The sequence below is a fragment of the bacterium genome (assembly GCA_023145965.1).
Classification (GTDB): domain Bacteria; phylum UBP14; class UBA6098; order UBA6098; family UBA6098; genus UBA6098.
In genome coordinates this window covers 1-57,671 of sequence record JAGLDC010000007.1, presented here as the reverse complement: position 1 = coordinate 57,671, position 57,671 = coordinate 1, and the positions used below count along the sequence as shown (strand labels likewise).

At 43.3% G+C, this 57,671-nt stretch carries 48 protein-coding genes and 1 pseudogene (1 of these 49 running past the window's edge); 15 read left to right on the top strand and 34 right to left on the bottom strand.

Annotation, left to right across the window (positions count from 1 at the left end; genetic code table 11):
* The 3 genes and pseudogenes from KAH81_00875 to KAH81_00865 all read left to right on the top strand — a co-directional run.
* Positions 1-778 (top strand): annotated as a pseudogene (locus tag KAH81_00875) (pyruvate, phosphate dikinase); it begins 1,973 nt to the left of the window's first position.
* A 29-nt stretch (positions 779-807) separates the two neighbouring features.
* Complete coding sequence (locus KAH81_00870) at positions 808-1,905, top strand: M42 family metallopeptidase (protein MCK5832202.1); 1,098 nt, start codon at positions 808-810, stop codon at positions 1,903-1,905.
* A gap of 261 nt (positions 1,906-2,166) precedes the next feature.
* The gene (locus KAH81_00865; protein MCK5832201.1) at positions 2,167-2,853 is read left to right on the top strand and encodes a M23 family metallopeptidase; all 687 of its coding nucleotides are present in this window, start codon (positions 2,167-2,169) and stop codon (positions 2,851-2,853) included.
* A gap of 4 nt (positions 2,854-2,857) precedes the next feature.
* Here the strand turns inward: KAH81_00865 and KAH81_00860 are convergent, their stop codons facing one another.
* From KAH81_00860 to KAH81_00770, 19 genes are all read right to left on the bottom strand, one after another.
* On the bottom strand, positions 2,858-4,447 hold the full coding sequence (locus tag KAH81_00860) for a tetratricopeptide repeat protein (protein MCK5832200.1): 1,590 nt from the start codon (positions 4,445-4,447) through the stop codon (positions 2,858-2,860).
* Positions 4,425-7,787, bottom strand: coding sequence for a hypothetical protein (locus KAH81_00855; protein ID MCK5832199.1), 3,363 nt, complete (start codon positions 7,785-7,787; stop codon positions 4,425-4,427). The genes KAH81_00860 and KAH81_00855 overlap by 23 nt, the downstream gene beginning before the upstream one ends.
* Before the next feature lie 81 nt (positions 7,788-7,868).
* Positions 7,869-8,435 (bottom strand): hypothetical protein, encoded by a 567-nt coding sequence (locus KAH81_00850; protein MCK5832198.1) that lies wholly within the window; start codon positions 8,433-8,435, stop codon positions 7,869-7,871.
* On the bottom strand, positions 8,436-8,996 hold the full coding sequence (locus KAH81_00845) for a biopolymer transporter ExbD (protein MCK5832197.1): 561 nt from the start codon (positions 8,994-8,996) through the stop codon (positions 8,436-8,438). It lies immediately after the preceding gene.
* Positions 8,997-9,566, bottom strand: a complete 570-nt coding sequence (locus tag KAH81_00840) for a biopolymer transporter ExbD (protein MCK5832196.1) — start codon at positions 9,564-9,566, stop codon at positions 8,997-8,999. It lies immediately after the preceding gene.
* A 16-nt stretch (positions 9,567-9,582) separates the two neighbouring features.
* Positions 9,583-10,950 carry a MotA/TolQ/ExbB proton channel family protein gene (locus KAH81_00835; GenBank protein MCK5832195.1) on the bottom strand — a complete coding sequence of 456 codons (1,368 nt, stop codon included), beginning with the start codon at positions 10,948-10,950 and terminating at the stop codon, positions 9,583-9,585.
* A gap of 53 nt (positions 10,951-11,003) precedes the next feature.
* Positions 11,004-12,818 (bottom strand): hypothetical protein, encoded by a 1,815-nt coding sequence (locus KAH81_00830; GenBank protein ID MCK5832194.1) that lies wholly within the window; start codon positions 12,816-12,818, stop codon positions 11,004-11,006.
* Positions 12,819-12,820: 2 nt separating this feature from the next.
* Positions 12,821-17,608 (bottom strand): T9SS type A sorting domain-containing protein, encoded by a 4,788-nt coding sequence (locus tag KAH81_00825; GenBank protein MCK5832193.1) that lies wholly within the window; start codon positions 17,606-17,608, stop codon positions 12,821-12,823.
* Positions 17,609-17,634: 26 nt separating this feature from the next.
* On the bottom strand, positions 17,635-21,252 hold the full coding sequence (locus tag KAH81_00820; protein ID MCK5832192.1) for a hypothetical protein: 3,618 nt from the start codon (positions 21,250-21,252) through the stop codon (positions 17,635-17,637).
* A 148-nt stretch (positions 21,253-21,400) separates the two neighbouring features.
* Positions 21,401-22,720, bottom strand: a complete 1,320-nt coding sequence (locus KAH81_00815; protein ID MCK5832191.1) for a M23 family metallopeptidase — start codon at positions 22,718-22,720, stop codon at positions 21,401-21,403.
* On the bottom strand, positions 22,717-24,210 hold the full coding sequence (amrB, locus tag KAH81_00810) for an AmmeMemoRadiSam system protein B (protein MCK5832190.1): 1,494 nt from the start codon (positions 24,208-24,210) through the stop codon (positions 22,717-22,719). Before amrB ends, KAH81_00815 begins: the two co-directional genes overlap by 4 nt.
* A 252-nt stretch (positions 24,211-24,462) precedes the next feature.
* Positions 24,463-25,581 (bottom strand): isocitrate/isopropylmalate dehydrogenase family protein, encoded by a 1,119-nt coding sequence (locus tag KAH81_00805; GenBank protein MCK5832189.1) that lies wholly within the window; start codon positions 25,579-25,581, stop codon positions 24,463-24,465.
* A 64-nt stretch (positions 25,582-25,645) separates the two neighbouring features.
* Positions 25,646-26,992: an acetyl-CoA carboxylase biotin carboxylase subunit gene (accC, locus tag KAH81_00800; protein MCK5832188.1), complete on the bottom strand. Its 1,347-nt coding sequence runs from the start codon at positions 26,990-26,992 to the stop codon at positions 25,646-25,648.
* Entirely contained in the window at positions 26,985-28,178 is a 1,194-nt protein-coding gene (locus KAH81_00795) for a type IV pilus twitching motility protein PilT (protein MCK5832187.1), read from the bottom strand. The genes accC and KAH81_00795 overlap by 8 nt, the downstream gene beginning before the upstream one ends.
* Before the next feature lies 1 nt (position 28,179).
* On the bottom strand, positions 28,180-28,668 hold the full coding sequence (accB, locus tag KAH81_00790; protein MCK5832186.1) for an acetyl-CoA carboxylase biotin carboxyl carrier protein: 489 nt from the start codon (positions 28,666-28,668) through the stop codon (positions 28,180-28,182).
* A complete protein-coding gene (locus tag KAH81_00785; protein MCK5832185.1) occupies positions 28,665-29,171 on the bottom strand; it encodes a 3-isopropylmalate dehydratase in 507 nt (168 codons plus the stop codon). The genes accB and KAH81_00785 overlap by 4 nt, the downstream gene beginning before the upstream one ends.
* Positions 29,168-30,424, bottom strand: a complete 1,257-nt coding sequence (locus tag KAH81_00780; GenBank protein ID MCK5832184.1) for a 3-isopropylmalate dehydratase large subunit — start codon at positions 30,422-30,424, stop codon at positions 29,168-29,170. The genes KAH81_00785 and KAH81_00780 overlap by 4 nt, the downstream gene beginning before the upstream one ends.
* Before the next feature lie 13 nt (positions 30,425-30,437).
* Positions 30,438-31,148, bottom strand: a complete 711-nt coding sequence (locus KAH81_00775; protein MCK5832183.1) for a 1-acyl-sn-glycerol-3-phosphate acyltransferase — start codon at positions 31,146-31,148, stop codon at positions 30,438-30,440.
* Positions 31,145-31,624 (bottom strand): HIT domain-containing protein, encoded by a 480-nt coding sequence (locus KAH81_00770; protein ID MCK5832182.1) that lies wholly within the window; start codon positions 31,622-31,624, stop codon positions 31,145-31,147. The genes KAH81_00775 and KAH81_00770 overlap by 4 nt, the downstream gene beginning before the upstream one ends.
* 230 nt (positions 31,625-31,854) lie before the next feature.
* On the opposite strand from KAH81_00770, the gene rpmA reads away from it, so the two are divergent.
* The 12 genes from rpmA (at position 31,855) to KAH81_00710 (ending at position 41,504) form a co-directional block, all read left to right on the top strand.
* Positions 31,855-32,121, top strand: coding sequence for a 50S ribosomal protein L27 (rpmA, locus tag KAH81_00765; protein ID MCK5832181.1), 267 nt, complete (start codon positions 31,855-31,857; stop codon positions 32,119-32,121).
* Positions 32,122-32,793 carry a hypothetical protein gene (locus KAH81_00760; protein ID MCK5832180.1) on the top strand — a complete coding sequence of 224 codons (672 nt, stop codon included), beginning with the start codon at positions 32,122-32,124 and terminating at the stop codon, positions 32,791-32,793.
* 30 nt (positions 32,794-32,823) lie between these two features.
* Positions 32,824-33,669: a fumarate hydratase gene (locus tag KAH81_00755; GenBank protein ID MCK5832179.1), complete on the top strand. Its 846-nt coding sequence runs from the start codon at positions 32,824-32,826 to the stop codon at positions 33,667-33,669.
* A gap of 21 nt (positions 33,670-33,690) precedes the next feature.
* Entirely contained in the window at positions 33,691-33,867 is a 177-nt protein-coding gene (locus KAH81_00750) for a hypothetical protein (GenBank protein ID MCK5832178.1), read from the top strand.
* 133 nt (positions 33,868-34,000) lie between these two features.
* Positions 34,001-36,373, top strand: a complete 2,373-nt coding sequence (locus KAH81_00745) for a S49 family peptidase (GenBank protein ID MCK5832177.1) — start codon at positions 34,001-34,003, stop codon at positions 36,371-36,373.
* A 93-nt stretch (positions 36,374-36,466) separates the two neighbouring features.
* On the top strand, positions 36,467-36,835 hold the full coding sequence (locus KAH81_00740; GenBank protein MCK5832176.1) for a cupin domain-containing protein: 369 nt from the start codon (positions 36,467-36,469) through the stop codon (positions 36,833-36,835).
* 15 nt (positions 36,836-36,850) lie between these two features.
* On the top strand, positions 36,851-37,972 hold the full coding sequence (locus KAH81_00735) for a Na/Pi symporter (protein ID MCK5832175.1): 1,122 nt from the start codon (positions 36,851-36,853) through the stop codon (positions 37,970-37,972).
* Positions 37,973-38,668 carry a hypothetical protein gene (locus tag KAH81_00730; protein MCK5832174.1) on the top strand — a complete coding sequence of 232 codons (696 nt, stop codon included), beginning with the start codon at positions 37,973-37,975 and terminating at the stop codon, positions 38,666-38,668.
* Between the two features lie 23 nt (positions 38,669-38,691).
* Positions 38,692-39,174: a peroxiredoxin gene (locus KAH81_00725; protein ID MCK5832173.1), complete on the top strand. Its 483-nt coding sequence runs from the start codon at positions 38,692-38,694 to the stop codon at positions 39,172-39,174.
* The gene (locus KAH81_00720; protein MCK5832172.1) at positions 39,174-39,908 is read left to right on the top strand and encodes an ABC transporter ATP-binding protein; all 735 of its coding nucleotides are present in this window, start codon (positions 39,174-39,176) and stop codon (positions 39,906-39,908) included. The genes KAH81_00725 and KAH81_00720 overlap by 1 nt, the downstream gene beginning before the upstream one ends.
* A gap of 2 nt (positions 39,909-39,910) precedes the next feature.
* Complete coding sequence (locus tag KAH81_00715) at positions 39,911-40,831, top strand: SufD family Fe-S cluster assembly protein (protein MCK5832171.1); 921 nt, start codon at positions 39,911-39,913, stop codon at positions 40,829-40,831.
* A 118-nt stretch (positions 40,832-40,949) separates the two neighbouring features.
* Positions 40,950-41,504 (top strand): epoxyqueuosine reductase QueH, encoded by a 555-nt coding sequence (locus tag KAH81_00710; GenBank protein MCK5832170.1) that lies wholly within the window; start codon positions 40,950-40,952, stop codon positions 41,502-41,504.
* Here KAH81_00710 and KAH81_00705 read toward each other — a convergent pair.
* The 15 genes from KAH81_00705 to KAH81_00635 form a co-directional block, all read right to left on the bottom strand.
* A complete protein-coding gene (locus KAH81_00705; GenBank protein ID MCK5832169.1) occupies positions 41,501-42,820 on the bottom strand; it encodes a methyltransferase domain-containing protein in 1,320 nt (439 codons plus the stop codon). The two genes, KAH81_00710 and KAH81_00705, sit on opposite strands and share 4 nt — an antisense overlap.
* Complete coding sequence (locus KAH81_00700; protein MCK5832168.1) at positions 42,807-45,410, bottom strand: TIGR03960 family B12-binding radical SAM protein; 2,604 nt, start codon at positions 45,408-45,410, stop codon at positions 42,807-42,809. Before KAH81_00700 ends, KAH81_00705 begins: the two co-directional genes overlap by 14 nt.
* Positions 45,411-45,477: 67 nt before the next feature.
* Positions 45,478-46,755, bottom strand: a complete 1,278-nt coding sequence (locus KAH81_00695; protein MCK5832167.1) for a nodulation protein NfeD — start codon at positions 46,753-46,755, stop codon at positions 45,478-45,480.
* Between the two features lie 111 nt (positions 46,756-46,866).
* Entirely contained in the window at positions 46,867-47,901 is a 1,035-nt protein-coding gene (locus KAH81_00690; protein ID MCK5832166.1) for a T9SS type A sorting domain-containing protein, read from the bottom strand.
* Between the two features lie 39 nt (positions 47,902-47,940).
* The gene (locus tag KAH81_00685; protein ID MCK5832165.1) at positions 47,941-49,281 is read right to left on the bottom strand and encodes a hypothetical protein; all 1,341 of its coding nucleotides are present in this window, start codon (positions 49,279-49,281) and stop codon (positions 47,941-47,943) included.
* A gap of 119 nt (positions 49,282-49,400) precedes the next feature.
* Entirely contained in the window at positions 49,401-50,105 is a 705-nt protein-coding gene (locus KAH81_00680) for a hypothetical protein (protein MCK5832164.1), read from the bottom strand.
* An 18-nt stretch (positions 50,106-50,123) separates the two neighbouring features.
* A complete protein-coding gene (locus KAH81_00675) occupies positions 50,124-50,867 on the bottom strand; it encodes a hypothetical protein (GenBank protein ID MCK5832163.1) in 744 nt (247 codons plus the stop codon).
* A 68-nt stretch (positions 50,868-50,935) separates the two neighbouring features.
* Positions 50,936-51,904, bottom strand: coding sequence for an HPr(Ser) kinase/phosphatase (gene hprK, locus KAH81_00670; GenBank protein MCK5832162.1), 969 nt, complete (start codon positions 51,902-51,904; stop codon positions 50,936-50,938).
* Entirely contained in the window at positions 51,901-52,269 is a 369-nt protein-coding gene (gene raiA, locus KAH81_00665; GenBank protein MCK5832161.1) for a ribosome-associated translation inhibitor RaiA, read from the bottom strand. Before raiA ends, hprK begins: the two co-directional genes overlap by 4 nt.
* A complete protein-coding gene (gene lipA, locus KAH81_00660; protein MCK5832160.1) occupies positions 52,269-53,150 on the bottom strand; it encodes a lipoyl synthase in 882 nt (293 codons plus the stop codon). The genes raiA and lipA overlap by 1 nt, the downstream gene beginning before the upstream one ends.
* A gap of 5 nt (positions 53,151-53,155) precedes the next feature.
* Positions 53,156-54,571 carry an RNA polymerase factor sigma-54 gene (rpoN, locus tag KAH81_00655; GenBank protein MCK5832159.1) on the bottom strand — a complete coding sequence of 472 codons (1,416 nt, stop codon included), beginning with the start codon at positions 54,569-54,571 and terminating at the stop codon, positions 53,156-53,158.
* Between the two features lies 1 nt (position 54,572).
* Complete coding sequence (lptB, locus tag KAH81_00650) at positions 54,573-55,316, bottom strand: LPS export ABC transporter ATP-binding protein (protein ID MCK5832158.1); 744 nt, start codon at positions 55,314-55,316, stop codon at positions 54,573-54,575.
* Positions 55,316-55,882, bottom strand: coding sequence for an LPS export ABC transporter periplasmic protein LptC (gene lptC, locus KAH81_00645; GenBank protein ID MCK5832157.1), 567 nt, complete (start codon positions 55,880-55,882; stop codon positions 55,316-55,318). Before lptC ends, lptB begins: the two co-directional genes overlap by 1 nt.
* Before the next feature lie 72 nt (positions 55,883-55,954).
* On the bottom strand, positions 55,955-56,860 hold the full coding sequence (locus KAH81_00640; protein MCK5832156.1) for a hypothetical protein: 906 nt from the start codon (positions 56,858-56,860) through the stop codon (positions 55,955-55,957).
* Positions 56,857-57,411: an HAD-IIIA family hydrolase gene (locus KAH81_00635; GenBank protein ID MCK5832155.1), complete on the bottom strand. Its 555-nt coding sequence runs from the start codon at positions 57,409-57,411 to the stop codon at positions 56,857-56,859. The genes KAH81_00640 and KAH81_00635 overlap by 4 nt, the downstream gene beginning before the upstream one ends.
* Between the last annotated feature and the right edge of the window lie 260 nt (positions 57,412-57,671).

Here is a 57,671-nt window from a genome sequence, read left to right as displayed (position 1 = left end):
CCTCGACCCACCCTTACATGAATTCCTTCCCCATGATCCCGAAGGGCAGCAACAAGTTGCGACACAGATAGGCATCTCTGTAGAAGATGTTAAAGCGAAAGTAGAGAGTTTGCATGAGTCAAACCCCATGTTAGGACATCGCGGTTGCCGCCTAGGCATTACATATCCCGAGATTACACAAATGCAAGCCCGAGCGATCATGGAAGCTGCAGTCACGGTATTCAAAGAGGGAATTGAAGTCCATCCTGAAATTATGATTCCTCTGATCGGCAATGTCAAAGAACTAGAGCTTCAAAAGAATTTTGTTGTCGAGATGGCAGACCAAGTTCTTACCGATGCAGGGCTCTCCAAAAAGGATATCCCTTATCAAGTAGGCACTATGATAGAGATTCCCCGTGCTGCCGTGACGGCGGATGAAATAGCCACTATTGCTGAGTTTTTTAGCTTCGGAACAAACGACCTTACACAAATGGGTTGTGGTTTCTCGCGCGACGATGCAGGTAAATTCCTTCCCTACTATGTTAAACTCGGCATCTACGATATTGATCCCTTCCAATCCCTCGATCAAAAGGGAGTCGGCAAACTAGTATCTATCGCTGTTGAATTAGGCCGCAAAACCAATCCAAATCTAAAAGCAGGTATTTGTGGCGAACACGGTGGAGAACCGAATTCTATCGATTTCTGCCACCGAGTTGGCCTGAATTATGTTAGTTGTAGTCCTTATAGGGTTCCGGTCGCACGCCTTGCGGCGGCTCAAGCAGCTTTAAGAAATAAATAGGTTATTCAAAATTCTCGAAAGGATAAATCATGGCAAAAATTAAGTCATCTGACGAACGCGAGAAGTTACTCATCCAATTAACCGATGCATTCGGTCCAAGCGGCTTCGAGGAGGAAGTAAGCAAAATTGTAGAGGAGCATCTCGGCGGTTTCTGCGAGATCATGCGCGATGGGCTCGGAAGCACTATCGGCAAGAAAGTAGGAAGCTCGAAGTCCCCCTCGATCCTCATCGCAGGCCACATGGACGAGGTTGGTTTTATGATATCCGGTATCACAAAAAGTGGTTATCTCAAGATCAACCCACTCGGAGGTTGGTGGCCTCATGTCTTACTTAGCCAAAGGGTTGTTATTCGCACTCGTCAGGGCAAACTAGTTCATGGTATGATCGGCTCAAAGGCCCCTCATTCCTTAAAACAGGAAGAGCGTAGTAAAGTTATGGACCTTGATGACCTTTACATCGATATTGGTGCCTCCGAAGACAACGAAGCCGCAAAGAAATTCGGGGTAAAAGTCGGCGATCCCGTGGTTCCTTACGCTCAATTTGAGAAAATTGGCCCCGACGGCAAATTTCTAATGGCTAAAGCTTGGGACAATAGAATTGGAGTCGCTATTGCAATGGAAGTTGCCAAAGCTCTTAAGGGGCAAAAGCACCCGAATACGCTTTATGCCGGTGGCTCGGTTCAGGAAGAAGTTGGACTTCGCGGCGCTGGAACATGTGCTTATTTCGTTAATCCGGATATCGCAATAGCTATCGATGTTACGCTTGCCGCCGATATTCCCGGAAGTTCCAACTCTGAATGGGGTGAAAAGATTGGAAAAGGACCCTCTATCAGTGTAATGGACGGAAGCCTTCTTCCCAATCCGCGCCTCTTAGACTTCGTTCTTGACATAGCAGATAAAAACAAGATTCCTTATCAGATGGGAAGTTTGAGTAAAGGCGGTACCGATGGTGGCCGTTTTGCTACCACAAGACAGGGTATCCCCAGTTTGACACTCAGTATCGCAACAAGGTATATTCATAGCCACTATGGCATTCTTCATCGCGATGATGTCGATAACTTGATTGCTATTTTAGTGGAAACCGTGAAAGCTCTCGACGAAAAAGCACTCGAACAGATAAGACCTTAAACCTTGACGGATTATAATTAATTAATATATTTCAATTAATAAATGGGAAAATATAGTTTTCAAATAATCCCCCCACATTCGGGGAAGATCAGGCAAATCAGAATTGAGGGCTCACGACTTCGATGGATTCTTTTCGCAGTCGGAGCCCTCATACTTGTAAATGTGCTATTTTTCGGCTTCAATCTGTTTAATTTTAATGAGCTTGTTCAATCTCGCGCGCAATCCAATAATAATAAGTTACTCGCGCAAAATATAAAGATAATGGAACATAGAGCAGATTCTCTGGAAATTCTCTTCGGCAATCTGAGGGAAATTAACTCGAAAGTCCGCGAGGTAGCCGACCTCCCCCCCATCGATGAATCCAATTTTTCTTATGGCATAGGTGGCCCAGAACTCGCTTACCTTGATCCCGATCAACCGATTATCTTAGCTCGCGCTAAAGAAATAGACAGAAAACTCGATTCCCTTATAGTGGCCGCTCAGACCGAAAATAAGGCTATTCTTGAGACACAAGAACACTTCACTAAAAGAAAGTCGCTATTCGACCGCACTCCTTCTATTTGGCCTATGAAGGGTTACGTCAGTTCTGGCTTTGGGAAAAGGCTCGATCCCTTTACTGGCATTTGGAAACAACATGAAGGCATTGATATTTGTGCAAGAAAAGGGACACCGGTGCGCGCTACCGCAGATGGAAAAGTTCGTTTTACAGGCTGGTATCACGGCTATGGCAAGATGGTTAGGGTAAATCATACATATTACGAAACCCGATATGCACACTTAAGTGAAATTAAAGTCAGACCGGGACAGTCCGTTAAACGGGGTGATATCATCGGGACTTGCGGGAATTCAGGTAACACTACAGGTGTGCATCTTCATTACGAAGTCAGGATATCAGGAAAAGCGACAGATCCTAAAAAATATATATCTCCCGCAGTGGTTGAAGACTAAATCTCTATTCAATCGGCTCCATTATCCCCGGCTGTTGCTCCAGATTTTTGATCCAACTTTGAACTTCATCTGAGCGAAAAGCTGATTTGGAATGCCCCTTCTTGTAGTATTTTAAAGCTTCCCTTAATTTGCCATCTTCTTCTAAGATAGCTCCAGCTACAATATAATTCGCACTCATTTCAGGATTGATATCTGCGGTTTTTATAAGAAGCTCGACAGCTAGAGATTCATTGCCAAGCTCATATTCTACAAGTCCAAGATTATGCATAGCCCAATAATTATTAGGATCATTCTCTAAAGCCTGTAACAACGGATGTCTTGCGGCAACATAATTGCCTAAAAGGTAATCCAATGCGCCACGATAAACCCAGAGATTCGGATACAACTTTATATTCATAAGTGAATCGACGAAGTTTATCGCCTCGACCCATTTGCTTGAATCTTCTAATGCAGTAGATAGATATGCTGATTCGCGCCATAATACCGGCAAATCGGCTCCACTATCGGCTATTTCTGTCATTAACGAGCAAGACCATTCACCTTTACCATAGAATAACTCGCTCGTGATATGGGATAGATGTGGTGAATCGAGCGTTAAGGGTTCTGGGTTATTTTTAAAATACTTTCGGGAACCATCAGGAAACACCACTTCAATCTCGAGTTCTATCCTACCATCGTAAAATGGTGCGAATTCTCCAAGATCACCTATAACTTCTAAAGCACCTCTTTCGCTTTGTAAATAATCTCCCGGGGCAATATATATATCTCCTAAAAGCTCAGCAACATCCAGTTGATCGATCTCTTTAATGTCCGTAGTCATTTCCCTTCCAAAAACAATTCTTCCGCAAATATTAAGGATAATTCCATCTGAACCTACAGCATGTTCGAGTGAGGCGTTGAATCTATATTTACCGCTTTCGAAGCTTTCTACAGGGGCAACTTTAAAATCTACAGCACCTCTTTGTAAAGTTGTAGGCGATTTTCGAGTTCCATATCTAGTTTTTCTAAAAGCCTCAAAAGCTGCTGATAAAGCTTTTTCACTTTTGTTTCGATTATATTCCAGGGCTCTAACAAGACCTAGATCTCTTAATAAATTATTTTTTTTCTCACCACGAAATTTACCCAAATTGCTTTCAATAATGTGTCTCGCATCCTTAAATTTCCAGTTTTTGGCTAACAGAATAGCATAATTCCCGATAGCTTTATAGTCGCGCGGGTTTATTTCCATATGAAGCTTATATAATGAATCAGGAAGGCTGTTACACCCAGCCCTCTCCATAACGAAGGCAATATCTCCTAGATATGTTTCATCCACACCAGCCGCAAAATGGGCTATATATAGGTATGTAATTGTCGATATATAATCTTCTGAAATAAAAGAGGAATCTATCATTTGCGATAGAAATTCGGGGGCACCAAGATCATTTGCGTATGACTTAGCTACATTTTCGGCGGAATTAAGGAACCTTTGTGAGCATATCCCATCGGTAAGGTCGATAGTATATTGACCTAAAAGGGGGGTCTTACAAAATAAGAACCCCCCAAAGAGGATAGCAACTTTAATAAATGTCTTACTTAGACGGCGTATAGGCATTGTCCCATGCGCCCTTTAATACTGCGACAACATCTTGACATGCAACAAAAAGTGTTGCATCAGGACCACTCCCTATTTGCGCAATAGCAATCGGAGCCTCAATCTCACCTGTAACTTCACCGAGAGGTTCGAATCTGTTCGTATATTTGTAAATTGCATTGCTAACATAGTCCGAGATAAGGATAAAACCATCAGGGTCAACGAAGATACTACTTGGGCTTTTTAGATTAGGTAGTGCGAAACTCTCAATCATGTCTCCTGTCTTTGAAAAAACAAACACCTTCCCTTGGACAATATCAGTGACTAAAAGCCTGCTATCACTTGCTCTATAGGCAATTCCCATTGGATGCTCTAGCTGATCAACTCCGAATTTACTCCTGAAATTAATCCCCTCGAAAACAACAATACGGCTATTGCCAGCATCGACAACATAATATCTGCCATCCACAGAAATCGCGCTTAATGGCTTCACTAACGGTGAACCACCATAAGATTCGCCCTTAACCGCAATAGGCTGAACATCTGAGCCATCGACCGTGGTGAGCTTAACTTGCCCCGAACGACCATCGACCACTAACAAATAATCACCATCGAGGGCTAAACCGGTAACTGCTGAAACACCGATATCTTCATAATTAATCGAACCAATGAGGTTTTCCCCTGCATTGCGTCTAAATATGGTTTTCTTATCGTTGCTTGCAACGAATAACTGCTCATCGTCGGCAGTGATGGCCATCGGTTGATTTGTATTATCAACATCAGAACCTCTTCTGACATAACGAACAGCCTTTTTTAGAACTAAAGGAACCGTTTGTTCTTCTGTAATTGAAAGCTCCTCGGAAAACTTATAATAGCCTCTAAAGTTAACTTCTATCTTATGTGTCGCTCTGCTAAGAGTTGCGCGATAGGTGCTTCCATCCGTTTTTTCAGCAATCTCAGTATCGTTGTCTATAATAAGAGAATGATCACCGCTTATGGTTTTATCATTAGGATCGACAATTTGAAATTGAACAAGAATAGTCGTTTTTGGTGGCATATCTGGAATTAGATCATCTGCCGGATACGCATTCATTCCTGGGCTGACTTTCTCCCACATAAGAATAGCTTTAGATCTAAGTTCATCCATTTGTGCTTTTGCATCGGCAAGAGACTCATATGTAATCGGTGAACCGATAGATTTTAAATCGTTTGATTGAGGGGGAATACTGCTTTTACACTCGAGACCATCAAAAGCCAAAGTTGCTTTGATATGCCATGTGTCCGACCTGTCTGTGCTTGAAATAACTTTGCGAAGATATGTTCCTTTAGTAACACAACCATCGCTCGACATTCCATATACAAAAGCAGGACGAAGATAGTTATCTTTAAAGCTATTAAGCGCTGTTCTCGCATTGGCCTTATCCTCTATATTGAAGAAACCAACACCGATAGCATATTTCGCTTCTGTTGCCAATTTACCGGTGACGCCATTAAGAATCTGCTGTGCTTCTTTCATTGCGGAAGAAGCTTCTTCTTGGGACTGAACAGCTGTAGCCTTCTTAACATAACCCACACCTTTGAGGAACTTAGCTTCCTGCAATAAACCGGCTTTAACCGATGAATTCTGTGCTACATGATTAAAAAGACCTATAGCTAAACCCACATCGCGGATACGCTTGTCGCCAGCTTCTCGGTTTGCCTTTTCTAGGAAGTATTGGCCAAAATTGAGATAAGCTGCCGCATCATCTGGTAGATTAAGACCTTGCATTTTAAGGTTCGTAATCACGCGGTTAATATCACTGGTTCCACTTGCCATTCTCTGTTGAACTTCAATGATCTGAATCCTAACTTCTGCTTGCTTGAGGATTTCTTCTGGAAGATAGCGGAAATAAGCTCCACTGCTTGAAATAAGGGATTCGTATGTACCTTTGGCTTCTTGAAGAAGAGGGGCAAGCTCTTTAAGAGTAGCATCCCAGAATATACATTCAGCATCTCTAAATTTTGCATCGGCACGCATGATAGCTTCACGCGTTGACCCACTACCACCAGATAAGAAATTATTAAATTGAGCTGAGGACTGGGGATAGTTATTTGGTTCTTCAATTGCCTCAATGAATTTAACCCAACCTATCCAGTAATTTGCAATCTTATCTTTCCCCGTTAAACCACTCCATCCGTTAACGGCCGCACCGGCATTCGCTTCCCCTGAAAAATAGCGCAGCAATTGTGCATCTGCTGCAAGTATGTCTTTTTCCTTTGACCATATCCCAGAAGCTGATTGGCTTGAAAGGGTTTCTAAAGCCTCGCGAAGCTTTGAAGCATCACCAGCGGCACCTCGAGCAATTTTATTATAGAGTATAGCGAAATCGATATAAGGCACTGCGGTAGCAAATGCTCCCACTGAGGACTTTGCGGCCTTCAACCTCGTATCAGCTGTTTCTAGTTCCTCCATAATGACCGCATCTCTCTCTTTATTAGAAAGAGCCACCTCTTCCCAGTTTTCCGGGGTAACCTGCATATATAATCTGGCTATGTAATAATGTGTAAGCCCTTCCATTAATTTCGATACAATAGCTATTTGCTGGTTTTTGGCATCTACCAACTCCGCGAAATAACCTGCTGCTGTAATAAGATCGTTTTTAGCTGCTTTATACTCAGAGGGATCGAAAGTCTTGATTTGCCCGCGTCTTAATAGGCATAATGCTGAAAAATAATTCCCGCTCTCGATCTCAGAGACCATTTCATCCTTGGCCTCTTGAAGAGCAGGGTCTTCGAGAAAATCTCGAAGATCGCCGTATGACTGACCAAGCTTACGAATCTGCGAATTTTCTACCTTAGCATTTTGGTACTGACGATAAGAACACAGTGCTCTTCGATATTTACTATCGAGATAAAAACGCCCGAGTTTCTCTATCGCTGTAAAAGCGCTAATTGCCTCTCCGAATTCCGCAGAAGCCTCGTCGAGCTTACCGTCATCTTTTGCCAATTTCCCCCAATAATAAAGCGCAAGACCTTTAAAATATTTAGCCTGAGCTTCTTCGCTAGGATCGACAATACCGCCAAGGAATACATCGGCGATAGTAACAGCGCTTTGGAAATAGGAGATCGCTGAATCTGAATTACCTTCCTGGAGAGCCTCCGCACCCGCTTCATAAGCCTCATTAATCCCTCCAATGCCGGTTTGATTCATCGCCGGATTAACCGGAGAATTTTCTTCGATTGCTTCTGTAGCAGTAGCATCCGCTTCTTCGGCTAAAATATTTTCATCAACTACTGTCGTAGTCTCTTCTGCATCCTGAGCCACAAGACCAACAACAGAAATCAACGCGATAAAAAGGATTCCTGCGATTATTTTCTTCATTTCATCCTCTTTGTTTATGTTTTAACTTTAAATAACGAAAAAATGTCAAAATACGCCCGCCACAAGACGGGCGTTTTGTTATTAATCTATACCTGCCTGAGAAACCTTTCCGAAACCGTATGCAGCGACCATATCTTTGGCTTCGCCAAAGCGTGGCATGCTCATATTAGGAACTCTATCCGCAAGATTAGCTCCACTCATATCTACGGTAACTCGGCTTCTCGCCATTTCAATCTTGATCCTTAATCTACCAAAGCCCCATCTGGTATAGGTCCAGCTCTTGATAACCGCAAGAATTTCGTTATCGAATGCTGGATCAAGCGTATTGCTTTCTATACTCGCACTCATCACAGAAGTTTTCACAGTATAAGAAAGAATTAAAGGTTGCTCGACGATACCAAATTTCTTTTGTAACTCATTGAAATCGAGATATCGAGTTGCATTACCAACTTGGAATATTGGTTCAGGCGGTGGTTGATACTTGATAACAATATTACCATAACCGCCACGGAAGATTATCTTCGGTCCATCTTCAGTTTCGAAACCGCTCTCGCCTTCGACAGCGTTTCTACAACCGAAAGACATCGCCAATAAAATAACGACGAAGCTTAAAACGACAACTTTATAGGTAGGTTTGAGTTTGCTCATCTACCTCACCTCCTTGATGTCAGCCTTAAGAGTTCCAATCTTGCCATCCAACCAAGCGATCTTGGATATACCGATATTAAACAATATCGAATGAACCTTTACTACCTCTCCATATGGGACATTCCTGGCAGCTCTAATAATCACCTTAACATCCTGTTGACTGAAGGCTTCTTGAAACTTCGCTTTAAGACTTGTCTCGTTAAACCAAAGCCCCATATTTGTTCCAAGAACAATTTCACTTTCCAATGCATATTGGTCACCTAAAAACTGACGGTTTCTGTCAACATCCTTATAGAATTCGGCAGATTGCGGAGTGCCGTCAAGAACAAGATAACCATACATGTCGGATTTGAAAGGGACCTTCAATATCTGAATAAGGTGTGAGACTTCAGAACTTCCTTGATTCGGTGTCGGAAGCGACATATTCCCCTCGACCTGCGGTGCAGATTTCACCGCCGGAAGAACGCTCATCGTTACCAGGAAGAAGATCATCAACTGGAAGATAATATCGATTAAAGGCGTCCAGTCGGCGCTTTCAAGATTAAGATATCTTCTCTGCATCTAACTTCCACCTCCCAATTGCTCTCTAGCTAATCTAGCAAACCTAAAATATACCTGATCGATTCTCATTTCGGGTTCGTCGTGATAGCATAGGTTCATAATATCGAGAACATTACCGTAAGGAGTTCCCTTAAAAGCCCTCATCTCGACCCTCGGAAGGTTTTCGTTGTAATCACGAGCAAAAGTAAGCTGCTTTTGCAGCTTCTTATAGGCTTTATCCCAAGAGAACGGACCCGCGCTATGAGTTGAATCTTTCTTCGCCTCTTCAATATTCGAGATCTCGTTCGTAAAGAGATATGTTACTATATCGCCTGCAACTTCATTATCTTCATCGTAAGCGGCATGAATAAGTATCACGCCGGGGCCGATTTCTAAGGCTTCACCGAGATTACTCATTCCGGGCAACTCGGGTAGGCTCTCATCCATTTCACCTTCCATCTGGGCACTAGCCTGTTGCTCGACTGTCCCCATAGCCAGCGTCACCATGAAGAAGATGAGCAACTGGAAGATGATATCGATTAAGGAGGTCCAGTCAGCAGAAGGTACAGCCTCTGTTTGTTTTCTGGGCATTCTGCCCCTCCTTGGGTTAGGCCCTGTTTAATAGGTCGATAACGATTTCCTCCCATTTGGAGAAAACCCAATCAGCTTTTCCACGATAATAATAGTAAATCATCATGAACGGAATACCGAAGAGCAATCCGAAGAACGTGGTAATAAGCGCTTGATGAATACCTCCTGCGAGGTTTTCAATCGTATCGGCCATAGGCGCATCCGGATTTTCCTTTAATTGCTCCTGGATCTTCATGAAGGCCTTCTGAATTCCTTCAACAGTGCCGAACAAACCGAGCATAGGCTCAACCGAACCTAAAGCCCAGAATGCCGTGACACTCCATCCCTTAAGATCGTCGATTTCTTTAAACGAGGTGTTCTCAACGGCTCTGTCCATTTCCTGACTCGCCCACCAGTTATTGCGGTTAATCCTCTGATTTTCCAGCGCCGCGAGAAGAACGCGCGGGAACGGGTAGTCGAGCGGTTTTTTCTTCAGTTTGATACCGGGAACGCCATTTTTACAGACATCGATAGCCTGCTCTATCGCAGGAAGACCCTCTTCGATCCAACGGCGCTTCTTAACTTCCTCTTGTTCTTGAGCCGTAGCTTTAATAAAAGCATCGGTGCTCTCCCAATTCGAGGGATCGGATGCCATAGCCGCCATAGCCCGCGACCAATATTTTGCCACTTCGCGAACAAAGACATTGCCCTTAGGCGATAGATGATCGCATTTCCCGGTTCTATCGAAAGGCAAAGCCGAATATAAGAACCCGGGTTTATTCGGCGGGAAGATATTCGCCAAACGAAGTCTATACCATGTTATCGGCATAACTCCCAGGATTCCCAATAAAGCGAGAGCAATAATAACGTAGGTTTGCCATCCGCCCTTATCGAAGGCGAAAAGTAAGAAACCAATAACGCCTTTTCGTTCTTCGCTTTTTCCGCCGGTTTCCTTTTCATGTTTATAAATCGTTCCGGCAGCGAAATCGTCTCGATAATTGACCGGAGGATCTACAATACGCACTCTGGAAGTATAAAACTTGTCAAAGTTTAGATCGCGGATTACTAGCGAAGCCTCATTAGTTTCCTGAGTCTTATCGATTTGGCTGAAAACCGAATCAGTAGCTACTTCTACGCGATAAGTATACTCTACATTCTCAGGAGAAAGTTTAGTCCATTCACCTGAAAATTTAGAGCCTTTTTTATCTTGAGCTTTCTTGATGTAAAGCTCCCATGACATCGTGAGATTAAAACCTTCGTCGGTTTTCTCCCACTTGGCATCGGAAGTATGCAACCAAATAGAATCCAGTTCAGCTGGCGCTTGCGCCGCTAGGGTTCCACAAATTGCAATAATTCCGAAAAGCACTGCCAGCATCACGCCGTTTGCGATGCGGTTAAACTTCATTTGTTCCTCCTTGGGAAACATATTAGTTATATTGGTTTTTTGGTTTTTCATAATTAAATCTCACCCGCTTTCGAGCGCATCGAAGCTGCGCTCGCGGAATCTCCAAGTTCTTCGAAACATATAGCGGCTTTTTCCGCAGCTTCACGACGAATCGAAGCTTGCATATCCGGATAGTAAATTAAAACATCTAGATAAAGTCCCAATGCTTTACGAAGCACGGTTGGGTCTCCGCTTGCAGTGGAGAAAATAATATCGGCTAACAGGATCGTAGCGTCATCGGCAATCGAGTTATCCATATACTTGGGGAACATGGGATAGCCGATTCTTTCACCGCTTTCATCATAAAAGCCTGATCCATATTTACTTACTAAAGTCTCTAGGTAATTAATTGCCTTCGTCTTATCTCTATCTCTGAGTATATTTGCTGCACGATAAAGAGCGAGAACCTTAACAGGGTCATCTACATTCTTCCCTGCGATAGACTCGTAGTCCTTAAGTGCCGCGTCAGTTTCGCCTAATTCTTCATTGATCAAAGCTAGATCATATTGAAGGCGAAGGTCATATTGAGCGCTGTCGCCACCTGCCGAAATCAATTGATCAAGAAGGATTTTGGCTTCTTCATCTATGCCTTTAGCCATACGCGTTTCAGCATACATATAATGTGTTTTCTGGCTAAATACAGTCTGAGCTAGAGTATCCGTAACTATCTCGGTCATCCAGTTAGAACCATACTTACCATAATAGGCAGAATTGAAGAAGGGATGAATTTCGCCAAAACGAGGTTCAATGTCAAATGGTGCTTCAAGAGCTTCAGCCTTGAAACGGCATTCTCCGTAGATCAAGTTTGCTTTCGCTCCAACAAAACCGCGCTTACTCATATGCGGTTCAATGGTCGATAACTGTGAACACGGATCACCTTCAATATCCTCAAGTTTGCTCATTTCCTCGCCCATAAGAGTCAAAGAAACTCTCGCAAAATTATTGCCTATCGGCGCTAATGCTCCTCCGGCATAATCTAATCTCGGATAAGTCCCTGCAACTCTACCGGCTATATTGTCGATCATCAACCCAAGTCCGAATGTAAGCTCTGGCTTCATTATATCGTATCCTGCGCGGATTGCTACCCATCCAAGATGATATTCAGCGCCGACTCGCGGTGAAATATCCCTTCCAGAAACCATCTCACCATCGGCTGTAACATAAAGGTCATTAAGAACCCTCCAACCGACGCCAGCTCGAACGGTCATCGGATAGGCATCACCAGCTACCTCGGCTGCACCGAGGTTCTGAAGCGTCAAACCAACGCGATATTTAAACATGAATTCTTTAGACAGAAAGCCGACATCGACGCCGCCAAAACCATTTGCGGATTCGTCTCCCATATTCTGCATCACATATTTAGCGGTAAGACCACCATACAATTTGTTCTGCATGAACGCCCGACCCCAACCAAACAGAGCGGCTGATTCTCCCCAAGAAATTTCTTCGGTAGAACGGTTGAAAGCATCGCGGCCCTCTATAGAGGTCACTCCTTCATTGGCAAAGCCTATACCAAAACCACCGAGATCCCCGATAGGAATAGCGAAACTTCCGTATTCGGTTCTGCTATCGACATAGCCTTGAGCATGCATGAAACGAAATTCCCAGCGTCCGAGTTTTCCTAATCCGGCGGGATTCCAAACGAGGGCATCGCCCCCTGTGGGCATTACAGTATATGCTCTGCCCATAGAGAAACTCCTTGCATCGAGTCCACTACGGAGAAGCTCCCCGGCTTGACCGGCACTGCCATCCTGAGCGAAAGCTGAGAAAGAAACCAATGCGAAAAGCGGGATAATCCAGAGATAGTCGAGTTTAAATTTTCTACTCATGACTACTCACCCCCCTTCCATACAGCTATTTTGCGTTTTATGATTTCTCCTTCGACCTCTACAATTGCCACATAAACTCCTCCGGCAACAACATCACCCTTTCCGTTCTTGCCGTTCCACAAAACATCAACTGTTTTACTTCCACCGAGAGCGGAGACTGTCGTATTCCATACCAAGTTACCATAATTATCATAGATACTAACCTCTACCGATCCACCTATCGAAATCCCCTTGACCCTAACAATAGTGGGTTCTTCCGTCGGATCGAAAGGATTTGGGAAGTTGGTCACAAGCTCTTCATCTAAATCTATAACAATAGCGGGCATTTTAATCGAAGCCGGGTTCTCGGCGCGGTCGAGCAACTTCACCCAAAATACTCTAGCATCCTGTCGAATTTCACCGGAAGCTGAGGCATCATCATCTATATCTGCAAGTTCTGAAGCAGTATAAGTGCAAGTTGTATCAGTAAGATCGAGTTCACACTTCTGAACATTCAGTGTAAAATCTGCATCCTCAGCAATGAGCATAGCACCCACAATACCCGGATTAGGATCGCTGGCACCATAGGCCTTAAATCCAATTTCCACATCGTCCGAATAATATCTATCGCCAGTCGATATATCGAAGGCTTCGATATTAGAAACGCTTGGATTCTGAGTATCGAGAATGATTGAATCTACCGCAATCTTTGATTCCTGTGTTCCATAACGAATCTGAGCATAGACATATTTCATCTGGTTCAAGCTGGAGCTAAACGTGAACTCCCCATATTCGGAATAATCCATCCAGCTACCTAAACCGCTTGCGCTTTCGCCGAATCTCATATAATCCGGAGGATTATCCATCATAACATGCGTGGCGACAGTTACTTCGCCACAGTAATCGCTATCTTCGAGATCATTAGTATCGACAACCTCGAAAGCGAACTCGATTGAATCCGGTATTATTAATAGATCCGCTGTTTTAAGATCGCTTGGATTACCCGCCGAATCGATCACTACTATACTGAGATCGTAATGCTGATCGGGAACAAGACCACTTGTTAAATCGCCCGGGAAAGCCGCATAGAAAATACTATCGGCAGGCGTATCCCAGGTTGAATCGTAAGTCGTGCAACTTATCCTGGTTGGATCGGAGTCGATCTGCCAGCAAACTTTCCAGAGAAAGCCCGGTGCGGGGTCGTCCATGAATTTTATTGGAAGAGAGTTCGGAAGCACCGAAGTAACGCTATCCGTAACCTCTTCACTGAAAACATCGAGAAAATCGAAATCAGGTGCGGTAACATCGTAACCGCCGTGTATGGTTATCTGACTCAATGGATCGAAAACATTGCCCCAATTACCTGCGGAGTCGCGAAGACGCGAAACTATCTGCTTTCTACCCTCGGAGTCTGTGTCGATAACCAATGGAAGACTATCCGTTCTGAAGTCCAATGAAATACTATGTTCCTCGATATCAATAACATGGTCGATGTCTCTCCAGAGCTCAAGGTCGATACCACCAGAGAACTTTATACTATCGGTTCCACAGCCCTCATCATAGGAGAAAGGCACCTGCGCAAATATATAACTCTCGTTCGACCAGCCCATAGCCGCTTTAAATATGGTGGGGAAGTTATCTCCCGAAGTGGTATCCCATACGAAGAACCCCTCATTCTGTTCCGGTGCTGTCATGTCAAGATAGATAGTGTCTTCGTCCATCTCACTGACTATATAGCTCTCGGAAAGAAGCCATCCATAAATAACTTTTTCGCCTTCGGTGGCATCCAATACCATGGTAAATAAAGTATCACCGCTCTCGGGATAGTCTATCCAACGCGGGTCGTCAGGTTCGGGCAAACCGCCCGGTGTCTCGGAAAGAATATAAGCTGCAGCCGGAGTTCCATAAGCAAACAAATGCACACCAACAGTTGGGTCATTCGTGCATTCATTATTCTCTGGTTCGCTATCGCAGTCGTAAAGCGACATGTCGAGAACGATTTCCTTATTATATACGATTGTGGCCGAAGAAATCGCCGAGATATTCCCAGCTCTATCCATAAGAGCAACATAAACCGTCTTAATACCGCCTGTGAGCGTATCTGTAAGCATATAACTTAATGTCCCCGAACTGAATGAACGGCGTATCGAGCGGACGATATTTGGATAATCCGTTCCATCCTCGAAAATCGATGCATAAGCCGGCGTGTATGGATCATCATCGCCGAAAATCTTAACAACGATACTTGGATCGTCGGTATAATCCGGTGAAAGACTTGTAGCATCTAAAAGCTGGATCGAGTCTATAGTCGGAATATGTGTATCGAGTTTAATGTTGAAAATCGGGTCGGCATCTTCAGAGGCCCAATTCCCGCTGGAATCCTGAACATCACCGATAACATCACTAGGGCCATCAGCGACTGGAAGCGCAAAGTCAACTTGATAAGTCCCCGGGAATGCATCAGTGCCGAGAACTAGAGTATCGATGGATACCTTATACCTATAAAGGCCGGTTCCACTGGATTCGCCACCTGTGTCGTAGCTGCCAGTGAACATGCCTTTAACATCTGCATCGTTCGTCCAACCTGTATCGGCAACATCTGCAGGACCTGAAGGTTCTGTGTGTATCGTAAGGTCTAACACGAGAAAATCTGGAACCGTCGGATGCTGAATATCAAGCTCTATCGAAGCAGTATCCGGATCTGTGAGGATAATATCATAATCGGTCTTTCCGCGAACGGACAATGTATGCCAACCGTCTGTCCTTTCAAGTTTGCCAATTATGGTTATCGTATCCGAATCACCGGTAGGATCGTCCACAGGGAAAACAGTATCGGGTAATCCCAACATGGAGCTTCCATCCCAAACCAATAATGTATCTATTCCATTACCGTATGCTATCTCAATAGATATTTCGGTTGTATCGGTGTATCTTCCTGTAACATCGGGGCCGTCGATATCGCGAATATTGAATATTTCGACCCACTTATTTCCATGAATATACCTTATGCTATCTATCGCAGCTTCGCTAACGTTACCAGCACTATCGCGAACTACAACATAAAGCGTCATCCACTCGCCCGATGAGAAGCCATCGAAGGTAAATGTATAATCGCCATCTACCGCCTGCCAATCGTCAGTATCAATGGAATTAAGATTGGAAGCATTCTGCGCGAAGTATATTCCGCTGGCCGAGCCGTAATAAGGATCGAGATTAGCGGTAACATCGACAGTGAGCGAAACCGTTGTGTCGGTGTAGGTATCCGGCGTTACATGGTTCCAAAGTGTGCATGCCGAAAGAACCGGAACCTCGGTATCGAGTTCGATTACCCCAAACCTCGACTCGCTGATATTAGTAGCTCTGTCCTTGAGATGGACATATGCTTCCTTTGCGCCGTCGTCATCCGAAGTAATCCAAATATAGGGCGGTGTTCCTGCCACAAAAGCCATATAATCCTCGGTGAATGCCGAATTCGAGGCAACCGAAACGGTATCCAAGCCGCTGGCATAACCATCAACCAATGGGTCGATAGCGCTTTCGGGCGTTACTTTGACGGCCCGAGAGTTTGTCCAGCCATGCATTGCAGGAACATCATAGCGATGGGAAACCGTTGTCGAGTCTATAACCGTTGTCGAAGTAAACTCAGGCTCCTGAGTATCGACATAAAAAGTCCAATCCCAGGTCGTTTCTGATTCATGATTACCGGCCAAATCGACAGCTCTAGCACGAATGTTCCACTCGCCATTCTCGGTGCGTGAAAATACGAAGGTATCGCGCGTGACACTTTCCACAGCCGGGAAAAATAGACTATCGAAAGGTAACGGCGGAGTATCGCCGTAATCGGTATCAAGATAGACTGCTGTTAAACCGCTATATGAATCAGAGGCTGAGAAAAATAGATTAATTCCTTCGGGCCAACCTGTATAATAAAGCGGTAAATCTTCCGTTTCTATAATGGCACTTGTCGGATCAGTATCATCAACCCTTGTGTCAGCCATTGGGGCATGAAGCGTTCCCAGTGGAATGGTTCCATTGCCCAAGGCATCCCATGCGCCGATGAAAAACTCGTATTCACCATCGCCGGTTCCTGTAATATCAAATTCCATATAGTCGTCGTAACCAGGTGGTGGCGGTGCTTCTGCAAACACCCTAATCCAATCGGTCGAAGGCGGCATTCTGTAATATAATACCACACTATCGACTTCACCAACGAGGGCATCATTGGCTATATAATGAATCGATACCTCATCGGTATTCCACCAATCCGGTAAAGAATCAATTTCGACAGTAGGTGGTGCGGCATCCTGAACACTACAATGTGTCTCAGACCAATCGGAGAACCCGTAAGTTGAAGGCGGTGTGTACCAACGATAACGCACTTTATAACAATACCGCAATCCTGAAGTAAGAGGATCGTCGGAATCGCCATAAACACCGCTACCGATCGGATAAGCATATTCGCTTCCGTAGGTAGAACCGAAATCAGCAGCATCTGTCACCGGTATCGGGCCGATAGAGATTCTATCTGGTCCCAAAAGCTCCTCATAGGCCGAATCCGGCCAATCAGGAAATCCGGTAGATGCTGTATCAACCCAAATCTCCCAAGCTGAAATTGTAACACTATAGCTTGTAGGTTCGGACCACAGCAAAGGGTTGACATGTCCCGCAGTATATGCCGGCTCCGGCTCAACTACAGGCGCTGATTGCGCTAACAGGCTTCCAAAAAGCCCGAGAGCCAGAATACCGAGTATAATAGGCATAGTCTTTACTCTCAAGGCTCGCTCCTTATCCTTTATGTTTATTTTTATCATAACTACTCATATCCAGTTGGTTGATACTATTTCACTAGAAGCATTCGCCTTGTCTCGGCAAAGCTCCCCGCTTCCATCCTACAAAGGTAAATTCCACAAGGAACAGATCGTCCGAGATCGTCCAAACCATCCCAAACAACACGATGGCTTCCAACCTCGACATAGCTCTCGACGAGGGTCGAAATCGTGTGGCCATTGATGTCGTATATCTTAATGGACACTCTTGAATCCACCGGAACGCTGAACGGCACCGTAGATGTAGCATTGAATGGATTTGGAACATTCTGACCAAGAGTAAACTCGGTCGGAAGAACGCCCTTTGTAACAACTTTCGCTGTCCCAAGGAATTCTATGCTTTCAACCTTGTGCATATCAAACGTCCCAAAATCGGTAACAATCTCAAGTTCAACCGAAGGAAGCGCCTTTGCGTTCCAGCTAATGATAGAGCCATATGGCGCCGAGATATTCCATACACCATCCGGCCTTACCTCGCGCAAGTAACGATAGCCAGATTCGTCAACGAAACATGGGCTGAAGGCACCCGATGGCGGCGCAGGCGGCATTACAATATCTGCCGCATCGATTCCGCTTTCGGCGTGAGTCGAATATGCCAGTTCGATGGGACTGCCATCTATATCGATGTTTATGTTCCAATCGATAACCGGATCATCGACTATCCCTTTAGCCATTCCAGCTTCGGAATAAAAATCCCCTGTTCCGCTGAGAAGAAGCCAATACGCCTCTCCACCATTCAGATGGGTTGTCGTATAATAAGGTGTTTCACCATCGTAACCGTAGGCTCGTGCCCAACCGGTTCCGTCCCAGGTAAAACCGCTCCCAAGCATTGCAACAGTAGAATCATAAGGAGTTCCAATACTCCACCATCCAGGGCCAATTTCAGTCTCCTCGACTCTGACCACAGGAATACCTGTAATCGGATAATCCGCTGTGGATGACATAAGCACCCAATAGGCTTTACCCGGTTGCATAACAGTAATCGGATCATATATCGAGGTCGTTGGATTCCATTCATAATAATCAAGTCCACCGGGGAATATGACATTAGCCTCATTATTGGCTGGCATAACCGGAAGACTGATAAAGTTCCATCCAGCGCGAATATGAATAGTATCCGTGACGGTCAACGCCTCAGGAAGATCGAAAGCAAAAACCTCTGACCAACCGCTCTGGTTAGCCGGGGATTCACCATCAAGGGCATACATCATGAAATAATGCCTCGGGCCACCGAAAAGTTCCTCTATTGGGAAGGTGTAGCGATGCGAAGGCACCGTGCCGAGGTGAGTATTGGGGGCGATAATTGTGTCGCCGATCCAAAGCCAGCTTTCGGTTCCACCGTGGCGAAGAACATATTTCGTCGTAAGCGGGCTTATGCCGGTATCCGACCATACTATAGTGAAGGAATCGAGATAGTGACTAACAAGAACCGTGTCGATACGCGGGACTGCCGGCGGATGCTGTCCAAGTGCTGCAAAACAACCTTGGCCGCCCTCGGTGTTCATATGTCCGCAATAATCATAAGGCACCACTCGATAAACATTATCGTGCCAGTTGTTCGTCGGAACAGGATCGTAATCGACGAACTTGTTATCAAATTTGGAAACTGTGGCAATTACGGTTCCTAAATCGCCTGCCATTGCTGAACGATAGACTTTTACCGAATCGATACCAATTCCATCAGCATCGTTGAAATCACTTTCATCCCAGTTCAAAAGAATATCGACAGTATTAACGCTATCCGAGAAAGACTGAACATTAATAATGCTCGTTGTCGTTGGCGGAGTATTATCAACGCGTGTTATAGAAATATTGCTCCACTCGGAAACGTTGCTGTGAATATCGTAGAAACGCGCGCGGAAGAACCACTGTGTTTCATAAAGACCACTGATATTGACTTGTAGCGTATCCCAGTTAGTGCAGATACCGTCGTCATGGTTCGTGAAATCGAAGAAACCGCCGATCGCGGTATCACCGTGTAATGGTATCGGGCCAACGCCGACGAATGTCGCGCCGCCAAATTCCGGTTCCGCCGACCATTGTATCTCGACCTCGGTGGCATCACAACGGGTTGTATCTACGAATTCAACATAAATCTCCCCATCGCAAGCATATGCCGGAAGCCTATTTGCCATTGGCGCGGCAACGCCCTTATCAACAGTTGCGGTATCTATCTGAAGATCCCCACAATCAAGCCAATTTGTCCAGCCAGCAGAATCATAAGGACATACTACATAATAATATGTGACATTATCTATAAGATCAATAACCGGGTCGGTCGGGCCATCATCCTGGAATGTATAAATCCCCTCTTCGTTCACATAATATTCCCAGAGCACATAATCAGCAATATCGCTGGAGTCCGGTGGAAGATGATCGCTGATCGAATCGGCAGGGAAACGGAAAAGGTGATAACCGAGGATTCCACTTCCACAATCGTCCCCCGGATCTTGCTCGAAATGAACATATATACCATCCTCGCCATACGAATGCGCGAACATTTCATCCGGGCACCCCGGAGGCGTGGGATCGTTTGTGGTAAGTGGATAGGTCGGTATAAGGTGAGACCAAGGACTTGTCGTTCCTCCGAGGTATCTCGCCTGTGCACTAAATGTGTATGTCGAACACTCCATCGTCGAGAAGAAGTAGAACGGTGTATCCGTCCAGTCCGTTTCATCCATGATATACATATCGGGATCGCCGGAAACCGAATCAATAAAGACACCATACTTGCGGAACCGATATTGAACTACCTCGTCGGGGTCGCCGGGGCAAGCATCGAGATTAACGCGAATTGTCACACCACCACCGACATGATATCTGTCTAGCGGCTGAAGTTGAGCGCAAGGCGGGAATCCAAAACCGGAAACTGCGGCGCAACGACGGAAAATATCATTGCCATCCCTGCGTATCCATCCAGCTTTGTCCATCGGGACAATAACATACCAGTAACATTCATCCGGAGTAACTTCATAATCCGACCAATCATACCAAGCACGACCATCATCTAGAACCGAATCGATAGGAGTTTCGGTAGGATCGATATACTCGAGTGTATATCCTAGGCCACTTGGAGCTCGATAAATATAATATTTATAAACTCCAGAAGCGCTGTCAGTGCCTTTATACCAGTTGATACGAATGCGCGTGGGGCTCGGATAATAGTAAGTCGAAATCCCCTCGATACGGTCAGGACGATACCAATCGTGCATAAGCCAGAGGTCCATTGCAGGATCCTCGTCAGGATTGGAATACGTCACTGTATCACCGTCGGTCACGGCGGCATAGTATTTGAATACTTCGCTGTCACCACCACCATCCATATTGGTGTATGCCATCGGCATCCAATCTGTCTGTAGATCAGGCACCGAAGCTCCCAGTGGTGTGCGGAAAAAACGGTATTGGCGCGTTGGAGAAACACACATCGGCATCACTTCAAGCGAAACACTGTGCCCTTTAACGAATCCTGAAAGCACCAAATCGCCTTCGAGGGTATCACCAATAAGGCCGTAACCGGTTGTCACTAAATCTGCGCAAAGTGGTTCCGTAGGTTGAGCAAAAAGAACGCCCGAACCTAAAAGCAATACGCATACAATAGCGACACTCGTTATTCTTGCGTTAAATTCCATTAATGCCCCCTTCCTCGGGAGTATCGGATTAAAAATAAAATTCTTTCTATTCAAACTTATACTTAACAATATTTTCCATTTCCCATACTAATAACGACTTCAAACAAGCTTATTAATTAAAACATTATTTGCAAAAAGTCAAGTTTAATCATTGAGTCCTTACAGCGAAATTATTTTCTGTTAGTGCTTCAAGAAGACCAATATAATCCACTGCCTTTTCCTTGAAATCACTTATATACTTATTTTTAACAGGCGGGCCATCGGGGAAGGCATAGCGCAAGGGATTAACAAAATCTCCTCTAACTTTAACCCTGTAATCTAGATGTGGCCCGGTAGAAAGTCCCGTAGTCCCGACATAACCGATAAGTTGTCCTTGTTTCACTCGGACACCCTTTTTTATTCCACCTGCGAATCCCTTAAGGTGACCATACATAGTCACGATGTTACCTTCGTGCTTAATCTGTATAAAATTGCCATAACCACCCTTCCAACCAGCGAAAGTTACCACGCCGGAACCCGAGGCAGAAACTGGCGTTCCAGATGGAGCAGCATAGTCAACACCGAGATGCGGCCGATAGATTTTTAAAATCGGATGAAAACGGCTCTTTGAAAAATAACTCGATATTCGTCTGTAAGTAAGCGGTGTCTTTAAAAGCGCCTTCTTAGTGTTTTTGCCACTCAGTGTATAATATCCCGAGACACTGTCTGGGTCCATGTAATAAATCCCGCCATAACTTGTATCTGAAATCCAATATTCGGCGGCCACAACTCGCCCTACCTTTATAACATCACCATGAAATATATATTCTTCATAAAGAAGCGCAAAGCGCTGGCCATCACGGGTTTCAGTGAGAAAATCAACATTAAAAGAAAGGATATCGGTGAACCTAAGAATAACTTCAGCAGGAATACCTTTATTAACCATGGATTCCCAAAGAGTATTGCTGACTTCACCTTTTGCAGCCTTGATAACATAAGTTAAAGGGATTGTATCCTTAACGCCCAGAAGTGTATCACATTGGCGTTTAATTCTATAATGCTCCCATGGAGAACGCTCCAGTTCGAACTCGACCAGTTTGCCCTCATTATCGGTATCTATGGTATATCTATCTCCGGGCATTATTTTTTTGGGATCGAACACTCCATCGAAAGCGCAATTGATATCATATACTATTCGCGGAGTCATACCTGCATTTGTAAGAGAGATATAAAGTGACTCGTCCCGCTTGATCTCACCACAAAGCCTGCATTTTACATCGAGAGAGGATAACTGAATTTCCGGAGTAATTGGTTTTGCTTGAGTCTCGCCCCCAAGGAAATGGAAAATTGCTACTGTTAAAATACCAATTAGAATAAATAAACCCGGCAACCTGAACCCTTTTAAAAAATCTATAAGCGAGAAACTCCTATTCCGTTTCCTTTCTATCTCCGGTTCCCCCCTAAACCTTCTGGGAATAGGCCTGTTCACCTTTCCTCCTTTACAATCTGGATATCAAAAGACCAAACACTTGTTTCGTTTTGACGCCAACAATTCGACAGCAGGCCAGCATTAATACAAGCTCTACCGAGAATCTCTTCCTTTTTGAGCAATAAATTAAGTTCTCCCGGAAAAACTAGAGCCGAATAACTTCCTTTGCTGATAAAAATCGCGTCTTTATTTGGATCGAAATTAGAGGGAGAATTTATTCTTCGAGCATTAAAGAGCATATGCAAAGTTATATTAAGATCATTTAATTCTTCAAAAGTAATAGGATTGAACCTGGGATCATTAAAAGCTGCCGATTGTGCAGCACTTGAGATTAAATCGTCGATTGGTTGACCGGAAAAAAGAAGGCTACATCCTCCTCTGATTTTGCCTTGATAATCGATTGTAAGATAAATACCATCTGGGTGGACATTATCAGTTGGCTTCTGTTGGGATATTTCGGGTTCTCGAGGAATTGCCAACACATCTTTAATCGCCATTCGTGCTAAATTAAGAAGATATTTCTCCTCGTCGGTGGAAAAACACTCAATCTCGCCTGTAGAAGGTTTTTTATTTCCAATAGCAGCAGTGAGGTAACCAACTGTCGATTGCTGATCTCCGCTTAAAACAGCCGAATTTGCATAGCGTAGTATTTCGATATAATCCGCTTCGTTTTCTTGAGCAATTTGCAAGGTAGCAATGAGAACGGCAGGACTTTCCGCTTGTATCCTACCCTGTTCGAATTCGATGCCCATTTTTTCTAACTCAAACCCTTTTAACCTATCTATAAGAAGTCTATCCATTCCCTCTCCAGAACCAGAATCATAATATTGAGAGAGATTCGACACACCAATAATTAGAGTTCTACTATCGCCCACAATCTCTGAGATCGAATTACCCAATTTAATAGCCTCTTGAGAAGTTTGTCCTCCCAATCCTATCGCAAGCAGTGGTCTTTCACCATAGAGATATTGCAAAAATGGCAATTGGGCCTCTATGGATCCGGGAAGGGGATATTCCGCATCGACTATTTCGAATTTGATGTTGGATTCATCGATTAATCGAGAAGCGAGCACATCATCAGAACGCAATTGTCCCAAGGGCGTGGCTATCTTTGCACCGATATACAAAGTCGGCACTATTGCTGTCGGGTCATATCCGAGAATAATAATTCTATCAAAATTCTTATTTATCAGATTCGAATAGGCAGCACCTAGAATAGGGCCGATATATACATAAGGCGCCTGTGGAGCGATGATGGCCTGAATACTGCTAAATTGGGATTCGGTAGGATAGAGCTTTAGAAAGGCCTCTACCTGAGAATAAAGTTCCGATTGTTGAGTTGGGTATTGATAACCGGCACAACAACAAGGTCGCACATTTTCAAAAGAAAAAGCGACTTTAGCGGGTAGAGTCAAGAGGAATACTGCAACCCCATAACTTACCAGCCTCGACATCCTATGGAAGCGATTATTGGCTCCCCTGCTTTTCATGCGCTCCCTTTGCTTGCTGGTCAAACTAACTAATTAGTCGCAATTATTCTCTACATGCCTCCAAAGTAAATAAAAGTATTAACTTCCAATCTCACAACTTCTGTATAATCTTTTTAATCTATATATTGGCTTTAATTCTGTCAATAAATATTTTTCTTTTTTAAGGAAAGAATCAACGCATCATTTTATAGAGCAAAAAAGGCAAAATTATTTCACCTTTTTTGCTCTATTCTATACTTTAACGGTGTTATATCATAGTTTCGCTGCGATTGCTTCCCCAAGCTCTAAGCTTGAATTTGATCCGCCCATATCATATGTCCTAACCTTGCCATCGGCGACAACTTTTGCAACGGCACTTTCCAAAGCCACAGCCTTATCGCATTCGCCGATATAATCAAGCATCAAGCCGGTTGAAAGTATCATCGCAATGGGATTGACCTTATATAACCCATAATACTTTGGAGCACTTCCATGCGTGGGCTCGAAAAGCGCGTAATGATCGCTCCAACTTCCCGAGCTGGCAAAACCTAAACCTCCAACCAATTGGGCGCAGAGATCACTTACAATGTCTCCAAACATATTGCTAGATACAAGAACGCTATATTCAAGGGGATTCTTCAGTAACCACATGCACATAGCATCGACATTGGTCTCCCAAAGTTCTATCCCGGGGAATTCACTGGCTACTTTACGCGCTTCGCGAACCATTAATCCCGAGGTTTCGCGGATTACATTCGGTTTTTCAACGACAGTAACTGTCTTATACCCCTTTGTTTTTGCAAACTCGAACGCTGAACGCACTATTCTCTCGCATCCACGCCGAGAGAAAACCCTGCATGAGATCGCTATATCATCCCCATCGATTCCCTCGAATTTTTTCAGATTTTTATTGTGTTCGATCATTTTGGCTCTTAGATCATCCGTTAAAGGATGATACTCAACACCTGAATAAAGCCCCTCGGTGTTCTCCCTAAAAACATGTAAATCGATGCCCTCTCGGTAAATAAGTGGATTATTCTTATATGCCTTACAGGGACGATAGTTCACATATAGATCGAGCAACTGTCGTAATTGAACTATAGGTGAACGATAGACCAATCCTTTGCCCCTCAGTTCCGGGACAAGTTCCTCCTCACACTCTTCCTTAGGCTTGCTCGTAATCGCTCCGAAAAGGCAGGCATCGGTTCTTTTTAGAAGCTCGATAGTCCTTTCGGGTAGTGCATCCCCCTCGGTGCGCCAGAATTCCCAACCAATATCTCCCCATTCATAATCGACATCGGGTTTTAATTGATCGAGAACAATAAAAGTGGCTTCCATGACATCGTTACCTACACCGTCACCGGGTAAAACAGCTATTTTTTTCTTCGGCATGATGATCTCCTTTAGATTAGAATCGATTCGGTGTAACATAATCAATTTTTATTAAAAAAGCTTATCACAAATTATTCGAAAAGCGTTCGATAAAAGCTGTATTATAATCGCCTGCGATAAAATTTGGATCGTTTATGACCTTTTTATGAAATGGAATAGTGGTCGGAATTCCCTCGATAATAAATTCATCCAGCGCGCGGTTCATTCGGGCAAGTGCCTCGGCACGATCACGACCACGACAAATAAGTTTGGCTATCATGGAATCGTAATACGGCGTAATAACATATTCAGCATAAGCATGTGTATCGACGCGAACACCGGGCCCTCCCGGTGGATGAAAAGCAGTTATCTTCCCAGGCCTTGGTGCAAAACCTTTCGAGGGATCCTCGGCATTGATACGGCATTCTATTGCGTGTCCTGAAAGCGAAATATCATCTTGAGACCTCGATAATCCCAATCCGTTAGCTATTCTTATTTGCTCTTTCACCAGATCCATATCTACAACGCTTTCAGTCACTGGATGCTCGACTTGAATCCTCGTGTTCATCTCCAGAAAATAAAAATCGCCGCTCACATCGAGAAGGAATTCGATAGTGCCAGCTCCCTCATATTTTATCACAGAAGCACCTCGCGCGGCAGTCTCGCCTATCATCTTTCTAGTGATTTCATCAACTGCAGGTGAAGGCGATTCTTCTATAAGTTTTTGATGCCTTCTTTGAATCGAACAATCCCTCTCACCCAGATAGATAACTTTTCCTTTACCGTCGCCGAGAAGCTGCACTTCTATATGTCTCGGATTCTCTACATATCGTTCGAGATAAACACCAGAATTTCCAAAGGCATTCTCTGCCTCGAGTTTTGCTATGGAAAAGCTCCCTTTGAGCTCATCCTGTTTGCGGACTATCCTCATCCCTTTACCACCACCACCATATGCAGCCTTGATCATAATGGGATAGGATATCTCTTCGGCAACGGCCAAAGCCCTATCGTAACTTTCCACTAATCCTTTAGAACCGGGTATAGTCGGTATGCCTACTTCATCCATTATCTCTTTTGCCTTCACTTTATCACCCATCTGACGAATCATATTCGCAGTTGGCCCGATGAATTTTATACCATGGGCGAAGCATTTCTCCGCGAAATCCGCATTCTCTGCTAAAAATCCATATCCTGGATGTATAGCATCGGAATTGCTTATAATTGCAGCAGATAGAATCCTCCTCGAATCGAGATAACTCTCGAAGGGTTTAGGAGCACCTATGCAGATTGATTCATTTGAAAGCAATACAGGAAGACTAAACCTATCAGCCGTCGAATACACAGCTACCGTCGGAATATCGAGTTCGCGACAGGCCCGAATCACACGCAGGGCAATCTCTCCCCTGTTTGCGACAAGAACTTTCTTAAGCATCTGAGGACTTATCCCCCCTACTCTTTTTCGATTTCTTAATCGAGTTTTCATTCTCCTCGTGGGATACATCACTCTGTGTAGCGGCAAACTCGGCCCAACCGCGGTCGGAACCCGAGAGAACACCATCCACGCGAAGCTTGAAATCATCTGGGTTAGTGGAGTTTTCGAGAGCAAGTTCAAGTGAAATCGCACCATTCTGGTAAAACCACATCAGGGACTGGTCATAACTCTGCATACCATATTGACTGGCACCCTCAGATATTAAATCTCTAATCGAAGTCGTTTTAGATGAATCGACAATACACTCTCGAACCGCACCTGTGCCTATTAATATCTCTACTGCAGGAACACGCCCGGGTTTATCACTTCTTGGAACAAGCCGTTGGGAGATAACTGCTTGTAAAGTGCTCGAAAGCAGATGTCGAATCTCCTGGTGCTGATGTGGCGGAAAAAATGACAATATTCGATATATTGTTTGTAAGCTATCCAAAGTGTGAAGTGTGCTCATTACCAAATGCCCTGTATCCGCCGCCGAAAGGGCAATTGACATAGTATCTGCATCGCGAATCTCGCCAACCAAAATAACATCTGGATCCTGTCGAAGAGCTTGCCTCAATCCCATAGCAAAAGACCTGCAATCGCCTCCTATCTCTCGCTGAGCAATGATAGACCTTCTATTTGTATGAACATATTCGATAGGGTCTTCGATAGTGAGAATATTGACACCTTTATTCCTGTTAACAAAATCTATCATAGAGGCAAGAGTAGTCGATTTACCAGAACCGGTAACACCTGTAACTAATAATAATCCACGAGGTTGCGTAGATAGCTTTTTCAAAATATTTGGAAGATTTAACTCGTTGAAATCTGGGACTTGAGCGCTAACAAGCCTGAAGGCTATTCCCGGAGTTCCACGTTCGCGATAGATATTGACACGAAAACGCTCGCCGGTAGGAACATTTAAACCCATGTCAAGTTCCCATTCCTCATCGAAGCGTTGCCTTTGCTTCTCAGTCAAAATATGGTGAATGAGATTCTCCATATCCTCTTTGGAAAGAAACTCCCTAAGTGCAGGAACAAGCTTACCGTGAATACGATATATTGGCGGCATGTTGACCCTAAGGTGCAAATCCGAAACTTCTTTCGAGGGCATTTGGGAAAGTAGTTTTATTACATCGATTGACATATTACTTCTGGGTGTTAATTATAAACATTACTTGACCAAATTCGACAGGGTGATTGTTTTCAACCAATATCTTCTCCACTACACCAGAAACCTCGGATTGAATCTCATTCATCAACTTCATGGCCTCTACAATGCAAACAACCTGATTAGCGCTAATCGACTCGCCCTCTTCTACATAAGGCGGTGAATCTGGCGATAGTGCTCGGTAGAAAGTGCCAACAATCGGAGAAACGATTTCGATCTGGTTATCATTGAGCTCCCTTTCGAGACTTTCGCTTTCCGAAGACTTTGCTGAGGTGGTGTCCTTAAATGAAGAACCAACCATATCTATTGTATTCGGCGAGCGAACATCACAACTATCAGAGTTGGCAAGAGAACCTTTTCGAACGCGAATTCCCTTACCTCCGAACTGTTTGACTTCGATCTCTAATTGGTCCAGTGGACTTTCCTCGATCATCTTGAGTATCTCTTTGACCTTGTTTGTGTTCACCTATCTCCCCTCGTTGTCTCAAGTTTCAAACGAGTATACGGTATCAAACCGCCTGCTTCCAGGATACCGATAACATCTTCGGAGGGCTTTGGAAAGCGAAAAACTTCTCCATTAACCTCGATAGTTCCATTATCAATATCGATCTTGATCCTATCATAGTTTACAATTTTACTCTGGATTTCGCTATTTGTCAATGCAAATAAACCGCTATTAAGGCAATTTCTATAAAATATCCTAGCAAAACTCGGGGCGATTATCGCCCTGCAACCAGCAGCATGTATAGCAATTGCTGCTTGTTCTCTACTCGACCCACAACCGAAGTTCTTTCCTGATACTATAATATCTCCTACTTCGCATCGCCCCCTGAATGTCGGGTCTAGATCTTCGAGGGCGTGCTCGGCCATCTGCTCGGGTGTAAAAGGCTCGTATGTGTATTTTCCCGGAAAGATGACATCAGTGTTAACATCGTCGCCATATTTAAAAACCTTTCCTTCGATGATCATAGAAACTCCCTTGGGTCTGTTATTCTACCGGTAATCGCCGAAGCCGCTGCGGTGAAAGGGCTAGCAAGATATATCTCTGAATCACGACAACCCATTCTGCCTTTAAAATTTCTGTTTGCTGTGGAAAGTGTAACCTCACCAGGCGCCATTACACCTTCATGTGCACCAAGGCATGGACCACAACCGGGATTCATTATAGTGGCACCGGCCTCAGCCAATGAGGCAAATGTGCCATCTGAAGCCGCTGATATATATACCTCTCTGCTCGCTGGAAAAACCAACATTCGAACACCACGCGCAACCTTTCTTCCTCCGAGAATCTTTCGTGCAGCGTGAAGATCGTCGAGCCTGCCATTTGTGCATGTTCCTATAAGCACCTGATCAAGAACAATATCCTCTGCGTTTTTCGCCAAATCCACATTATCCACTGTGTGTGGACGAGCAATCATAGGCTCGACATCTTCCAAAGCGAAATTAAATTCGCGCTCATAGATAGCATCGTCATCTGGAAGTACGGGCTTCAACTCTCGTTTCGCCCTACCCTCGAGCCAATGAAGCACCTCATCATCCGGATGACATATACCCGCTTTAGCTCCCATCTCCGCTGCCATATTCGACAGGACAAACCTGCCCGATATCCCCAGCGATTTAAGCCCTGGTCCAGCGAATTCAATGGATTTATAAATCCCGCCATCGGCGCCGATTTTACCTATAATATGAAGGGCTAAATCCTTCGGCGACACAAATTCGTGAAATTCTTCAGAAAGACGAATAATAAAGCTCTCGGGAACTCTTAACCATAGTTCACCCGTAGCCCATAAAACTGCTACTTCGCTCCTGCCTATCCCAGCAGCAAATGCTCCAAATGCTCCATGCGATGTTGTATGGCTATCCGCTCCAAGAATAAGCGCTCCCGGTGTCGAAAAACCCTCCTCCGGTAGAACTTGATGACATATTCCGCGTCCAATATCGAAAAAGTGGCTTATCCCCTGTTTATTTACAAACTCCCGAATCTTTTTATGATTTGTAGCATAAATTTCCGTAGCGGCTGGAGTGACATGATCTAATACTATTACTATTTTATCAGGGATTTTGACCTTCTCTACACCCAGTTTCTTGAAATGACCGATTATCGCAGCGCTATTATCGTGAGAAAGCACTACATCGGGTCTCGAAGTTACAATCTGTCCCGACATAACGGACTCAATACCAGCGTTCTTAGCTAAAATTTTCTCAGCGATGGTCTTGCCCATCTCTTCTCCCCCATTAATTCGTGTTTCTTGTATAAAAATCGGTTATTTTTTCCAAAACTGCAGACGAATCTGCTCGTATCTCATCGCATGTAATGGGATCGCCGATGTAAACAACAATTTTGCTTGGTTTTGGCCACATCATACCTCTTGCCAGCAAATCTCTCGAACCTTCAATTCTTATTGGTATAGCAGGAACTTCCGCCCACTGAGCTATTTTAAGAGAACCAGCTTTCAGCTCACCAACAGAGCCATCGCGCGAGCGCGTGCCCTCTGGGAAAATAATAAAAGAACGACCTGCTTTTATTTTGGAGACTATCTCTCGAATGTTTCTAATTTCCTTTCGTGTGCTCTTCTGCTCAATAAGCACACCTCCCGAGGCCTTTATTGCTGGTGATAAAGCCAGTCCCTTACGCGCAACATAGATACCGGAGGGCAAAACAAATCCTGAGATTATTGGTATATCAAAAAAACTCGCGTGATTCGAATACATCACAACTGCCTTCCCATGGGGAATCTTCTTTTTTCCCACCACTCGAACGGATGATAGCGCGGAATATACCGCAAACCTGCCCCAAAGCAAATGGACAATTCTGCTCACAACGAGCAACACACTTTTTCCAAATAAGCCTGCAATTTTAAATGAAATATAAGCAAAAATCGAACCAAAAAAAAGGAACGGAGCACAAATAGTGAAAAAAATCGATGCGGCAATTCGCTTAATCATTCAAAAGAGGATTTGAGTTTATCGTAGGTTTCGAGTAGGTGTTCACTAATAACCTTAGTTTCTCCCAAAACTGGCATAAAATTCGTATCTCCAAGCCATCGAGGGACTATGTGGATATGAACATGGTCTATCATACCCGCTCCAGCGACAGCCCCAAGATTGATACCAATATTGAATCCCTGAGCACAAATCACTTCCCTCAGCGCCCGAACAGATTCATTCACTAACTCCATAGTCCCGGTTAATTCGGCAGGGCTTAAATCGTCCAAGTCGCCAGTATGTTTGATTGGCACAGCCATTAAGTGACCATTTGTGTAAGGATAGCGGTTCATTAAAAGAAAAGCATGCTTACGCCTTGCAAGAACAAGATTAGCTCTGTCTTCGAGCGATGCAAAAGCATCACACAAAAAACAACCGGTTTTATCACCGGAACTCTCGATATATTCCATTCGCCAGGGTGCCCAAATTTTTTCCATTTTAACTCCAATTTTTAATATTGAAATATAAAAAATCAATTTACTATGTCAATCCAAATCAATTAAAGCATGGTCGTTAATAACTACAATATGTTCCTCATACTATTTATGAAAACCGATACCATTTCCTCAATATATAAGAATAAATTTAAAAAAACTGCTTGCCATATAGTAATAAATGAATAAACTAATGATATTTCTGAGTTTAAGAGAAGTAGATGGAGGACAATATGGCTCATAAGAAAGGTGTAGGGAGTTCTCGCAATGGAAGGGACTCTCAAGGTCAAAGGCTTGGCGTTAAGGTTTTTTCTGGCGAGAGAATCAACGCGGGAAGTATAATAGTCCGCCAACACGGGACTAAATTCCATCCCGGTGAAAACTGCGGAATGGGCAGAGATTTCACGCTTTTTAGTTTGATCGATGGAATGGTTAGATTTGGCAAAAATCGTTACGGCAAAAAAGCAGTAAATATAGATACAATCGACAAAGTAGATTAGTTGCCCGGTAAAATTGGAATACTATTCTCTGGTCTAGGTTACGAAACCGGAACGCAGATTCACGAGGTCACATTGATTTACCGCGAGCTTGAAAAGCTCGGTGGGTTGGTTGTAAATCTTATCCCAAAAGACCTTGTCCCTACTGCGGGACGTGGTAAATATACTCCTATTCGCGATATACTTGCCGAATGCTCGCCAATACTTCGTGGAGATATTGCTTCAGTTGCTGAAATCGACCCTCAAGATCTAGATGGGCTCATTGTGCCGGGTGGGCGCGGACCCATAACATTGCTTTCTGACATTGAAGATGCAGGCGCAGATGCCCGTGTGGTAAGGACTGTGCAAGACCTTATCGTCGGAATGCACGTTAGAGGAAAACCCATTGGGAGTATGGGTTACGGTGGTGCACTTGTTATGATAGCCCTCAAAAGATCTGCTGAAGAACCAATTATTGTCATGGGTGAAGATGCCAGCCTTACAGGTATTTTATCGCCGCTTGGCATTGCACCTGTCAAAGTAGGGCCTCAGGAGGTCGTTTTCGATCAAGAAAATCTACTTTTTTCTGTCTCTGGAATTGCGCCAGATTGCTCCCTTTCTAAAGGAGCAGACGGTGTGGAAAAGCTAACAAGCGCTTTTCTAGAATTTTGCCAAAAGAAAAAAAAGAAAAAGTAATTTTTCCTTTTCAATATATTGGAGGAAATTATGCGCTCGATTCATGCCTCTAAGGTTGTTGAAGCCGTCGAGCGTTTATGTATTTCTGTTTGCGCAAATCTTCCATGTGATGTTCTTAAGCGAATCGAAGACTGCTATAATCACGAAGACAATCCTATCGCAATTTGGACTCTCGAACAGATAATCCAAAATGCCCAACTTGCATCTGTTGAAAATTCCCCCCTTTGTCAGGACACCGGTTTTTCTGTTTTTTTTGTTAAGCTTGGGAGAGAAGTCGAAATTGCAGACGGAGATATATATTCTGCAATTGCAGAGGGGGTATCCAAAGGGCATCTTAATGGTTATCTGAGAAAATCAATTGTCAGAGACCCATTAGACCGCGCATCGAATACCGGCGATAACACACCGCCAATAATTTGGCTTGAGATTGTCGAAGGTAATAGAATCGAAATTATATATGCTCCTAAGGGTGGCGGAAGTGAGAATATGAGCCGAATCGCCATGCTTAAACCCGCCGACGGTATCGATGGCGTGAGGAAATTCGTTTTACATTCTGTTATCCAAGCCGGAGGGAATCCATGTCCACCTGTAATTGTTGGAGTCGGAATCGGTGGCACATTTGAAAAATGCGCTTTTCTCGCAAAAAAAGCCCTCCTCAGAGATATAGGACAAAGAAACAAAAATCCGTTTTACGCTGATTTAGAAAATACTTTATTGTCTGAAATAAACGAAACCGGAGTGGGGCCTATGGGTATGGGAGGAAAAACCACCGCACTCGATGTTTTCATAGAAGTCTATCCATGCCATATTGCTTCTCTTCCAGTAGCGGTAAATCTCAATTGTCATTGCGCAAGACATGGGAAAATCGTAATTTAGAGTGGTGATAATTCTGTATATTTGCACAAGGAATTTAGCAAAAAATCAAATTATGGAGATTCTATACGAGCTAATGACAAAGGCTTTTTCGAGATGTATCCTTCATGGCTCAAACGCTTTATCGAAATGAACGATAACGATTTTGCTATTGCCTTTTATGCATATGCTCGATATCATGTTTTCCCGATGAAAGGATGAAGAAACACTGAGCCTGCGACAATCCCACCGATTGTGCAGATAAAAGAGAAGATATCTTGGAGAATTCCAGAAAATCATAAATAAAACCGATATTTTGATAGTGGAATTAGTTAAACAATAATAAGGAGTGAGAATGAATAGACCGTTTAACCGCGCGCTTATACTTTTAGCACTAGCGGGATTTTGTGTGGCGCAGGGCGTTTATTGGGGAACAGCCGCAATTGACGACCCCATGGGAATGCATACTAATCCCGGATATCTTGGCCTCGACCATGGCGCCGAATCAGCGATATTCGGGAGTTTTTCTAGTGACTCTAGTTCTGCTTTAAACATAGAGAACACACACGGTATTCTTTTCAACTTGAATGGCCTCGGTGGCGGATACGAAAATATAGTAGGCATGAAACGTTGGACGCTAGGAGCAGGCCTAGGTGAACGCACATTCGGATTGGGCTATCTACGCACATGGACATCATCCGACGCATGGGGCGAAGGTTGGCGTAACGGATGGATATTTGGTGCTATTGTTCGTCCGTGGGATTTTGTCTCTGCGGGTTGGACCTATGAAAACACTCAGGCAATGAAAGGCCATAGGCTTGGTTTGGCATTGCGACCAAAAACATGGCGCGTTACCATCTTTGGCGATATGCTTAAACAGAACAATGTCGATTGGGAAGACCTGGGGTGGGGTGTCGGTGGAGAGCTTCACCTTCTGGACGGCATTCGCTTTTTCGGTAGATATGACTATCTGGGTGAAGACATTCTTGGCGAGACTGTAGATGAAATATCCGCTGGAATCCGAATAGATAACCCATTCGGCGGCGTTGGAGCTGTGGCCTCCAGCGGAATCGACGATGAATGGTCAGAATACACTATATATTCCTTAGCAAGTTCCAAACGCTTGCCTAGTCTTTTTAAGCTACCCAGTTATCCTCTTCGTCTGGATCTAAACGGCGAATACGCCGAAAAGGCGCAGTCAGGAATTTTTAAAGGCAAGAAAAAGACCTTCGCTAACCTTCTAAGGACTATACAGCGCGCCTCCGAAGATGACCAGATATCGGCGCTTATTATTCGTTATAAATCCCCTAGTTTCGATTTCGCTCAGGCTGAGGAGTTGAGGAATATATTCGAAGAATTTAAAGCTAATGGCAAAGAGATATATATCTATGCGGACAATCTTGGTAACCTGTCTTATTATCTCGCTAGTGTAGCTAATTTCATCGCTGTTCCACCATCTGGAAACGGCATAGGCATTCTAGGTCTTCGCGCCGAGATGAAGTTTTTCAAGGGGACATTTGAAAAGATAGGTGTCGAACCTGATTTCGTTAATATTGGCGAATACAAGTCCGCTATGGAGATGTTTACCAGAAGTGAACCTTCAGAATATGCCGCACAAAACATAAACGAGCTTCTAGATTCTTACAACAAGGAATTCCTCTCTGGCATAGCCGAAAGTCGCGGAATTACAATTGAAAAAGCGAAAGAGCTTGTCGATAATGGGCCATATAACGACCTAGAATCAGACTCGCTAGGCCTCATCGATTCGCTTATGTATTTCGACCAGTTTGAGAAATTTATCAAGAAAGAAAAAGACCTCAAACCACAACCATTCGGCATTTTCGCTATGCAAGAATATCGCAAAATGGAGTGGGGTGAACCCGATCGAATAGCTGTTATAGTTATAGAAGGTAATATTATTAAAGGAAAAGGTGGGTCCGGTGGACTTCTTGGAGGATCCAATGTTGGAGAAACGGAAATTATCGCGGCAGTCAATGCTGCAAAGAAGAATAGATCTGTAAAAGGCATTTTACTACGCGTAAATTCCGGAGGAGGAAGCGCGCTAGCTAGCGACCTTATGGCGCATGCCCTCACCGATGCCGCAGAGAAAAAACCTCTTGTCGTAAGCATGGGTAATGCAGCCGCTAGTGGTGGCTACCTCGTTTCCATGCCAGCAAAGAAAATATTTGCCGACAATGTTACAATAACAGGCTCAATAGGAGTCATTTCCGGGAAATTCGCTTTAGGCGGGCTTTACGATAAAATCGGAATATCGACAACAACATTCGAACGAGGCCAAAATTCAGGCATCTATTCCTCAACAGATACATTCTCGACTCAACAACGCGAACGCATCCAAAGTGGTTCGCTTAGATTCTACGACATATTCAAGGATTGGGTCGCAGATAGCCGTGAAATTCCTGTCGATAGCGTAGATGTTCTCGGTCGAGGACGCGTGTGGACAGGCGAACGTGCCCACGAGGTAGGACTTGTGGATTCCTTGGGTGGTTTCCTCGATGCACTGGATTACATTGTTCAAGAATCCGGCGCAGATGAAAAAAACCTCGAACTGTGGTTCCTTCCGGGAACCAGCTCTATGGTCGATAATATGTTCGATAGCATGGTCAAACAAATGCCCGTTCTGAATGAATTGAAAAAAGCACCAATCTTTCCGTTCGAAGATTACGAAGCGCTCTATCTTATGCCATATGTCATTGAAGTAAAATAATAAGCTGGCGCGGGAGAAGAATTGGTGTCGAGGTGAGGATTCGTGCGTCCGAAGGGCGTAGCACGAATCGTGACAGCCTTCAGAGGAGTGTAAATGTTCGTTATAAATAGAAACGATATCGAGGCTTTTATCACTAAAGATAAAAGTGAAATTAGGGAGATAATGTCTCCAGCTAATAGCAACATTGAACGCCAATCGCTAGCCGAAGCCATCGTATATCCAGGCGATTCAACTATAATCCATATTCACAAAACCTCGGAGGAAATATATTATATTCTCGAGGGCAAAGGGTTGATGGAGATAAATAACGAACAACAACCAGTAAAAAAAGGTGATGCTATAGCCAACCTCCCGGGCGTGCCGCATAGGATTAAAAACACCAGCAATACACCACTGGTCTTCCTTTGTATGTGCACTCCGAGATATACTCATGAAGACACTGTCCTGCTCGAAAAAAAATAACCCGAAAGGGCTAAATTGGACGTAAAATTAAAAGAGAAATTAATTACGACATCGAAGGTTGTCGGATTATTTGTCTTTTTATATTTATTTCTAGTAAGTATCGAGATGATGTCATGCTCATTCAAGATGTTCGGGAGTGATTTTGCCTCGAGACTATTCACTTTAACCTCCAATCCACTTATCGGTTTATTTATTGGGATATTGGCAACTAGCCTTGTGCAGAGTTCCTCATGCACAACCTCTGTTGTAGTGGGCATGGTGGCAGCTGGAGTTGTGCCAATTCGGGGAGCTATCCCAATAATAATGGGGGCAAACATAGGAACCACAGTCACAAACTCGCTTGTTTCCCTAGCCCATATAACCAGACCGACCGAGTTTAGAAGAGCATTTTCCGGCGCAATAATCCATGATGTGTTTAATATGCTTTCGGTTTTAATCTTTTTGCCACTCGAAAGTTTCACTCATTACCTCGAAAAATCAGCTATTTTTCTATCCGGAATATTTTGCGGTGTTGGCGGTTTTAAAATTGCTAGTCCCCTGAAAGTGTTAGTTTCTCCTCTGGCTGAATTTATTCTATCTTTAATCGCAGGTTCCATATCCAATGCAAAACTAGCAGGTATTTTAGGCCTTGTCTTAGCTTTTGCATTCCTTTTCGTTGCTTTAACTCAACTAGTTAAAGCAATGAAATCTCTCGTTATTGGCAAGATAGAACGTTTACTGCATAACTATCTATTTGCCAAACCTCTAAGAAGCCTTGTTATCGGTATGTTACTTACAGCAATAATTCAGTCGAGCTCGGTGGTTACATCCCTAGCGGTGCCCCTGGTAGGGGCCGGCATATTGTCTTTAGAGCAGGTTTTCCCATATACAATCGGTTCCAATATCGGAACAACAATTACAGCTCTTCTTGCCGCGCTTGTCACACAAAGCCCTGTCGCCATCGCTACATCCTTTGTCCATCTTCTTTTTAACCTCTCAGGAATGGCTATTTGGTATCCTCTTCGTAAAATACCAATTTCTTTGGCGAAGTTTATAGCCAGTTATGTAACGAAGAAAAGGGGTTTTGCACTTATATATATCTGCCTATTATTTTACGGAATACCATTACTTTTAATATTCCTAACGAAAGGATTTTAAATGTTTAAGCAACTTTTATCTCTCTGGAACAATGATGACCTTTTACGGCAGGCCTTTAAGGAAACATCTGAAATGCTACAAATAGCAAAGGAGTTTTTCACAAGAGCCGCTGCCCCACTTTTCCTTGGAGAATCAGCTGATAAAAATATGATATATGAAACTGATAAACTCATTAATAAATACGAGATCGACACAAGAAAAAAAGTTCTGGAACACCTTTCGATCTCAAGAAAACAAGATACAACAGCAGCATTAGTTCTTACGACTATTGCCGTCGATATCGAGCGACTAGGTGATTATTCAAAAAACTTTTTCGAGTTATGGGGACTCTATGGCCGTCAGTTTTCTTTTGCGCCGATCATAGACCAACTTCGCACGGTTAACAGCAATGTTGACAAAATGTTCGATAAAACTCTAGAAGCATTCGAAATTGCAGATTCAAATACCGCACATGAGGTGATGGCTATCCATCAAATTAACTCAAAACTATGCGAAAATATTATCGCTGAAATGATACAAGAAGAGGAACTCGATCTGACGCTAACATGTAATCAACGTGTTCTTGTCGCTCTAGCCGCTAGGTATCTGAAGAGAATAAGCGCACACCTCAAGAACATAGCATCTTCAGTAGTCAATCCTTTCGATAGAATTGGCTACAAACCTTCTGAAAATAGCCAAATGCCTCACAATATATAAAACGATAGTAAGGTCGAATAACGTTGGAAAATAAAAACAAATTAATCGGCAATCCTGCTCCTGAATTTCAACTTCTTTCAGCTAACAGCAAAGAGCATTCTCTCTCAGAGTTCCACGGAAAATGGATTGCTCTTTACTTCTATCCTAAGGACAACACTTCTGGTTGCACCAAAGAAGCCCAAGCATTCAGTGCCCTGAAACCGGAATTCGAGGAAAATGGGGCTTCGATTATCGGGATAAGTCCTGACTCACCTCAAAGCCACGCAAGATTTATCGAAAAACAGGAATTATCTATTCTACTTCTCTCCGATCCATCGCACGAGGTTATAGAAAAATATGGAGCATGGCAACTCAAGAAAAACTTCGGAAGAGAATACCACGGTGTAGTGAGAAGCACGCTCTTGATAGACGCTAATGGAGTAATCGCCTACCATTGGCTCAAAGTTAAGGTTCAAGGACACGCAGAGGCGGTGCTTTCTAAACTTAAGGAGTTAAAAGATAAATAATGGGCAAATTAATTATTAAAGATGTAACTCTCGAACTCGGTGGAAGTAAAATTCTAGACGGTTTAAATATCGATTTCTGGGATGGCCATATTCATGCTTTGGTCGGGCCAAACGGTGCCGGCAAATCAACAACAGCATTCACTATTATGGGCCTCGAAGGCTATCGCCATTTTTCCGGTGATATTCAATTTATGGGCAAGTCTATAAAAAACATGCCGATAGACGAGCGTGCGCGCCTCGGGATCACACTCGCTTGGCAAGAACCGGCTCGATATGAGGGCATGAGGGTTAGCGCCTTCATTAAAGCCTCCGCAAAGGATAAATCACCAAAGGCGGTTTCTTCCGTTCTCGACAAGGTTGGAATCAATCCCGACGAGTATTTGAATCGTGCTGTCGATAAAACACTCAGTGGTGGTGAACGAAAGAAAATCGAGCTTGCTTCGATACTCGCTATGAAACCGAAACTTGTGATGCTCGATGAACCCGATTCCGGAATCGATGTTGCTTCACTCAATCGGATTTTTGAATCCCTTAAATATCTGAAAGAGATAGGTGCTACAGTTATCCTTATTACGCACAGCATGGAGGTTTTAAGCCATGCTGAAAATGCATTTCTTATATGTTGCGGCAAGATAGTTGACAAAGGCGATATTTCAAAAATAACGAAATATTTCTCGCATCAGTGCATTCCCTGCGACCATAAAAACCACCCAAGCTTCAATGGAGGGAAATGAGTATGGACGCCAAAAAACTTTATTCAGCAGCTGGTTTGGAAAACCTCATGCATGATCCAACCGCGCCTCGTTTAACGATAAACCTTAATAAAGTCACCGACAGCAAACTCGTTAAAGGCCTTAAGGTTTACACAGAAGAGATGAGTGACGGCGTTCGCGTGGTTATGAATGTTCTCAATGGGGTCGTTATCGAAAAACCGGTGCATTTATGTTTCGGTGTTCTTCATGAATACGCACTGCAGCACATTAGGATGAATGTGCGAGTCGGCGAAGGAGCAAAGATCAACATATTCGCGCATTGCGTTTTTCCATCCTCAGTCGATGTCAAGCATATTATGGATGCTGAAATTGTAGTCGAAAATGGCGCAGAATATCGATATCTCGAGCGTCATATACACAGCCCTCTCGGGGGAATTACAGTAATTCCTAAAGCGAGGGTTAAGCTTGCAGAAAATGCCCGTTTCAAAACGGATTTCGAATTAATCAAAGGGCGTGTTGGTTTAATCGACATCGATTATGAAACCACCGTGGCAGCAGGTAGCACCATGGAGATGACATCTAAGATAAGCGGCAAAGGCGACGATATAATAAAGATAAAAGAATCTGCGTATCTTTTAGGCGAACACGCGGTGGGAGTCTTAAATTCACGAATAGCGGTTCGAGATCGGGCACGCGCCGAAATATACAACGTCCTCATTGCCGATGCACCTTATGCGCGTGGCCATGTCGATTGCAAAGAAATAGTCCAAGATGACGCAACTGCCAAGGCAGTGCCAATTGTCGAGGTTAAGAACGCAAAAGCCCATGTTACACACGAAGCCGCTATTGGCAGTGTCGATAATAAACAGCTCGAAACTCTGTTGTCTAGGGGTCTTTCCGAGGATGAAGCAGTCGATTTGATAATCGAGGGTCTATTGTCATAAACTGAAACGAAGTAAAGTTGCAGAATCCCAATAAAATAAACTAATTGCCATCCAAAAATAAAGACCGAAAACAAAAACCTTAAGAGGTTCTGTTCGAGGAATTTATAGAAGAAATACAATGAAAGTCTTGCTTCATATTTGTTGTGCCCCCTGTGCTGTCATGTGTGTTAAAAACCTCCGAGAGGAGGATTTTGACGTTGCTGGTTTATGGTTCAATCCATCGATACATCCATATGGCGAATGGAAAAAAAGGCGCTCAGTTGTAGTGCAATTTGCAGAAGCTGTCGATCTACCGGTAATATATGAAGATAAATATCTGCTAAACGATAACCTTAAGCTTCTTCTAGAGGGTTTCGATAAGGGTAAGAGGTGCGAATTTTGTTATTCCGAACGACTCGAAAAAACAGCAAAAATAGCAAAAAAAGAGGGCTTTTCTGCTTTCACCACTACACTTCTTTATTCTAAATATCAAGATCACTCGGCGATAATCTCAACAGCAGAAAGCGCCGCCACAAAACATGGCATTACCTTTCTATATCGAGATTTCAGACCCTTATGGGGAAAAGGTATTACGGAAAGCAAGAAAATGGGGCTCTATCGCCAGCGTTGGTGTGGATGCATATTCAGCGAATTAGAGGCTGAAAAAGACAGGGAAAACAGAAAGCACACTTAGCTTTCTAGTTCGACCGACGCGATGAAAGCGCCATCGAGATTATCTCTTTGCGGCCAAGTTCGGACAAAATCACCCTCTTTATATTTTGACGGAATACCAGATATTATCTTTTTAAATCTCATGCCAGCAGGTAACACAGAAAAATGGTCCTCACCCTCCTGTGGCTCTGTCGAGCAAGAACAATAAATAAGCCTACCCCTTGGCGCTAAGAGCGATACTGCCTTATCGATGAGTTTGTGTTGAAGAATTGCCAAACTTTCAATATCATCGGGTTTTCTATTATATCTTATCTCCGGGTGACGACGAATTACACCAAGAGAAGAACACGGCACATCAAGCAATATAGCATCATAATACCCTTTCATATCAAGATCTAAAACATCGGCAATTTGAAGATGAACATCTTCGAGAAGCCCTAAACGATCAAGATTATTACTTGTAAAACCGATCCTTTCGGGTGATATATCGACACCATGAAGCTCAATATCGCCTCCCGCAATCTCAGCAAGATGGGAAAGCTTACCCCCGGGGGCACAACCGATTTCCAGCACCTTTTCTCCAGGTCTTGGGGCAAGAATCCAAACCGGGAGGCCAAAAGCTGGATCTTGAACTGTGAAATGGCCTTGGGTAAATCCGGGGAGCATCGCTGGATTTCGTTTTTCTTCGATAGTTAAATATTCGGGATAGTCTTCATCGGCCGAATTTGCAATACCCACTGAAAGAAGCTGGTTCTGCATATCTTCGACATTCAAAGCACGAGTGTTAACTCGAATAGTCAATGGTGGTTCTTCATTGTTTGCTTCGACCAAGGCGATCGTGAAATCCATGCCGTATCTTTTTATCCATCTTTCAATAAGCCATCTCGGATGTGAGTATTCCACACTTATTTTCTCGATATCGTTCGCATAATCAAAACTATAAATTTTAGAGGAAGTTATCTTTCGCATAACAGCATTTACGAAGCCTGTTGCGCTGCTCTTTTTAATCTTGCGGACCAAATCAACAGATGTAGATACGATTGCATGGCTAGGTATTTTAGAAAAATAAAGCCATTGAGCAGTGCCCATCTGCAAGATTATTCTTATTTCATCATCGATTTTTTTGCTCGGTGTAAACTCATCAATTATTCGATCGATTTTGAAAAGATGTCTATATACTGCCATGCATATAGCATAGGCCAGGGCGTTATCCTGAATGGATAATGCCTCCTGAGCGAGAAGCCTATCGAGATAGCCTTCCAATCCAGCACCTCTATGGGCTGCCAAAAGGGCGCGATAGGTTAACATTCTAGCCGGAAGACCTTTAATTATGTTCATGTAAAATCCATTCATCCCAAGTTCCCCACCTTCCTCCAAAGGGGTCAAAGTAAATATCTGCATGTTCAACCATAAGCTCTTCACGAATATATTCTATTCCATGAGCAAAGGGCTGCTTGATACCGACAAAAGAAATATATTCATCCGGTCTGCCGGAACCTTGTGAATTGCAATTCAATATAAGGAATAAATTAACTCCATTATTATCTGCCTTTTCAAATGAATGCGCTTTATAGAATCGTTTAATATCAATTTCTTTCCCCCTACGGGTGAATGGTATCACATCTCTTAAAAATAGGCTTTCCAGTGATTCTGTATAGCGCTCGGCGATATCTTCTGGAAGGAAGACTCTATAGAGTGCAGCACCTATGGAATCAAAAAGGCTACTGCCCTTTTTAAATATTCTTTCATCATTAATAATTTCCATTCCATTTGGGAGGTTGGATGATAAATCATGTATTGATGGAATGGAGGAAACAAACTCGATATCCATAAATTCCGCTCTGCTTTGATAACCAGTTGGAAGAGGAGGTCCGAAGGCAATTTTTGGGTGTTTGTGATGTCCCTCTGAATATGCCATATCCCATTCTGCTCTACGAATAGCGCGGATTAAAGTCCGTGTTGTGTCGAGATGCCCTAACCATCTGGTATTTCCTGTTTTAGAATATCTGACTCGAACGAGATTAGAAGCAATAGGTTTGATCCTCCGAGTTTTTACCCTTCTTCCATAATCGGAATTGACCGATGTTATTTTGGGAACATGGGCTTTTTGTCTTGTTGATTCATCCTGAGTATAAAAGTCACATATACCGCAATTATTACACCCTCCACGCTCAAAGCAACTCGGTGAATATTTTGTTGAATAAGCCTTTTCTCTTTCATTTAATAAGAAAGATTTAGGAACGCCTTTAGAGACGAGTTCCCAAGGGGCTACTTCATTTGGATCGAGTGGTAAAAGCTGTTTATTAAAATCATATTCGGTATTCTCGAATGCTTCTTTCCAAATATAAACATCATTATTCTCATCCCAAGCAGCGAAACCACCACCCAGTTTCCATGCCTCTTCGATAACCTTAGAAATGCGTCTATCAGCTCGGGAAAGTATTGTTTCTATACTCGAAAGAAATGAGTCTCGTCCTGTTATCTTGATTTTCCTGCGGGAAAGAGCCGATTTCACCAGACCCACGCGGTGCTTAATCTCTCCTGCCGAAATCTGTCCCTCCCAAGCAAAAGGCGTGTGTGGTTTAGGTATAAAAGGCGATATCGATACGTTGATTTTAGCTCTGTATTTTCTGGCAATATTATCACATTTAATACATAAATCCGCAATAGACAGAACATCTTCTTCTGTTTCAGTTGGAAGACCTACCATAAAATAAAGCTTTATTGTTTTCCAACCGTGAGAAAAAATAAGCTCCATCGTTTTTAGAAGCTCGTCAATATCTATGCTCTTATTTATTACCTTTCGGAGTCTTTCTGTAGCTGCTTCCGGGGCAAAAGTCATGGATGACTTTCGAACCATTGAAAGCACGGTTAAAGTGGTGGCATCTATCTCATTCGGACGAATTGACGGTAGCGAGATACTGAGCATTTTTTTGTCCGCAATAGGACTTAACCGACTCAAAACCGTTCTAATTTCGCTATAATCTGTTGCCGAAAGCGAGAGTAGGCCAATTTCTTCCCAGCCAGTTTTTGCAATTTGTTCCGTTGTTTCTTCGATTATCAAATCGGGATCTTTCTCTCTAACAGGTCTATATATCCATCCAGCTGAGCAGAATCTACAGCCACGCCCACACCCTCGCATAACCTCGACACTCAATCTATCATGGATTGCTTCTACCCATGGAACTATAGGCTGTGGTTTATAATCCTGGAAATTATATACTTGTATAGATTTTATAGGAAAGGGTCTATTTAAGGCTGCGTCAATAGGCTCGAATCCCTTAAACTCGCAGCCTTGAAATATCTCTCGATACAGCGAAGGAACATATACTCCCTCAAATTGAGATAATTCTGAAAGCAATGCTCTTCTATCTAGATTAGAAACCCGGATTTTTTCGAGAATTTCAGGCAAAATAATCTCACCGTCGCCAATTACAATTAGATCGAAAAAAGGTGCTATCGGTTCGGGCTGAAATACGCAAGGCCCTCCAGCGATTACTATCGGATCTTCCTCCGATCTCTTATCAGCATAGATTGGAACATTAGCGAGATCGAGCATTTCAAGCACATTAGTAAACGACATCTCATATTCGAGTGAAAAGCCCACAACCCTGAAAGCCGAAAGTGAAATCTTGGACTCAATTGAAAAAAGTGGAATATTCTTTTCTCTTAGAATCTCGTCCATATCTTTTGCCGGGCAGTAGGCGCGCTCGCAAACAAGCTTGGGATAATCATTCACGGCCTTATAGAGAATTAATCCTCCAGTATGGCAAATCCCAACCTCGTAGATTTCAGGAAAACAAAGACAAAATCGAAGCGAGTCTTCAGCTTCTTTCTTTTTAATAGCACCAAATTCTCCGCCAATATATCTAGCCGGTCTTCGAACTAACGGAAGCAGAGAATCTATATTGATTGGGTTTTTTTTCATAACACAATAAGGATAAGCGCCTATCCACTTTTTTGGGTAATTTGAACAGATATAGAGTGAAAAACGATCAGACTTTTTTCACCTTAAGTTTGCCGGATTCGATAGCGATCACAACAACCTCGTTCCCAAGACTGAGGCCTTCGCCAAATGCCGCCCATAGCTCTCCGTGAATCTCAATATAAGAATTCTTCAGATTTGGACTAGCCTTCTCCACAACCACACCTTTTAAACCGATCATGCCTTCTTTGCCAGTTTTTGGTTGGGAAATCCGCGCCTTTACAGCCTTCCATAAAACAAATATAGATATGATAGCCGCAAGCGCGACTGTTGGTAAAATAACTGACCACGATATAGTGAAGAGCGTAGCGTTACCGCTCGTCAAAAGAAAACTTCCAGCTAACATCGAAACAACCCCTCCTGTAGTTAAAAGACCAAACGTAGGTGTATTAGCTTCGAGAATAAAAAGTGCGACTGCCAATATTAAAAAGGCTATGCCTACATAATTAACAGGTAGTATTTGAAATGCATAAAGAGCAAGTAATATCGAAATTGCCCCCACGACACCCGGTAGTATTCCCCCCGGATTTTGAAGTTCCAGATAAATTCCAACCATTCCGAGCATCATCAACATATATGCAATGTTTGGGTTCAAAATAACGAATAGGAAGTCCTCGACATTGGTCATCTTTCGTTCGATTGCAACAGGCTTTTTAAGCCTTAATGTATCTTCCTTTTCTAGACCATATGCCAAACCGTTGATCTTGATTAATAAATCCTCAACATCCTCAGCAATAAGATCGACAACACCCAACTCTAGCGCTTTATCGGCGGTAATACTCTCGGATTTACGAACCGCCTTTTCCGGCCAATCGGGATTTCTACCTCGTTCCAAGGCCATGGCCCTGACATTGGCTACTGCATCGTTGGCTACTTTTTCCATCATGGTCTCGGTCGAGTCCGATTTGCCACCAGAGCCCATCATCGAAACAGGATGAGCTGCACCGATGCGAGTTCCAGGTGTCATAGCCACAATATGTGATGAATAAGAAATAAATACCCCCGCGCTTGCTGCTCGTCCTCCGCGAGGATACACATAAACAACAACCGGCACATCTGATGACATAATAGCACGGGTGAGGTCTTCTGTCGAGGTCATAAGACCGCCCGGCGTATCTAATAAAATAATAAAACAGGATGCGCCCTCTTCCTGCGCCTGTTCGAGGTTACGCAATATAAATTTCGCACTAACGGGATTAATTGCACCATCTATAGTAATGAGAGGGACAGATTCTGCCACGGCAAAAGTCGAGACTAATAATAATATAGTAATAAATACATTTCTCATAATAAATTAATATATCATTTACAGGTCAGGATAACAACCCCAATCGAATATAACAAAATAAAAAAGGGAACCCACACTGAGTTCCCTCTTTAATAGTCAAGTAATAATCTCTTACTTCATCAAGATAGCGCGCTTCTTATCGATAAAGCTATTAGCCTTAATCTGATAGAAATAAACTCCACTCGGTAGCTCGTGACCCACATTGTCGCGACCATCCCAAATGAGGCGCTTAAATCCTGCAGACTGCCTCTCGTCAACGAGAGTAGCAACCCTTTGTCCAAGGAGATTTGTAACATCAACGCGAACTTCAGCTTCCTCTGGAAGACCATACTGGATAGCCGTAGTAGCGTTGAACGGGTTCGGCGTGTTCTGCGAGATGAAATATTCGCGCGGTAATTTTGGATTCTCATCAATACCAGTCGGGATTGCCCATCTCCTTAGAATCAAGGTATCGAGACCCATAGATGAATTATCGGGATAAGTAGCAACCTTAGCTGCAAATTCGCCAAGGGTTCCTTCCATACCAGGTTCATTAGCACAATCCCAAACATAAATGGCAACACTATCGACATTGCACTCAAAAGACATATTACCGCCATAACCGGGTTGTTTAAATGCACCAGTGCTAATTGCCGCTACAAGAATTGTACCAAAAGAAGTATTACCCTGTCCAGCTTGATGGACATCTGTCCACTCAGACCAAGTCGATGTAGCGTCATCAAACATCTTTGCTTTCCAAAAAATACCATCTACACAGCAGCATTCCTGAACTTGAGGAGGAACCTCTATAGAAGTTCCTGGAAACAAATCTTGGTGCCACCAAGTAGCAGAAGTTGAATATGGTACAATCGTATCGCTGGAAAATAGAGTAATAAGCGAATCTATCGTGTTCCCAAACGCCAAAGTATCAGGAAAGTCCCTGTGAGCTACTTCGCCATCGGCCAACATCCCGGGACAACAACTTAGATCATCAGAAGTGCTTGACGGCGACACCAGACTTCCACCTTGATAATAGGGATCATTATAGATCTGGAGCGCGATTAGCTGATTGGTGCAAACATCACATGGTTCTAGCACTTCAGCGACGAGTGAATTCGTAATGAGAATTGCTGTCAACATTAGCATCATGCAGATTATTTTTTTCATTATTCCTCCGATAAGTTTATTTGCATTAATTAGTAAGAATTACGTTATTGGCCAAGTGAAGGAAACTGTTCCTGATGTTGTCTCAAGATAAATGTAATATACCTTTCCAGGCCTAAGATGCGGGTTCTCAGACCATCCAAATAATGAATGCTCATAAGCAATCTGCGTCCAAACAAATGAACTACCATTCCAAACATCAATTCTCTTGAGTTCTATACCATGAGCACTTCCCGCTTCTTCAATAGAAACTTCCAGTGTAACTCTATCTGTTATGCCTTCTACAATGGATGCCTTAAACGGAAGCATAATGATATTTCTGCCACCATATATAGGACTGTAAGCCAAAGTGAACACAGAATCTGTCTCAGGAATGATTCCAGGTGTGTAAGTCTGGAAATACTCATATTCATCATCGCGAGCATCGATAGCCGCGTAATCGCCACTAACTTCGTAAACATGGCCAACCATAAGTGGAGCATCAGTCCACCCGAAAAGTGAATGCTTATAAGCTATAACGACTGGAACTTGTGAAACTGCATCCCATTCCATGATCTGACGAATACCCATCGGATCTAAATCAGAGCAATTAACAAAGCGCTCATCGGCATTTGGAACCGACCAGAAATTAGTATTCCCGTATGTGAGATGATAATAAAATGATTGGTCGTATTCGCACATACACCAGCTTGGGAAAGATGATTCCGAATAACCATCCGGCGCCGAAGCACCCGTGTCAACCGTGGTGAAAGCATAGAAGAGGTTGATCAACGTATCGCAAACACCCTTGCTCATACCCTCATAATGCTGCCATAAAGTATCCGGAAGCTCGGTTGTGCCTTCGAAATCATCGGTGAAGAATCGAATTACCGTTCTGCCGATGAGGTTTCTGTTTGCTGGCGTGGTATCGAGTTGAGTCATAAAGAAAAGCGGTAATGTATCTCGATATACATTGAAGAAATCGCCATAATAACCGGTAGGACCGAGGTCGGTCTTAAACTCGACAGCTTCGTTACCATCGGTGCAATTCTTGCTAATAATTTTAACGGTATCAGGTGGGTCTGGACCGATTGGAGCTAAGAGTGTGACATAAATATATATGTCCCTCGAATCAACATCCATAGCTTCACCCGGAATAATTGGGGCTGGACCGTGGCCGTCCGAGAGCGTTCTCATCAAAGGTGCCGTTTCTGCCGGCGTCATAACCGGTGTAGCGGGTCTTGAATCGAGTGGTGTAACATCTTCGCGATCAATTATCGGAGAAGTCTCCGTCCTCGTTTCTCTAGTCTCCATCACAGCAGTCTGTGCAATGGCCGACCCAGTAAAAGCAAGAATGGCGATCGCTATTGCGATTGTTCCCCAAAACTTTCTCATGGTTTTCATACCGCTTGAACCTCCTTAAAGTGGTAAGCATATATTATTCTCAAAATACTCAATTACTAAATAAAATAAGATGATTATCGTTTTCAGTCAAGTAATTTTTATTTAAATATAAATATTTTTTAACCTCCAATTGGCTCAGCTACAACATGCAAAATTATTGTAACGGAAGTATCTTCAGGGTCTATCGCATTCGGACTCTGAAGAAGTAATAGCAATATAAAATCTTTTCTGGGATGCAAATTCATCCCTGTGGCGTCCATGGGCGGCACAAGACGGGGAATAGCATCGCAAGAATAATTATAGAATCTGTTGGAAGCAATCTTATCATAATTGGGAACTGTATCTATTAAACAAACTGTGCGATTGGTATCGTAATCGAGCCAGAAATCATCATTGTCATAAGAAGTATGCCAGGTTCTAACCGCTAAAGCCCAGAGCAGGAACTTATTGAAACCGGGATTAGCTGGCGGTGTTGTGCTACTGGACCAAATATCACTCTCAACAGCTAATTTAATATTTGCGCCAATGCAACCGGTATTCCTGAAAGCAAATCCTGTATCATGCATTGCATAGCATCCCCAACATGCAGTACCAAAATCAACATTCCAAACAGTATCCGTAGGATCCAATAATTCCAATTGGAGTGGGCACATCGTAAAAAGACTATAAATATAAGCCTCATCGCCAGTGCCTTCACCGATAGCATCGGTAGGAAGAAATGAAAAATCCTCACTGGTTCCTAATCTTTGCCCTGCACTAAAAAGGAGAGTCGAAAAAGTAAGAATCAGTATAACCAATAATTGCCTTAGCTTGATCTCAACCATATATTTCCCGCTTTAAAATTATTCCCCTATCCTAGAATATATATAATTCTCTCTACCATTGCAAACAATATAACCATGTGAATCGATTTCAGAAATATTTTTTTTAAAAAATATCCATTCACCGCATTTAGGTTCCAAGAATATAGTGTGAAGAGGTAATTCCCACAACAATATTCTTCGAAAAAGAAAAACTTTTTCAGAATTCCTTTTTCTACCGAGGTGATCTGTCCAATATACTTCGACCGTATCGACCAATTTTGTTCCATTGAAAATATATAATGAGTCGATATCACCATTATAACTAATCTTAGATGGTATTAACGCAAGTCGATTTAGGTTTTCGGGAACTAACCTGCTCGCCACAGTTTCGAGTCTAACTTTTAACGCAACTCCAAGTGAAATGGTGCCTTTAGATGCTTGCCGAACTATAATGGAGGCTGAAAAATGCCTGTTGGTTAAAAGGGGATTTCCTGGGAATTTAGTAAGTATCTTAAGAGGTTGAGTTTGGCCGTTTGGTTTTGCCCATAGTGTTTCTGGAACTGCTATTAACCAACCAATATTCTGTAATGGTTCATAAAATTTCTCATTGTTGGGTGCTACTGAAAAAACGAAAGGAGTAGAATCGCCACTCGTATTAATTCCAACAATATTTGTCTCATAAAGAGAATCTCTTCCTAAAGGTATTTCACACAGCAGAGCATTGCCTTTTGCGGATATAGAGGAAGACCAAATCGTTGTCGAAGTAATAGCTATTAACGCCATTAAAACCACAAAGATTGAATTATTACATCTGCTATTTAAGTTCAAAATTACGACCTATTTACCCGATTTCATTCGAAATCCGATTCCAAATACTTATGAAGCCCCTCTTTGCGCTTAATCATCTCCTGCATACGAGCCACAAATTCCTTGGCTGGATGATGGCCATAAACCTTGAGCATGTGGTTCATAGCAATGACTTCGCTGATTGCTGTGATATTCTTACCGGGCGAGATGGGTATTGTAATTTTAGGTATCTGGACACTGATATACGTAGTTTGCGTCTCCTCGATACCCAGTCTTTCGTAATCTTGAAGGTCGTTCCAAAGCTCGAGACGAACCTCCAGCTCGACGCGCTTCTGCATTCTGATGGCACGAACGCCAAACAACCTCTCGATATCCACTATACCGACTCCGCGTATCTCGATATGATGTCCAGCTTCGGGTGCGCCGGCGGCAATAAGAACATCGCCTGCACGTCTTCGGAGGGTGACAACATCGTCGGCAATAAGCCTGTGTCCCCTTTCAACAAGATCCAGCGCACATTCAGATTTGCCGATACCGGCTGGGCCGGTATATAAAATACCAACCCCATAGACATCCATCATGGTTGCATGTATTCTGATCTGAGGTGAAAACACAAAATCAAGATACACGGTGATTTGATTGAAAATCTCATCGGTACTTAAGCCGGATACTATAAGTGGGATATTATATTTGTCGGCTATATGAACCATGTAGTCACTAGGAGCTATTCCCCTAGATAATATAACAGCGGGAATGGGATAATCTGCAAGTCGGCGAAAACTCGTTTTAGCTTCTTCCTCAGAAAGACTTTCAAGAAAAGTCATCTCTGTTTTACCGAGAACCTGAAGCCTTTTTTCCGCGAAACCAGCACTATATCCGGCAAGAAGAAACGAAGGCCTTTGAATAACTGGTCTTAGTATCTTGCGGCTCAGACCATCAGTACCTGCAACCAAAGAGAGCTTAAAGCTTTCTTTTTTCTTTTCGTAAAATTTCTTGACAATCAAATCCGTCATCTGATCTGGTCTTGTCCTTCAAGGAGTTCTTCTGTTATTTTTTCAGCAAAAATTTTCTTCTCTTCATCCGATAAACCACGGTGTTCTTTAAATTTTTCATTATACTTTTTAAGTTGGCGCTGCATCTTATCAACTACTTCGTCGATACTCACATACAAATCGTCAGTTTCTGCATGGGATACCAATTGTTGGCCATAAACTCCGAGCGTTAATTCAGCCTTTTTTCGACGCTTCTCAACCACTAAAACCAAATGCGTATCAAGTATCTTCTCGGAATAACGATTCAGACCCAAGACTGTCGTCTCGGCGTAGTTTTTGATTTCCTGAGTAAGATCGAAGTGCCTTCCAGTGATACGGAGCTCCATTAGTCTCCTCCTTGTTTTTCTAAAAGTTTAAGTTTATCTTTTTTTATTTTTTCGTAGGTTTCCCCGGCTTTATACGAGCTTCTTACAAGAGGACCGGAAACAACTTCTTTTATACCGTATTTCCTTGCCAATACAGCCAGTGAGGCAAACTCATCGGGTGGAATATATCTTTTCACAGGATAGTGCTTTTTTGAGGGCGCTAGGTATTGCCCTAAAGTAAGAATTCCTATACCAGAATCAGCGAGGTCTTCAAATGTCTCTTCGATCTGCTCGATATTCTCTCCAAGCCCAAGCATTATACCGCTTTTTGTTATAAACCCCCTGTCAGAAGACGCTTTTAAAACATTAAGGGATCTTTCATAATCGGCCTCTGGTCTAACAAATGGATATAACTCTTCTACAGTTTCTACATTATGATTCAGAACATCGGGTTTGGAATTTAGAACGGTGCTTAAAGCTGGTTCCGAACCCTGAAAATCTGGTATTAAAAGCTCTACAGATGCTAGCGGCAACAATTTCCGAATCCATTTTATGGTTTGTGCGAAATGCCCAGCACCTCCATCGGGTAAATCGTCTCGAGTTACCGAAGTGATAACTACATGTTTTAAATCCATGCCAAAAGCGGCTTCAGCTAATTTTCTAGGTTCGTCAGGATCAAGCGGATCAGGAGCACCCTTGGAAATATTGCAAAAACGGCAGCCTCGAGTGCAGTTTTTGCCAAGAATTAAAAAAGTAGCTGTGCCTTCATTAAAACAATAATTTCTGTTCGGACAGTTGGCTTCGCGGCAGACCGTATTCAACCCCAAAGATTCCAAAAGATGTCGCACATTCTTTCCATCCTCTGTTGAACGAATATCTCGGACGAACCACTGCGGTTTCATAATGCTTATTTTCTCCTTTTCTTCCTCATACGAGCAGTTGGAATACCCATTTCCTCGCGATATTTAGCGACAGTCCTTCGCGCTATCTGAATCCCCTTTTCATTAAGAAGCTCTGTGATCCTTTGATCCGCAAAAGGCTTGGCTACATCCTCTTTTTCGATAATATACTTAATGATGTTTTTTACATTGTTCGTCGCGATGTCCTCGCCTGTGTCGGTAGCAAGTCCGCCTCCAAAAAAGTGTCGGAGAGCATAAGCTCCATAAGGCGTTTGAACATATTTATCACGCACTACCCTGCTTATTGTCGCAGGATGGACATCTACCTCCTCGGCGATCTCCTCCATTTTCAAGGGAAGGAGATTTGCCGGTCCCTGCTCGAAAAAAGCGAATTGATGATGCAAAATAGCACGCATTGTGCGAACCATTGTATCTTTACGCTGACTGAGAGCTTTAATCCACCATTGAGCGGAGTTAAGCTTCTTAGAAAGAAACCTCTTTGTTTCACGATCGAGTCTGTCCCTGTTTTTTAGCATAGCTCGATATGCAGCATTTATTTTCAGTTCGGGGATACCAGCACCGTTATATCGGACAATCCAACGCCCTTGCACTTTTTCAACAATAAGATCGGGGTCTATACGCCCCACAGAGGTTCCCGCAAAATCCGCACCGGGAGAAAAGCTTAAGCCGCTGAGAATCTTCATGGCCTCTTCAATTTTAGCGATCGGGATATCCAGTAGATCAGCCAGTTGTGGAACATTTTTCGATGTCAATTCGTGAAAATAATCCTTGACCATAATCCATGCGGCGGAGCTTTCTTTGCCTCGTCCAGCAAGTTGTATAAGGAAACTCTCGCGAATATCGTGCGCCGCTATACCAGAAGGGGAAAAACTTTGTATTATATCGACCATCAGAGAAATTTCTTCTATTGTCGGCTCTTCAACAACATTATTTGCAATTAATGCCTCATAAATAGCTTCATTGTCGAGGGGAAGGAAACCGCGATCGTCCAAATTGCCAATTATGAACTCGCCGATATCGTATTTCCTTTTCAATTTAACTGTAATACAGAGCTGGGAAAGAAGATGTGAATATAGAGTTACATCGTTACTCACACCAAAATAAGGATCTATTTCCTCTGCGTCTGGGTCATTCTCCGGGAGTTGGGTGCCGTAAAGATTCAAACCATCGGCAAATTTATCCCAATCATCGAGTTCTCGATCGACTTCGATCTCACCATCGTTCTGATCGGAGGATATAGATTCTTCCTCGGCTATATCCAACACCGGATTCTGTTCAAGTTCGGCTCTAAGTTCAGTCTCAAGCTCGAGCTTGGGTATTTGGAGAAGTTGAAGACTTTGGATCAACTGAGGGGTTAAAACCTGTTTTAAAGAAAGCTTCTGTTCAAGGCGAATATCTGGCATTTTATCCTTTAAAATTCTCCCCAAGATAAATCTCTCGAGCTTTAGGGTCGGCTATTAGGGTCTCCGCATTCCCCGATATAAGTATGCTGCCCTCGTAAACAATGTAAGCTCTATCGACTATTCGTAACACCTCACTGACATTATGATCGGTTATCAGTATTCCAAGACCTTTTTGAGCAAGTTCTCGCACTACATTTTGAAGATCTCCAACAACAATTGGATCGATACCTGCAAATGGTTCGTCGAGAAGCAAGAATTTTGGTTCGGTAACAAGTGCCCTGGCAATTTCAACTCGTCTTCTTTCGCCGCCTGAAAGTGTATATGCTTTTTGATTCCTAAGATGCCCTATCTTCAACTCGTCGAGTAATATTTCGAGTCTTTCGGCCTGTTGCTTTTTGCTAAGGTTTGTAAATTCCAATATCGCTCGGAGGTTCTTAGCTACCGTTAATTTTCTGAATACTGAAGGCTCCTGCGAAAGATAACCTATACCTAGCTTAGCACGCCTGTACATAGGCATGCGTTGTAGCTGGATTTTATCGATAAAAACACTTCCTTCATCCTGTTTAATCAGGCCAACTATCATATAAAATGTTGTGGTCTTGCCTGCACCATTTGGGCCCAAAAGGCCAATTATCTCACCCTGTTTGACTTCGAGAGAAAGACCATCGACCACACGACGTTTACCAAAAACTTTGACGAGATTTTCAGCGCGGAGAATGCTAGTATTTGGTGCTTTATCTTCCATCAATCCTGTTTGAGCCTTCCACTAACATTGTTAGTTATTCTAATATCCGTGAATTCGAGGTCGGAATCGAGGCCTTCCCCAGTAATATATTCTCCGTCCTTGTCGATTTTGACCCCGGCGGATGTCCGAATTCTCGATAACTCCGGGTAATAAGCCAATGAATCGGTCCACATTCGAACATCTTCCCGAGTGACTACATAAACATTGCTATAGACGGTGATCCGTTGGTTTTTATTCTCGATCCAGCCTGAATCAGCAGAGAGATTGCCGCTAAGCTCTCCATCAGTATCGAAGAAATCGACTGTAATATTGTAACCAAATATTCGGTCTTCTTTATCGAAGAAAAGGAGACTATCCGCTTTGAGGTGTCCTGATGGTTTGCCGGCTTGGGATATCTCTATATCCGCATTATGCATTATCCTATCGGCAGACTGAGATTTAACAGGATCAGATGATTCTTGGTAATTCGGTGAGCACCCAACAAACAAAAATCCAATCGATAAACAAACAAAAACAAACATGCGATCGGTTAGGTTCAACAAAATATCTCCAATTTGCGTCGTCACACGTAAATTATAAGCAATATACATGCCGATTGCAATACTTTTAGCTAAGTCCTTGTTATGTATTGTTATAAGCTATTTGCCGAACCGATCATGATACCATATCCATTGGTTGGGCTGATGAAGAATCATAGTTTCGATAGCTCTATTGGCCTTTATAAGAAGTTGACGAATATCTTCCCGTTTATCCCCAGTCATGGGAGATTCAATCGGTGGCCAAACACGTAAAACAAAGCGATTCTTCTTTTTTCTGTAGATTGCCATAGGCAATAGGGCTGCCCCAGCAAGGCGTGTCAGCCCTGCAGGCGCTGAGATAGTCCTAACTTCGCGGCCAAAAAATGGCGCAGACTGACCATCGACGCTCTTGGTGTTGGTGTCTATTAGAGTTCCAATAAAACAACCGGATTTGAGCATCGATAGCACCTTTTTGGGATGTGCATCCGAGGCTATATTTTTCACGCCCATGTCTTCTCGCTGTTTTACAAGAAGCCTATCGATACGCTCGTCGTAAAGCTTGCGACCAACAACAGCGACATCTACACCAAGTTTTGTCCAGATACCGGCTAATAGCTCGAAACATCCTATGTGTCCGCTGATGACTATTGCGCCGTTGTGCTTTTTGGCTGTATCGCGAAGGTATTCTTCGCCTTCGATTTCCCAAAGGCGCGGTTCGCTTTCGATTATAGATTTCGCCCTAACTGTATCTACGAGGTTCATAGCTGTCTGACGAAAACAATCTCTCGCGAGAGTTTTTTTCTCTTCATAACAAAGGTCAGGAAAAACTATGGCTATGTTTTTTAAGGCGATATTTCTGTCTTTTTTCAGAATGAAATAAAAAAGATTACCCAATATCGAAGCCTTCCAAAGAGCTATAGAACGAGGAAATGCGCGTAGGAAAAAAACTAATGTTGAAACAATCCAATAACCGACCATATGTTTAATTGGTCGAATATATCGCCTATAAAAGGGTCCTTTTTTCAACGAATCTCCAGTTCACGGGCCCAGTCGATGAGAAACTTATCAGGTGGAAAACAACCAGTCTTTGCAGAGATGATCATCTCCGCAAGTTCACGAAGACATCCTTGTCCCGAAGAGGCGCGCGTCGTCCAATGAGCTAACCTGCGCACCGCAAATACCGAATTAGCTGGACAAGCGCTAAAACCACACCTCTCCATTGCAGGTATATCGATGACATCATCACCAACAAAGCCGACTCGGTCGGCCTTTAGACCGCGTTTCGATAAAAAATCATCGAGCGCCGGCACCTTATAAGAATACCCTTGATAGAGGTCTTTTACTCTGAGTTCCGATGCTCTTCGCTCCACTAGCTCGGAACTCTTACCGGTGATTATCGCGAGCTGTATTCCAAGTCCAGTAAGTGCAACAAGACCGAGACCATCACGAACATCGAAAAACTTACCCTGATTTCCGTCGTCCAAATACTCCAATGATCCCGGCGTGAGAACACCATCGACATCGAGGACAAGGGCTTCTAGCTCGCTTAGTTTCTTTACAATATTATATGTTATCATAATACATCCTTAATTATATGATCGTAATTGCTAAAACAACTTTAAGAATTTAAATAGTTACGAGTTAACACGCAAGAGAAAATTTAACACAGCCTAGAGCAATAACAATACAACTTGAATTATCTAATATGGCTTTATTTTTACCAATAGATTGTTTAAAAAGATATTGAGAAAGAAAATAATTTTATTATAAACACAGCTCATATCACGAAAAAGCAACAGGGTAGATTACACGGCTGAACCCTGCCAATATCCTGCTC

Coding starts and splice junctions, on each gene's coding strand:
- KAH81_00865 (MCK5832201.1), top strand. CDS start 2,167: ATGGAACATAGAGCAGATTCTCTGGAAATTCTCTTCGGCAATCTGAGG.
- KAH81_00720 (MCK5832172.1), top strand. CDS start 39,174: ATGGGCAAATTAATTATTAAAGATGTAACTCTCGAACTCGGTGGAAGT.
- rpmA (MCK5832181.1), top strand. CDS start 31,855: ATGGCTCATAAGAAAGGTGTAGGGAGTTCTCGCAATGGAAGGGACTCT.
- KAH81_00675 (MCK5832163.1), bottom strand. CDS start 50,867: ATGGCGTTAATAGCTATTACTTCGACAACGATTTGGTCTTCCTCTATA.
- KAH81_00780 (MCK5832184.1), bottom strand. CDS start 30,424: ATGGGCAAGACCATCGCTGAGAAAATTTTAGCTAAGAACGCTGGTATT.
- KAH81_00770 (MCK5832182.1), bottom strand. CDS start 31,624: ATGGAAAAAATTTGGGCACCCTGGCGAATGGAATATATCGAGAGTTCC.
- accC (MCK5832188.1), bottom strand. CDS start 26,992: ATGCTTAAGAAAGTTCTTGTCGCAAACAGGGGAGAGATTGCCCTGCGT.
- KAH81_00680 (MCK5832164.1), bottom strand. CDS start 50,105: ATGGTTGAGATCAAGCTAAGGCAATTATTGGTTATACTGATTCTTACT.
- KAH81_00825 (MCK5832193.1), bottom strand. CDS start 17,608: ATGATAAAAATAAACATAAAGGATAAGGAGCGAGCCTTGAGAGTAAAG.
- KAH81_00775 (MCK5832183.1), bottom strand. CDS start 31,148: ATGATTAAGCGAATTGCCGCATCGATTTTTTTCACTATTTGTGCTCCG.
- KAH81_00690 (MCK5832166.1), bottom strand. CDS start 47,901: ATGAAAAAAATAATCTGCATGATGCTAATGTTGACAGCAATTCTCATT.
- amrB (MCK5832190.1), bottom strand. CDS start 24,210: ATGAAAAGCAGGGGAGCCAATAATCGCTTCCATAGGATGTCGAGGCTG.
- KAH81_00710 (MCK5832170.1), top strand. CDS start 40,950: ATGAAAGTCTTGCTTCATATTTGTTGTGCCCCCTGTGCTGTCATGTGT.
- KAH81_00635 (MCK5832155.1), bottom strand. CDS start 57,411: ATGATAACATATAATATTGTAAAGAAACTAAGCGAGCTAGAAGCCCTT.
- KAH81_00860 (MCK5832200.1), bottom strand. CDS start 4,447: ATGCCTATACGCCGTCTAAGTAAGACATTTATTAAAGTTGCTATCCTC.
- KAH81_00705 (MCK5832169.1), bottom strand. CDS start 42,820: ATGAACATAATTAAAGGTCTTCCGGCTAGAATGTTAACCTATCGCGCC.
- KAH81_00700 (MCK5832168.1), bottom strand. CDS start 45,410: ATGAAAAAAAACCCAATCAATATAGATTCTCTGCTTCCGTTAGTTCGA.
- KAH81_00835 (MCK5832195.1), bottom strand. CDS start 10,950: ATGAAGTTTAACCGCATCGCAAACGGCGTGATGCTGGCAGTGCTTTTC.
- KAH81_00785 (MCK5832185.1), bottom strand. CDS start 29,171: ATGATCATCGAAGGAAAGGTTTTTAAATATGGCGACGATGTTAACACT.
- KAH81_00685 (MCK5832165.1), bottom strand. CDS start 49,281: ATGAAAACCATGAGAAAGTTTTGGGGAACAATCGCAATAGCGATCGCC.
- lptB (MCK5832158.1), bottom strand. CDS start 55,316: ATGGAAGATAAAGCACCAAATACTAGCATTCTCCGCGCTGAAAATCTC.
- rpoN (MCK5832159.1), bottom strand. CDS start 54,571: ATGCCAGATATTCGCCTTGAACAGAAGCTTTCTTTAAAACAGGTTTTA.
- raiA (MCK5832161.1), bottom strand. CDS start 52,269: ATGGAGCTCCGTATCACTGGAAGGCACTTCGATCTTACTCAGGAAATC.
- KAH81_00745 (MCK5832177.1), top strand. CDS start 34,001: ATGAATAGACCGTTTAACCGCGCGCTTATACTTTTAGCACTAGCGGGA.
- KAH81_00830 (MCK5832194.1), bottom strand. CDS start 12,818: ATGAGTAGAAAATTTAAACTCGACTATCTCTGGATTATCCCGCTTTTC.
- KAH81_00870 (MCK5832202.1), top strand. CDS start 808: ATGGCAAAAATTAAGTCATCTGACGAACGCGAGAAGTTACTCATCCAA.
- KAH81_00715 (MCK5832171.1), top strand. CDS start 39,911: ATGGACGCCAAAAAACTTTATTCAGCAGCTGGTTTGGAAAACCTCATG.
- KAH81_00795 (MCK5832187.1), bottom strand. CDS start 28,178: ATGTCAATCGATGTAATAAAACTACTTTCCCAAATGCCCTCGAAAGAA.
- KAH81_00845 (MCK5832197.1), bottom strand. CDS start 8,996: ATGCAGAGAAGATATCTTAATCTTGAAAGCGCCGACTGGACGCCTTTA.
- hprK (MCK5832162.1), bottom strand. CDS start 51,904: ATGACGGATTTGATTGTCAAGAAATTTTACGAAAAGAAAAAAGAAAGC.
- KAH81_00850 (MCK5832198.1), bottom strand. CDS start 8,435: ATGAGCAAACTCAAACCTACCTATAAAGTTGTCGTTTTAAGCTTCGTC.
- KAH81_00855 (MCK5832199.1), bottom strand. CDS start 7,787: ATGAAGAAAATAATCGCAGGAATCCTTTTTATCGCGTTGATTTCTGTT.
- KAH81_00695 (MCK5832167.1), bottom strand. CDS start 46,755: ATGAGAAATGTATTTATTACTATATTATTATTAGTCTCGACTTTTGCC.
- KAH81_00805 (MCK5832189.1), bottom strand. CDS start 25,581: ATGCCGAAGAAAAAAATAGCTGTTTTACCCGGTGACGGTGTAGGTAAC.
- lipA (MCK5832160.1), bottom strand. CDS start 53,150: ATGAAACCGCAGTGGTTCGTCCGAGATATTCGTTCAACAGAGGATGGA.
- KAH81_00740 (MCK5832176.1), top strand. CDS start 36,467: ATGTTCGTTATAAATAGAAACGATATCGAGGCTTTTATCACTAAAGAT.
- KAH81_00820 (MCK5832192.1), bottom strand. CDS start 21,252: ATGGAATTTAACGCAAGAATAACGAGTGTCGCTATTGTATGCGTATTG.
- KAH81_00840 (MCK5832196.1), bottom strand. CDS start 9,566: ATGCCCAGAAAACAAACAGAGGCTGTACCTTCTGCTGACTGGACCTCC.
- KAH81_00755 (MCK5832179.1), top strand. CDS start 32,824: ATGCGCTCGATTCATGCCTCTAAGGTTGTTGAAGCCGTCGAGCGTTTA.
- KAH81_00730 (MCK5832174.1), top strand. CDS start 37,973: ATGTTTAAGCAACTTTTATCTCTCTGGAACAATGATGACCTTTTACGG.